The 40,453-nt window shown below is 48.9% G+C and carries 37 protein-coding genes; 21 read left to right on the top strand and 16 right to left on the bottom strand.

All coding sequences use genetic code 11. The annotated features are described in order from the left end of the window. Window positions 1-378: 378 nt before the first annotated feature. From C7B65_RS21615 to C7B65_RS21595, 5 genes are all read right to left on the bottom strand, one after another. A complete protein-coding gene (locus tag C7B65_RS21615; protein ID WP_073073890.1) occupies window positions 379-606 on the bottom strand; it encodes an ABC-three component system middle component 6 in 228 nt (75 codons plus the stop codon). Then, window positions 603-1,247 (bottom strand): ABC-three component system protein, encoded by a 645-nt coding sequence (locus C7B65_RS21610; protein WP_073073891.1) that lies wholly within the window; start codon window positions 1,245-1,247, stop codon window positions 603-605. The genes C7B65_RS21615 and C7B65_RS21610 overlap by 4 nt, the downstream gene beginning before the upstream one ends. A gap of 12 nt (window positions 1,248-1,259) precedes the next feature. After that, window positions 1,260-1,952: a hypothetical protein gene (locus C7B65_RS28055; protein WP_073073893.1), complete on the bottom strand. Its 693-nt coding sequence runs from the start codon at window positions 1,950-1,952 to the stop codon at window positions 1,260-1,262. 469 nt (window positions 1,953-2,421) lie between these two features. Beyond that, window positions 2,422-4,008 (bottom strand): slr1306 family protein, encoded by a 1,587-nt coding sequence (locus C7B65_RS21600; protein WP_073073895.1) that lies wholly within the window; start codon window positions 4,006-4,008, stop codon window positions 2,422-2,424. Between the two features lie 220 nt (window positions 4,009-4,228). Beyond that, entirely contained in the window at window positions 4,229-4,531 is a 303-nt protein-coding gene (locus C7B65_RS21595; RefSeq protein ID WP_073073896.1) for an RNA recognition motif domain-containing protein, read from the bottom strand. A 240-nt stretch (window positions 4,532-4,771) separates the two neighbouring features. Here C7B65_RS21595 and C7B65_RS21590 point away from each other — a divergent pair, with 240 nt between their 5' ends. Then, window positions 4,772-5,764, top strand: a complete 993-nt coding sequence (locus tag C7B65_RS21590) for a Gfo/Idh/MocA family protein (RefSeq protein WP_073073898.1) — start codon at window positions 4,772-4,774, stop codon at window positions 5,762-5,764. Window positions 5,765-5,928: 164 nt separating this feature from the next. Here the strand turns inward: C7B65_RS21590 and C7B65_RS21585 are convergent, their stop codons facing one another. After that, on the bottom strand, window positions 5,929-7,221 hold the full coding sequence (locus tag C7B65_RS21585; RefSeq protein ID WP_073073900.1) for a pentapeptide repeat-containing protein: 1,293 nt from the start codon (window positions 7,219-7,221) through the stop codon (window positions 5,929-5,931). 91 nt (window positions 7,222-7,312) lie between these two features. Then, window positions 7,313-7,459, bottom strand: coding sequence for a hypothetical protein (locus C7B65_RS28050; RefSeq protein WP_181314469.1), 147 nt, complete (start codon window positions 7,457-7,459; stop codon window positions 7,313-7,315). A gap of 310 nt (window positions 7,460-7,769) precedes the next feature. Between C7B65_RS28050 and C7B65_RS21580 the strand changes: the two genes are divergently transcribed. The 7 genes from C7B65_RS21580 (at window position 7,770) to C7B65_RS21540 (ending at window position 14,762) form a co-directional block, all read left to right on the top strand. Further along, window positions 7,770-9,881: a CapA family protein gene (locus C7B65_RS21580; protein ID WP_073073901.1), complete on the top strand. Its 2,112-nt coding sequence runs from the start codon at window positions 7,770-7,772 to the stop codon at window positions 9,879-9,881. Window positions 9,882-9,942: 61 nt separating this feature from the next. After that, window positions 9,943-10,821, top strand: a complete 879-nt coding sequence (locus C7B65_RS21575) for an aldose epimerase family protein (protein ID WP_083583078.1) — start codon at window positions 9,943-9,945, stop codon at window positions 10,819-10,821. 318 nt (window positions 10,822-11,139) lie between these two features. Continuing rightward, the gene (locus C7B65_RS21565; RefSeq protein ID WP_073073902.1) at window positions 11,140-11,469 is read left to right on the top strand and encodes an ArsR/SmtB family transcription factor; all 330 of its coding nucleotides are present in this window, start codon (window positions 11,140-11,142) and stop codon (window positions 11,467-11,469) included. Window positions 11,470-11,637: 168 nt separating this feature from the next. Beyond that, window positions 11,638-11,781 carry a hypothetical protein gene (locus C7B65_RS28045; protein WP_181314468.1) on the top strand — a complete coding sequence of 48 codons (144 nt, stop codon included), beginning with the start codon at window positions 11,638-11,640 and terminating at the stop codon, window positions 11,779-11,781. A gap of 206 nt (window positions 11,782-11,987) precedes the next feature. After that, window positions 11,988-12,998 carry an ArsJ-associated glyceraldehyde-3-phosphate dehydrogenase gene (locus tag C7B65_RS21555; protein ID WP_073073903.1) on the top strand — a complete coding sequence of 337 codons (1,011 nt, stop codon included), beginning with the start codon at window positions 11,988-11,990 and terminating at the stop codon, window positions 12,996-12,998. 56 nt (window positions 12,999-13,054) lie between these two features. Next, window positions 13,055-14,317, top strand: a complete 1,263-nt coding sequence (gene arsJ, locus C7B65_RS21550; protein WP_073073904.1) for an organoarsenical effux MFS transporter ArsJ — start codon at window positions 13,055-13,057, stop codon at window positions 14,315-14,317. A 199-nt stretch (window positions 14,318-14,516) separates the two neighbouring features. Then, window positions 14,517-14,762 carry a protein-tyrosine phosphatase family protein gene (locus tag C7B65_RS21540; RefSeq protein WP_219898690.1) on the top strand — a complete coding sequence of 82 codons (246 nt, stop codon included), beginning with the start codon at window positions 14,517-14,519 and terminating at the stop codon, window positions 14,760-14,762. Window positions 14,763-14,865: 103 nt separating this feature from the next. On the opposite strand, the gene C7B65_RS21535 is transcribed toward C7B65_RS21540, so the two are convergent. Both C7B65_RS21535 and C7B65_RS21530 read right to left on the bottom strand, forming a co-directional pair. Beyond that, window positions 14,866-15,153 carry a Nif11-like leader peptide family natural product precursor gene (locus tag C7B65_RS21535; RefSeq protein ID WP_073073905.1) on the bottom strand — a complete coding sequence of 96 codons (288 nt, stop codon included), beginning with the start codon at window positions 15,151-15,153 and terminating at the stop codon, window positions 14,866-14,868. Window positions 15,154-15,380: 227 nt separating this feature from the next. Next, window positions 15,381-15,713, bottom strand: a complete 333-nt coding sequence (locus C7B65_RS21530; RefSeq protein WP_073073906.1) for a hypothetical protein — start codon at window positions 15,711-15,713, stop codon at window positions 15,381-15,383. 131 nt (window positions 15,714-15,844) lie between these two features. On the opposite strand from C7B65_RS21530, the gene C7B65_RS21525 reads away from it, so the two are divergent. The 5 genes from C7B65_RS21525 (at window position 15,845) to C7B65_RS21500 (ending at window position 22,167) form a co-directional block, all read left to right on the top strand. After that, a complete protein-coding gene (locus C7B65_RS21525; RefSeq protein WP_073073991.1) occupies window positions 15,845-16,675 on the top strand; it encodes an alpha/beta fold hydrolase in 831 nt (276 codons plus the stop codon). 421 nt (window positions 16,676-17,096) lie between these two features. Continuing rightward, a complete protein-coding gene (locus C7B65_RS21515; protein ID WP_073073908.1) occupies window positions 17,097-19,277 on the top strand; it encodes a sensor domain-containing protein in 2,181 nt (726 codons plus the stop codon). 225 nt (window positions 19,278-19,502) lie between these two features. Continuing rightward, window positions 19,503-20,069 (top strand): photosystem I assembly protein Ycf4, encoded by a 567-nt coding sequence (locus C7B65_RS21510; RefSeq protein ID WP_073073909.1) that lies wholly within the window; start codon window positions 19,503-19,505, stop codon window positions 20,067-20,069. A 155-nt stretch (window positions 20,070-20,224) separates the two neighbouring features. Then, the gene (locus C7B65_RS21505; protein WP_073073911.1) at window positions 20,225-20,977 is read left to right on the top strand and encodes a peptidylprolyl isomerase; all 753 of its coding nucleotides are present in this window, start codon (window positions 20,225-20,227) and stop codon (window positions 20,975-20,977) included. Between the two features lie 50 nt (window positions 20,978-21,027). After that, on the top strand, window positions 21,028-22,167 hold the full coding sequence (locus tag C7B65_RS21500; protein WP_073073913.1) for a beta-ketoacyl-ACP synthase: 1,140 nt from the start codon (window positions 21,028-21,030) through the stop codon (window positions 22,165-22,167). Between the two features lie 133 nt (window positions 22,168-22,300). On the opposite strand, the gene C7B65_RS21495 is transcribed toward C7B65_RS21500, so the two are convergent. The 4 genes from C7B65_RS21495 to C7B65_RS21480 form a co-directional block, all read right to left on the bottom strand. Continuing rightward, window positions 22,301-23,197 (bottom strand): DUF4432 family protein, encoded by an 897-nt coding sequence (locus tag C7B65_RS21495; RefSeq protein WP_106254119.1) that lies wholly within the window; start codon window positions 23,195-23,197, stop codon window positions 22,301-22,303. 105 nt (window positions 23,198-23,302) lie between these two features. Further along, on the bottom strand, window positions 23,303-23,659 hold the full coding sequence (gene nirD, locus C7B65_RS21490; RefSeq protein ID WP_073073918.1) for a nitrite reductase small subunit NirD: 357 nt from the start codon (window positions 23,657-23,659) through the stop codon (window positions 23,303-23,305). A 101-nt stretch (window positions 23,660-23,760) separates the two neighbouring features. Beyond that, the gene (gene nirB, locus C7B65_RS21485) at window positions 23,761-26,304 is read right to left on the bottom strand and encodes a nitrite reductase large subunit NirB (protein ID WP_073073920.1); all 2,544 of its coding nucleotides are present in this window, start codon (window positions 26,302-26,304) and stop codon (window positions 23,761-23,763) included. 222 nt (window positions 26,305-26,526) lie between these two features. Then, window positions 26,527-29,682, bottom strand: coding sequence for a hypothetical protein (locus C7B65_RS21480; RefSeq protein WP_073073922.1), 3,156 nt, complete (start codon window positions 29,680-29,682; stop codon window positions 26,527-26,529). A 423-nt stretch (window positions 29,683-30,105) separates the two neighbouring features. On the opposite strand from C7B65_RS21480, the gene C7B65_RS21475 reads away from it, so the two are divergent. After that, window positions 30,106-31,080: a radical SAM protein gene (locus tag C7B65_RS21475; RefSeq protein WP_073073924.1), complete on the top strand. Its 975-nt coding sequence runs from the start codon at window positions 30,106-30,108 to the stop codon at window positions 31,078-31,080. Further along, complete coding sequence (locus tag C7B65_RS21470) at window positions 31,034-32,527, top strand: glycosyltransferase family 2 protein (protein ID WP_073073926.1); 1,494 nt, start codon at window positions 31,034-31,036, stop codon at window positions 32,525-32,527. Before C7B65_RS21475 ends, C7B65_RS21470 begins: the two co-directional genes overlap by 47 nt. A 2-nt stretch (window positions 32,528-32,529) precedes the next feature. Here the strand turns inward: C7B65_RS21470 and C7B65_RS21465 are convergent, their stop codons facing one another. After that, window positions 32,530-34,407: a DNA polymerase III subunit gamma/tau gene (locus C7B65_RS21465; protein ID WP_073073928.1), complete on the bottom strand. Its 1,878-nt coding sequence runs from the start codon at window positions 34,405-34,407 to the stop codon at window positions 32,530-32,532. 320 nt (window positions 34,408-34,727) lie between these two features. Between C7B65_RS21465 and C7B65_RS21460 the strand changes: the two genes are divergently transcribed. Genes C7B65_RS21460 through rnhA form a run of 3 tightly spaced genes read left to right on the top strand, consistent with a single transcriptional unit; the run spans window position 34,728 to window position 37,017 of the window. Further along, window positions 34,728-35,459 carry a hypothetical protein gene (locus C7B65_RS21460; protein WP_073073930.1) on the top strand — a complete coding sequence of 244 codons (732 nt, stop codon included), beginning with the start codon at window positions 34,728-34,730 and terminating at the stop codon, window positions 35,457-35,459. Continuing rightward, window positions 35,456-36,187, top strand: a complete 732-nt coding sequence (locus tag C7B65_RS21455) for a hypothetical protein (protein WP_073073932.1) — start codon at window positions 35,456-35,458, stop codon at window positions 36,185-36,187. Before C7B65_RS21460 ends, C7B65_RS21455 begins: the two co-directional genes overlap by 4 nt. 50 nt (window positions 36,188-36,237) lie before the next feature. Beyond that, a complete protein-coding gene (gene rnhA, locus C7B65_RS21450; protein ID WP_073073934.1) occupies window positions 36,238-37,017 on the top strand; it encodes a ribonuclease HI in 780 nt (259 codons plus the stop codon). A 239-nt stretch (window positions 37,018-37,256) separates the two neighbouring features. Here the strand turns inward: rnhA and C7B65_RS21445 are convergent, their stop codons facing one another. Together C7B65_RS21445 and C7B65_RS21440 are read right to left on the bottom strand one after the other, a co-directional pair. Continuing rightward, a complete protein-coding gene (locus C7B65_RS21445) occupies window positions 37,257-37,562 on the bottom strand; it encodes a P-II family nitrogen regulator (protein ID WP_073073936.1) in 306 nt (101 codons plus the stop codon). Window positions 37,563-37,564: 2 nt separating this feature from the next. Continuing rightward, entirely contained in the window at window positions 37,565-38,536 is a 972-nt protein-coding gene (locus tag C7B65_RS21440) for a sodium-dependent bicarbonate transport family permease (protein WP_073073938.1), read from the bottom strand. A gap of 691 nt (window positions 38,537-39,227) precedes the next feature. Between C7B65_RS21440 and C7B65_RS21435 the strand changes: the two genes are divergently transcribed. The 3 genes from C7B65_RS21435 to C7B65_RS27470 form a co-directional block, all read left to right on the top strand. Next, on the top strand, window positions 39,228-39,986 hold the full coding sequence (locus C7B65_RS21435; RefSeq protein WP_223257435.1) for a prohibitin family protein: 759 nt from the start codon (window positions 39,228-39,230) through the stop codon (window positions 39,984-39,986). Between the two features lie 44 nt (window positions 39,987-40,030). Continuing rightward, complete coding sequence (locus C7B65_RS28040) at window positions 40,031-40,171, top strand: hypothetical protein (protein ID WP_181314467.1); 141 nt, start codon at window positions 40,031-40,033, stop codon at window positions 40,169-40,171. A 69-nt stretch (window positions 40,172-40,240) separates the two neighbouring features. After that, a partial coding sequence (locus C7B65_RS27470) for a hypothetical protein (protein WP_146135839.1) occupies window positions 40,241-40,453 on the top strand: 213 nt, incomplete at its 3' end.

Raw genomic sequence — 40,453 nt, 5'->3', positions numbered from 1 at the left:
ACGACAAGCTAAAAAGCCTGATGAGTTGGAAGTTTCAATCCTTCAAAAAAGTCCAGCTCTTAGCCGATTAGAGTATATTTCCCTGAATTACCACTCTTGAAGGCTCGTCAACTCTCCGAGTAGCAATGACTTCTCGATCTGCTAAAGTCAAGTTCAAACTAAAAGACCATTCTCTCAGAGCTGATGCTGTAAGTCCTGTCCCTTTTCGTGTACGTGCTCCTAAGCAAAAGTGAATGATTTCAATTAGAGTTGATTTCCCAAGCCCATTACGTGAATCTCTAGCAGTGGATGTTTCTGTGCGATCCGCCAGAATTACATTGAAGCCGGATGTAAATTCGACAGCCTTGAATGAAACTTTATTGGCAAAAACAGCATTAATCATTGGTGACGCTTACGGAGCAACCCTTCTTCTAGCTCAATTGCTCCAATCATATACAGAAGGTCAAGAACCAAGACAAAGCGTTCAAACGTAGCAACCTCTGAAACTTTAGATAGATCGCCCCAGAGAGAAGTCACGGTACGTGGATAGTTCAGGTGTTCTATAATTGTAGCACCAACACCTAACAACGAATTACGGGTTGAGATATGCTTCGTAGGTAAAATCATGGCTCAAACACGTCACAAGTTTCAAAAAAGTAGCACAAAACTGCCAGTCCTGCCGCTTGCCGTAAGGGGTCTGGATTATTATGGCTTGAAAATTTATACAGGTGCATAAACAATTCATCTCCTCGCATACCTGACCTTATTAGCTTGATATATTCAGTATTTAGAGAAGCTTTTAGTCTTTCTGGTACATCAGGAAAATTAATCTTCGCATTATTCTCAACAAAATGACGTACCTCTCCGGCCTTTGCTAGACCCATATCTAAGAAGAATTTAATGTTATGGGTCAAGTCATTCTTGTACATTTTTTCTTCAGGATTAGTAGGCTGAAAATTATCTTGACCGTCTATAGAAATCATCCTCTGATTTAAAAGAGCTGTAATTACAAAATTTATATCCTCATAAGTGACGCTTGCCATCGTCAAGGCTAAATTTCTTTGCGTTACCTGTTCCTGCCCAAAGGAATCTAAATCACCTTGACAGTCACGCATTTGTCCTTTGAGTTCGGAAATCTGAGATTTTAGTCTGCTTTTAGTCGGGGGATCGGTTTCATCAATTAATTGTTGCTCGCACTCACCAAGCAATCTTACAACTTTTCCCATTTTCAGTTCAAGGTTAGATCTATGCTCTTCACGCCAAGACATAAAATAATCTACCTAATCTTTTATAAATTTTGATTTCCAGTGTTGCCAAGTCTCTTTAAGATTAATTCCGGTTCCTAATCCTAGCTCTCCTTCGTAAGCAAGGATAAACGGAATAATTGGAATTGATATCTTTAGTGCGTGTTTCGCATCGAGTGTTGGAGCATTAATTATTTCAACAACAGCTTCGTTACCTGCTGGCAAAGTAAGGTCGCGCTCTTTTAATGCTTTCAATAGCTGCCGAGTCTCAGTTAACATTAATTGAATCTCCTCTTCAGAAGCTTGGTCAGTATCTATGGCCTCTAGAAAGGCTTGCATCTTTATCAACTCAGGTTCATCTAACTGTTGTGTGAAAGGAAAAAGCAATGCTTGTTCCCCAGGATTAAAATGCAACAATAACGCTTGACTGAGAGCAACCTGGCTGTCTAAAAGTAACTCAATTTTGTTGTCGATTTCCTGCAACTGGTCAGAAAGAGTCTGAGTTTGAAGCGGATGTTTGTTCGTCAATTGAACTTGCAACTCTACAAATTCCTCTTCATACGCGACTTTCTGTTGCTTCAAACTTTCAACACGACGGCGATATTTACTTTTTTTCCCAGAATCGTCCTCATCAATTAACTCTGTTTCGTACTCATTCAACAGTTGCAAAACCTTCGCAATATTTTCTTCCAAGTGCTGCAACCTTAAATTTAAGAGCGAGGGAATCATAAACTATTTTCTATCAGTAGAATAAAGATGCAAGCTGCTTGGTTAGATTACTGAGTTGGTTATAGCACGCCAGCGAAAAACTGCCCGTTAATATCACTAATCCGCGACGGTGAGTTAGAGAGGAAGCAATAATGCATTATGAATAGGCTACTTGGAAAGACGTTGGCAAAAATGAGTGCGACCCGCCACGCACCCTATTAAGAAACTTTTAGCTACTTGAGGACATATCCTAGAAGCATTCCGGCTGCGTCATCACAGATAACTCGAAGGGCTGACGTTCTGATCGAACCGCTGCAAATAGCCTCTGCCACAGCATCAAACAACTGCTGGCTAACGAGGAAGCAGATTTTCTCGTCTAAAGAGCGACGATCGCAAGATGCCTTCTCGCTTAAAAGGAGAATTCGAGTCGAGACACTGCTGCAATGTCGTGCCGATTCTTAATTTCATTTCTCACACGATTCGCAAACGATTAAGAAGCAATAATTTCTTCTGGCATTTCTAGCAAAATTGGGCTTTGGAACGGTTCATCTTCAAGTTTTGCCCCCATCTGCAAAAGCTGTTCTTGAGGAGCCGGAAGCTCTGCCATAGGTTCGGTTGTCCACGGTTCCATTTTGGGAGCCAACGCCGTCGATTTGAGCTTATCGACCGCTTGCTTAACAAACGCCTGCAAGAATGGAATCCGTTGATTTTGTTGGAAGATTTTCTCCATGATTTGTTGAAGCAGATCTCGCTTCACCGTCCCGTCTGGGATGTCACCCTCAAAATACTCAATCAGCGTCAACCCAGCTAGTCGAGTCAGATAGGCAGCGCTGACTCCTTGAAGTAACCCACCCGCCACATAAGTCACGACATTGGTTTTAAGAACGGTCGCGATCGCTTGGGTCGAAATTTCCACAACTCCCAGTTTCACCATCAAACTTGCCATCGTAGTCGCAACCGTTTTTGCTTGGGTCAGAGAGAATTTTTGCTGATAGAGCTGACTCAGATCCATGACCATTTGGGCATTAATTGCCGCCGCTGCCAACAGATCCAGCGCGGGAAACGGGTTTGCAAATGCGGTGGTTGCCACAATCCACTGCGCTTGATCAATCAGGGGAAGTGCCCGATCGCGCCGCACCGTATTCAATGCCTTTTTCGCCTCAGTTTTAATCTCGTTGACTGCGCCAAATGAGCTAGCTAAAACAAGTTGGTCGCCTTCGTGCAGCAGAATCTGGCTCAAGCGATCGGTCAATGCCGAAATCTGCGGCGCGGGGGTTTCCAACCATTCTTTGATCGAGCCATCAGCCTGATGTTGCCGTACTTTTCGGGGTTTGGGATCGGTCGCGATCGCTATTACATCCTGTGATGTGAGAATTTTTTCTGCCCGTTGGCGAATTTGATTCAGCAATTGTTGCTGTTCGTCTGGCAAATAGTGATCTTGTTTGTTTAACAGCAGCACGATGCGTTTGTGCGCGGCTGCTAATTTCTGTATCACTTGAAGCTGGGATGCGGTCAGGTCGCCATTGGTCAAAAACAGGATCAGATCTGCTGCCCGCGCCAGTTTCCAAGCGTCTCGTTCTGCAACGATTCCGTCTTCGGTGGCGGCAAACAATTCTGGGGTGTCGCTTAAACTCAGCTTTTGCGATAATTCTGATGCCCAAGTTGATTGCAGAAGCTGCGTCAGCGACGTTTTGCCGACCGATTTGCCACCCATCACTACGAGGCGAATCTGATCTCGCTGTAGCTCACGGGTGATTTGATTGATCTGCGATCGCAGCTCCGATAATTGCTGGGCGCTGCCGTTGATCGTTTGATCATTCACCTCAACTGCCAGTTGATTGATTACCCCTTCGGCATCTGCCAGGGCTGTCTTCACTGCCGTTAAATTAACAGGTGCTGCGTTGGATTTAACGCTGTCACTGGACTGAAACCGCAAAAATAACCAGGCAATTCCACTGCCAATGACGATCGCAGGTGCCCACTCGCCAAGACTGTGAGATAAATTTTCAAACAACCAAACAAAAAGTGTGAGACCAACTCCCCCAAGCACTAGCGATCGGCGCAACTGAACCGTCATATCAGATACACTTCCAGACTGTCTTCTCAGGATAGAACAAACTTTCGCGGTTGATCCAAAACTGTCTGGGAAGACTCTTTGACCAAAACCTCGGAGGTTTGCGTAAGTCCTATTTGTATTTGAGATCGCATCCGTCTATTGAAGCGATGATCACACCCAAATAAAAAGGAGTAGACGCTTTGCCTACCCCTTCGAGTGATTAGATGGCGATCGTCAGCGCTTAATAGCGGCGAGAAGACCGATTGTCGTTTGACCAGTTGCCGCCCGAAGACCCTCTCTCTTCGCGAGGTCTGGCTTTGTTGACCTTCAGGTCACGACCCATCCAGGCTGCACCGTCGAGGGCTTCGATCGCCGCCGTTTCTTCTGCGTCGGTGCCCATTTCAACAAAGGCAAAACCGCGCATCCGACCCGTTTCACGATCGGTAGGCAATTGCACCCGCTTAACGCTTCCGTATTCGGCAAATGCTTGGGTTAAATTATCTTCAGTCGCATCGTAGGATAGATTGCCAACATAAATTGACATAGAGCTTCTCCAAAATCAAAGAGTGTGAAGAGCTACATTCGGAGAAACGTCTATTCAACGAATTCAAAACCGAAAATAAATCTCGTTAATAACGCTAACACAGGACGAGAAAATTGACGGAGGTGGCACAGATAGCACATCGCTCCATATATTCAGAGAAAGAGCGTGATTGTTTAACTGAGGTTTGCGTAAGTCCCATTTAAGGTAGATTGATCAATAGCTCTTACTTCTACAAGCATCATGACTTCTTCTTTTTCGGCGCTCCCCATTCGAGTTGGGTTAGTAGGCACGGGGTATGTAGCCAAAATGCGAGCTGAGACGGTGAATGCAGATCCTAGAGCCAAGCTAGTTGGTGTGGCAGGGCATACGCCAGAAACGACTCAGGAGTTTGCACACATTTACCAGACGCGATCGTTTAGCGGCTGGGCTGATCTGATTAGCAATGAGCAGATTGATTTAGTGATCGTGTCGGGCATCAATCGAGATCATGGAACGATCGTGCAGGCTGCCCTCTCAGCCAAAAAACATGTGGTAGTGGAGTATCCTTTAGCGTTAACAGTTGGGGAAGCAGAGGACGCGATCGCGCTGGCAAGATCCCACAATTTGTTACTGCACGTCGAACACATTGAGTTGTTGGGCGGAGTCCATCAAGCGTTAATACAGGCGTTACCCCAGATTGGAACGCCCTTTTATGCGCGGTATGTCACGATGACTCCTCAAAACCCTGCGCCGCAAAAGTGGACTTATCAGCCAGACTTATTTGGGTTTCCTTTAATCGGGGCGTTATCGCGTCTGCACCGTTTGACTCATGCCTTTGGCGAAGTGGCAACCGTCAGTTGTCAAAATCGCGAATGGCAGACGATTCCTAACTCTAAGCATTATGCCGCCTGTCTCTGTGCCGCCCAGCTTCGATTTAAGAGTGGGCTGATTGCCGAAGTCGTTTATGGCAAGGGTGAAGCGGTTTGGCAACCAGAGCGCAAGTTTGAAGTGCAGGGCAAAAGCGGTGGCTTGATCTTTGACGGAGAAGGCGGCGTGTTGATCAACGCTGAAGGCGATCGCCCGATCGAAGTCGCAAGTCGTCGCGGCATTTTTGCCAAAGACACCACTGCGGTGCTGGACTGTTTAATTGATGGAACGCCCCTCTATGTCAAGCCAGAAGCCAGTTTATATACGCTGAGAGTGGCAGATGCAGCCCGACGATCGGCCGCGATCGGACAGGTTGTGACGGTTTGAAGAAATCGTTTAGCGTTTCAGAATCAATGGTCAAATACGCCCCCTAGCCCTAATTCTGGGAGAACTAGATCCGCTTAAAGTCCCCCAATTTTGGGGGATTTAGGGGGCTTCCAGAATTGCAATGACTCAACAATTCATACTTGCATTCAGCAACGTCAGCCGTTTCACCGTCCCAGTTTATTAGGAATGCCGTCACACCCGCCCGGAATCGTGGCTCTCGTCTTGGAGCCGCCCCACGCACAGCAATAGTAACGCTGCTCTGGAGACAGATCTTCAGCATCGGTGAAATCGGCATTTTCGACCACGGCTCCCGTGTGGGCACCCGTTTTATAGTTAGGTGGCTCAGTGCGGCTGCGAGGTGAAGCGGCTTCTGCACTGCCGTAAAAGAGACGCACTCCGTTAAAATCTGCGCTTCTCAGACTGGCACTAAATAGAATCGTTCTGGCGAGATTAGACTTGACCAGATCACAGCGATCGAGGTTTGCCCGAATCAAATTTGCCTCGCTCAAATCTGTCCAGCGCAGGTCGGTGTCTGCCAAGTTAGCAGCCGCTAACATCACCCCGACATCAATGACGCGTGTGCCGTGGCTACGGTCTTCTGCATAGCCGCCAGAGCCATCGAGAATGGCACGTCCAAGGTGACGATCGCGCTTCAAAGGCGTTAGCAGTTTGGCACGAGACAGAAACCTCAAGATCTTGGCTTTGCCCGATCCATCCACACTGCTGAGAATCGCGGCAGTGCGACCTTCGGCGATCGCGCGTTCTTGAGGCCAGTCCTCTAACAAGCCTTGTTCATCTAAAACGAGATCCGAAATGCCTTGAAAGTAGGTGTCGATCGTTTGCTGCTGAGTAATCGTGTTTTGCTGAATCGTCAGATCTTTAGAAATAATATATTGCCGCCAAGCAATGTAAACCGCCAAAATTGCGATCAAAATTTGCCCCAACGCGCCAAATACTTCACCAAGTGCGCCGATCGCGTTCCAGTCTAATTGTTTGTACAAGACAATGAGGATCGTTCCGAATCCGGCAATTTTGAGCAAGCCAATCACTGCCAGCACTAGCCCTGCGGAAGCGATCAAAACGGATTGTTCTCGTCCGGCACCGAGTTCTGCCAAAATCGGTTGCAGAATAGGGAACAGAACGCGGAACGACAAGAGCAACGCCACGATCGAGCCTGCTAACACGAGCCAAAAACTATTGATGAATAGCCCGATGATCACGATGACGATCGCCACTAGCACCATCAGAGAAATCGCAGGGCGAATTGCTGCCAATCGAGACGTGTCACTCGGCGGAATGCCCACTCCTGGAAACGCAGAGGCATTTTTTTCTCGCGAAATCTCAGCTTTAGAGGGCGGTTGAGAAATCGGAGAACGATCGGCCTCATTGCTCCCCGTTCCATTATTGGCATGGGGTGAGTCAGGCGCAGAGGGAGGCGAATTGGGGTCGAGGGTCATGCCTAACCTAAAAAACCGCAAACTTCAGGGAGTATATGCCCTATCGTACCTGCTTCTATCGATTTGCAGAGGCTTTTCTGGGAGCCATGATTCAGTGATAGAGGAATGCTTTCACCGGAAACTTGACAAACCCCGGAGCCGTGTAGCGCTTTGACAAGTTAATGCCTACAGCCGTTTTTGCGAGGTAGAGGACATAGAGGCTCAGAAAAATTAGCAGCGATCGCTTGGCAAACTGCATACAGATTCGTCAGCTAACAACGTCTGTGATTCTAAGCCAGCACTTTTACCGATTTGTGAACGGGAAACGTCAAAGCCGTGTCAGTTACACCGATTGGAAAACGATCGCCCCCATCAAACGTTCGCGTAGGGACATGGCACGCCGTGTCCTCCACCAATTCGCCCCGTCGAAAAAGAATTTTAGTGCAAACCCAGCAATATAGAGTTTAATATTCTGTGATTTGCATCATCGAAATCAGTCAGGTCTGGCAAACACATTCATCCGGGGTTGTATCGTTGTTGTTGCGAACTGTGTGTGGGAGTTTTGGAGTATGAGTCACGCGGGCGAGTCGTATCACCCCTCTGTGTTAGAACTGGCACGATCGGGCAATTTTCGAGCCATTGCCTATTGGCTAAATGTGTTTCTTTTGCCTCATAATCTCTATGCAAAAGTCGAGGCAGCCCCGCAGTCTGGGTGTTTGCAGGTGCTTGTCGAGTTTCATCCGTCGCCCGATCGCGATCCAAAATCACCCCAGTTTCGCAGCCGCCTAGTGCGCTTGATTTGTCATCACCTCTGGAAACTCAATTCAGACGTGATTGAAGGCGTGCAGGTGACGGGGCGATTTGTCGGCAAACCTCAAGTGATTTGGCGGCAATCCGTGCGAGTGTTGTCTCCAGCAAGACGCGCCAAACTTGGGCTTCCGATTAAACAAGTGCCTTCCGTTCGCAGAGCTAGCCAGATTCAGTCACAAGTGCAAGAAGCTGCTCGTCAAAAAGTGCAATTTCGGGCGCTGCGATCGCTCCTGCTCACAGGCACCACCGCCGCCGCGTTTATTCTGGGATGCTGGCTGGGCTACAGCGATGCCCCAACTGAGCAAACGACTGCCTCTGCTTCTCCGGCGGCAATTTCACCGATTCGCCCCGATACCGTTCTGACTGCTTTGGGCAACGTTTCAGTTGAGAAACCGCCCGTGCAGAATGCCAACGACCCGACCGTGACGCTGATGTTTGGCGGAGATGTCACCCTCACCGATGCCTACACTGATTTAGTGGGCAGCGATCGTCAGTGGGCTTTCTCAGCCATGGATGAAGTGCGACAGGTCGATGTGGCAATGGTGAATTTAGAAGCGCCGTTTACCACCACCACTACGCCCTTACCCGACAAGCAGTTTAACTTCAAAGTCGATCCTGAAAATGTGCAGGTGTTGAAGAATGGCGGCATTGACCTCGTAACTTTGGCGAATAATCATGCGATGGATTATCAGGCGGCTGGGTTGGAAGACACGATCAAAACGTTGGATCAAGCCGGGATTCATCACATCGGGGCAGGACGAACGATTGAAGACGCTCGCCGCCCAGAAATTCTCGACGTAAAAGGGCAACGAATTGCATACCTCGGCTACTATGACGGAGAATTTCAGGCGGCAGGCGCAGGCGTTGCTGGGACGAATTCTCGCCAAAACGATCGGGTCGCTGCCGATATCCAAGCAATCCGCAGTCAGGTCGATTGGGTCGTCGTCAACTACCACTGGGGCGAAGAGTTAGCCAAATATCCGAGTGATTATCAATTGGATCTGGCGCGATTTACGATCGATCAGGGTGCCGATCTAGTCGTTGGGCATCATCCTCACGTTTTACAGGGGGCAGAAATTTATAAAGGACGACCGATCGTTTACTCGCTGGGTAATTTCATCTTTGGTGGCAAGTCGGTGAGCGACTACGATACCGCCGTTCTCAAAGTGGGACTTAAAGATAAACAGATGAAAGTAGAGTTTGTGCCAGTCGAGGTAACAAGATTTCAGCCCAGAGTTGTGAGTGGCGATCGCGGCACCGAGATTTTGCACCAGATCGAAAACGTCTCAGACATCTTTCACGAACCCCTGAAGTCGCCTGTGGTGTTAGATGCAAAGACAAATACGACGGTGATCGCTCCAAGTGCCCCTGCGATCGCGACTCCTGCCGCGCCGACTTCTACCTCACCCGAACCTATTAGCCCCGCTCCTAGCCCCGTCGATTCGCCGACTCCGCAAGCGCCTGATGCTTCTAGTCCGCCATCTGCCCCCATGTCGCCTGATGCAGGCACGCCAATCACGCAGCCGAGTCCTTCTTCTGATCAACCTGCCCCCGCACCCTGGAAAAACGACTCGTTTATCTCGACTCCTAGCCCCAGCCCGACTAGCGAAACCTCGCCCATCCCGGTTCCTAGCTCCAGCCCGACTAGCGAGGCAGCGCCTATCTCGGCTCCTAGCCCTAGCCCCACCGAAGCATCACCCACTCCTTCGATGCCGCCTGATCAGCAAGGAGATGCGGCTTCACCCTCGATCGAGTCAGATCCAGCGATCGCGCCTAGCCCTGCCAATAGCTTAGAGCCGTTGAAGAAGCGATATGCCCAAACTCCTGCCTCTACGGAGGTTGCTGCGGCAATGCTGACACCCCGACAGTAGAGCACAATACTCATTTATGCTCTGGTGACCTGTTACTCTATAGCCTATTGATTCATCTGGGATGATGCCTGTGTTTGCGATCGCGTTTCGTCGTCAGCAATATGACACCTATATTCTGAGTGACCAGACTGCACAGTCACGGTTAGAAGTGGTGCCCGATCGAGGTGGCATTATCACGAGCTGGCAGGTGCAGGGGCGAGAATTGCTCTATATGGACACGGCCCGATTTGCAGATCCGAGCTTATCAGTGCGCGGTGGCATTCCGATTCTGTTTCCAATTTGCGGCAATTTGCCAGACAACACCTACACGCACAACGGGCAGTCTTACACGCTCAAACAACACGGGTTTGCGCGAGATCTGCCCTGGGAAGTGCTCGATCGGGTGACGCAAGATCAAGCCAGCCTAAAATTGGGGTTGTCGAGCAATGATCAGACTCGTGCTGTCTATCCGTTTGATTTTCAGCTTGAGTTTACCTACACGCTGCAAGGACAAACGCTATCACTTCAGCAGCGTTATACCAATTGTTCTAGCGAGGTGATGCCGTTCTCGATCGGGTTTCATCCCTACTTTTTGGTGCTAGATAAGCATCAATTGCGATTCGAGATTCCAGCGACCGAAGCGTTAGATCAAAAGTCTCAGATCAGGCAACCATTTTTTAACACGTTTGACTTCGAGCGACCTGAAATCGATTGGGCATTTCCGCAGTTAAATCGTCAGGTTGCGATCGGCTCTGATCTCAGCCGTCACACCCGCATCACCCTCAGCTACAGCCCTGAGTTTTCAGCCCTGGTTTTTTGGACGCTAAAAGGCAAAGATTTTTATTGTTTAGAACCTTGGAGCGCTCTTCGGAATGCGTTAAATACGGGCGATCGGCTGTTTGACCTCGCTCCCGGAGCCACGCTAGAAACCGAAGTGAGCTTAACAGTAGATTTCAATTGATTAAGAATTAATAAGATAGCAATTAGCTAATTCAGCAAGTCGATCGCGTTGTGATTGAGATGAAACAACCGTGAACTGCCGTCCGATCGCCTAAAATAGGATGTTGCTCCGATGGGGTGCGACCTCTACCTGATACTAAAGTGGCTCAAGCCTCCTGCTGATAAGGTTTTTGAACGATTTCACAGTAGTCTTTTTGATTATTCATTGATCAATTTTACAGGCACTCAAAACCCTTATGGAGCAAAAGGTAATCGGTTTTTTCCAATGTATCGGATGGAGGTCGCACCCCTCCGATGAAACTCAATACAATAAAATTTGATGCAAAAGACAACCTCAATCCCATCAACTTTAATCGTTACGGGCTTTCATGCGCTCTCGGAACCTTTGCGGGTTCAAGTCCTCGATTTACTCCGAGAGCAGGAGCTTTGTGTGTGTGACCTCTGTGGAGCCATGGAAGTAACACAATCGAAACTGTCCTTTCACCTCAAGGTTCTAAAGGAGGCTCAGTTAGTAAAAGCTCGCCAAGAAGGACGCTGGATCTACTACAGCCTAAATTTGGCTCAGTTTGTCTTATTGGAGCAGTATCTAGCAGAATTTCGCCGCTTCAGCCCGATTCTCCCGGCTCGTGCTTGTCGAGATGATGGTTGACCCATCAAGTTTTTTACAATTCGTCACCTCATATGTGTTGCAGCATACTTGAAACAATCAATTTTATTTGAAACGATATACATCAACGCTGCGGCAGCACAGCAGAAACCCGAACTTCAGGAATTTGTCCTCTACTAGGTTCGGAATGCGAAGCGGGTTTCGGAAGGAGTGAACTACATTCCCCTGCCGGATGAAGGTTATCGCCTCAGCGAACTTCACTTCTATCGGGGCAAAGTTGGAACAGTGTTTGAAGGCGTTCCGCAGCCAGATTTGACGATCGGTGAACTGCTTCGCAAACAAGCGGTTTTTTAATCGGCAGACTGAATGGCGTTCACGATCGCTCTATTCTCAAACCGCGATCGTGAACGGTCCATCAAAGTCCACTCAGTTTAAACTCAATCAATTTTTTTAAGTTTAATTTTTCTCAAAGATCCTGAAATCAAGTCTTGAAATAAGTAAACTAAAGAAATATACTAAATTAAATTGAAATATAGAAGCGATTCACCCAGGTGAAATCTATGATTGTGCGAGTTGGAATTAATGGATTTGGTAGAATCGGACGCTTAGATTTACGAGCAGCTTGGGGCGGGTCAGAGATCGAATTTGTGCATATCAACGAAGTCAAAGGCGGGGCAGCAACGGCGGCACACTTGCTCAAATTTGACTCGGTACATGGACGTTGGGCACCCGAAGTCGAAGCTGGCGAAAACCGCATTCTGATTGATGGCAAACCGATTAGCTTTAGTGAATTTGCGAAGCCGGGAGAAGTGCCTTGGGAAGATTACGGCGTAGATATAGTGTTGGAATGTTCTGGAAAGTTTCGGACCCCAGAAACCCTTGATCCTTATTTCAAACGCGGAGTTAAGAAGGTCATTGTCGCGGCTCCGGTTAAACAAGGGGCGCTCAACATTGTGATGGGGATTAATGATGATCTCTACGAGCCAGACCAACACAATCTTTTGACTGCTGCTTCTTGCACCACAAACTGTCTTGCGCCCGTGGTCAAAGTGATTCATGAAGGGTTGGGCATCAAGCATGGTGTGATTACCACGATTCACGACAACACCAATACTCAAACGATCGTCGATGCCCCCCACAAAGATTTGCGTCGGGCACGAGCTACGAGCTTGTCGCTGATTCCCACCTCTACCGGATCGGCAACCGCGATCGGACTCATCTATCCAGAACTAAATGGCAAGCTCAACGGGTTAGCAGTCAGAGTTCCATTGCTCAACGCCTCGCTTACAGATTGTGTGTTTGAAGTAGCACGATCGACCACAGTTGAGGAAGTCAATCAACTTCTAAAAACGGCGGCTGAAGGAACGCTAAACGGCATCTTAGGCTATGAAGAACGCCCGTTAGTGTCGATCGATTACAAAGATGACCCGCGCTCATCAATCATTGATGCACTTTCAACAATGGTCGTAGATGGAACTCAAGTGAAGATTCTCGCTTGGTACGACAACGAATGGGGATACTCAAATCGCATGGTAGAACTTGCGAGAAAAGTTGCGATCGGTCTGAAATAGGTTCGAGTTAGAGCGGTTTTTACTGAAGATTCAGCACACCTACTCCCTCATTTCTCATGACAGCTTCTACTGCTTCTCGTGCCAATTTTAAGAATTACATTCTGGTAACACTGACCTACTGGGGCTTCACGATTACTGATGGTGCTCTGCGGTTGATCGTGTTGCTCTACTTTAACAACATTGGCTATACCCCGATTCAGATTGCCTCGCTGTTTCTGTTCTACGAAGTCTTTGGAGTCGTCACGAACTTCTTAGGCGGCTGGATTGGTTCTCAATTAGGGTTGAAGGTCACGCTATACACAGGGATTGGACTACAAATCTTTTCTCTAGTTTTGCTGTCCTTCCTCAATCCCGCTTGGGCGCAGTGGTTGGCTGTCTTGTATGTGATGGTTGCTCAGGCGTTTTCAGGAATTGCCAAAGACTTAACCAAAATGAGTACCAAGAGTGCAATTCGATTGGTCGTGCCGCAAGATGCTCATTCTGCTTTGTTCAAATGGGTCGCGATTCTGACAGGTTCTAAGAATGCGCTCAAAGGGGTAGGTTTCTTTGTAGGCAGCGCCCTACTTGGATTATTTGGCTTTGTTAGTTCCCTATGGATTATGGCAGGAGGCTTGTTCCTGTTGTTGTTTACAGGCTTGTTTTTGCCAAAGGGGATGGGCAAAATCAAGGCGAAGGTTAAATTCAATCAACTTTTTTCTAAGAGTCGTGAGATTAACATTCTCTCCGCAGCGCGATTCTTTTTATTCGGCTCTAGAGATGTTTGGTTTGTGGTTGGATTGCCCGTTTTCTTGAGCAGTGTCTTAGGGTGGTCATTTTCTCAAGTGGGTGGATTTCTCGCTTGTTGGGTGATTGGTTACGGCATTGTTCAATCCCTAGCGCCAACACTGATTCGGCGGTTTGGGTCGGGTCAGCCTCCTCGATCGAAAACGGTTCAGTTTTGGACATCTTTGCTCGTTGTGGTTCCGGCTGCGATCGCGACCGCGCTTCAACTCAATGTCCCTGCAAATGTCGCGATCGTGGTTGGACTGATGATCTTTGGCGTTGTCTTTGCGTTTAACTCTGCCGTTCATTCTTACTTAGTTCTAGCATTTACCGACGACGACAAAGTAGCGTTGAATGTTGGTTTCTACTACATGGCAAATTCTGGGGGGCGGTTAGCAGGAACGGTGCTATCTGGATTGGTGTATCAGTTCTATGGTCTAGTCGGCTGCTTGTGGGTGTCAACAGTGTTGGTTTTAGCGGCGGCTGTCATTACCCGCAAGCTCCCTGATCCTCAACCGAGTAAAGACATTGCTTGGAACGCGGGAGGCGGAGAGTGATGAAGAAACCCGCTCTCAAACAATTGTCTTTTCTCGATCGCTACCTGACGCTATGGATCTTTTTGGCAATGGCAGTGGGCGTTGTTTGCGGCTGTGGTGGATCCATTAGTCGAAGTCCCGGCACTCATCGGTTTGGTCAACGTCTCGTTTTGGTTTCAGAGACGATTTTTCTCTTCATCCCTGCTATAGAAGTTCAACTATGGAGCAACGAGCCATTGAACCGATCGAGAAGAACGTGTGGTGGGTGATTCCTACCAAGCTTGCAGGCGTTTGTAAGCCTCTGCCAGAGGAACTCATTAACCTACAAGCAGTGGGCATTGGTGCGATCGTGTCTGTCATGGATGATTCGTCTAACCTGGATGTCTACCAACAGGCAAATATCCCTCATCTCGGGTTGCCAATTCAAGGTGGTGACGCTGCGAGGATTGGCGGTTACGGTTCTTGAGCGTTGCTTCTAACAGCTTAATCTGATTGCGTCTTACGATCGCTAACCATTCCCAACTGATTAGAGCAAACGTATGAAAATCACCGAGCCAAGATTCTGAAGTTTAGGCTTCCGCGACCTCTTGCTCCCCCTCGTCGCGAGAAGTCTCATTGGCTCTCTCTAGCCAGTTAACGTTCCGTAGCCACTTCCAAACCCCAGTCGAGCGTCTCACCCCCACATCTTGGCTAGATTCTCGAATCAGTTGTTTGAGTTCTGCGATCGTAAAGCAGTAGCCCAATTGGTTAGAAATTTTGAGAAATTCTTCGGGTGAGTTGGCAGCGCTAAACTTTTCACGGATGATGTGATCTTGAGCCGCTACCGTTAAAAATCGAGTTGCACTTTCTACAGACATATTCACAGTCTCCTGATAATTGTAAGTATTTGCGACCTGATGAGTGGGTGCAACGGGTTTTTTCAAACTTGAGGGGGCATTCTACGGGCACTTCATCAAATACGAAACTTTAGCCTGTGTATAAAGTACTACAGGACACTAGTACTTAGGTAAGATTTAGGGCAAAATTCATCAAAATTTATTAGTTATAAAGTGACTCTACGAAAGACGCATTCACAAACCATTCGCTACAAGCGGCGAGTTTTGCCGATTTTAGGAGTGCTTGATTGCTGACAGACGTTTTGAGCGCGATCGCCCTGACTCTGAGTCTGTGGCTCAACTCTCAGCAGCTCGTTTGAATTGCGAACCGGACGATCGAGCCTCTGAATCTCTCGCTCTAACTGCTCTCGCCCTTGCCTAAAAAAATCTTGCGAACTCGACGGAACCAAATCACGAGAAAATCGCTGTAGCTGAGATGCAGTCAGTCCTCCTATCCCATCCGCTTTGGCAGCAGGAGCCAGCCAACTCACCAAAGGCACAGATAGACTGAGGACGATCGCGGCATAATGTCGAATCTTCATAATCAAATGCTCTTTCAGAGAAGTCACGCATCAGGAACTGCTACTTCCCAGGCTATCGCGCTGATCTTCAATCCGCCAAGGCTGAGAGTTAAAATTGGATGAAGTTTGGCAATAAACCCCTGGAACCGTCTGTGACCCAAAAGCACCTGCTGCAAATCCACTTAGAGTTTGACTCGCTCGATCGCACGCCTCAATCTGCCGCATATCTAGAAACCGGACAGGGAACTCCGCTCCTGATGCTGCACGGCTTTTTGGGCAGCAGCACTAACTGGCTCCCGTTGATGGAGCGGCTGAAGACTCAATTTCGCTGCATTAGCTTGGATCTGTTGGGGTTTGGGGAGTCTGCAAAACCCGATATCCGCTACGATGTCGCCAAAGAAGTTGCGTTTGTGCGGCAGGTCGTCGAAGCATTACACCTCGATCCCTGTTACATCGTGGGGCACTCGTTTGGGGGCTGGGTTGCCTCTGCCTATGCGTTGCAGTATCCCGATGCCGTTAAAGGTCTGTTCCTCGCGGCCCCAGCAGGCATTCGAGATGATAGTTTTGCGGGTCGGTATGATCACTTGCGTCCATTGCTGTGGCAAACCCCGATCGTTGATTGGGCCCTCGCGATCGCTAAACCTCTAGTTCGATTAGCGGGACAAAGCAAGGCGTTAGAAACCATCTACTGGGCACGGCGCGAACTAAACGCCCAGCCTGCGGCGCGATCGTTTTTAGTCGATCGCATTCGTCCTGAAGACGCGATCGACACCGTAGAAGCTGACATTCATCGATTGCGAGTGCCGACGTTGGTCATGACTGGCGATCGAGATGAAACGATTCCCCTCTGGCATAGCCAAACTTACGCAAACGCGATCGCAAACGCTCAACTTGCCATCCTTGCTAACGCCGATCACGCGCTGCCGCAAAATCACTCGTCTGAGATGGCAGACTTGATCACCCAGTTTTTGAGAGCCTTGTGATCTGTACTATTCTTTCTGGCAAAAACCTCTGCAAACTCAAAAAATCTTTGCCTCACATCCAAGTTTCTCAAAAAATTGGGCAAACTGAATCAACTAGTTCTCTAAGCAAACGTCAGTTCGATGAGTTCTTTCGCTGCGTTCTTCAGCGCTTCTGCCCCCTAAATCCCCCAATTCTGGGGGACTTCAAGCCCAGAATTGAGGTTCAAAGTCCCCCAATTTTGGGGGATTTAGGGGGCAGCCCGGATTAGCAACCGTAGTGAAAAGCTTCATCGAATTCACGTTAAACAAAGGCTCTGATAGCGATCGCTCGTGTTTGTTTCCTGACTGATCACCCCGTTAAAAGCCTTGCGTAAACCAGATTTTAGAATCCCAGATCTCAACTTGGTCGCGTCTAGAAGCAGAGAGTGCCCAGGAGTTCCCTATGGCAACTGACCCCTCGATCGCCCAACCTGTGACGACGATCCTACAGCCCCTCCAAGAGTCAGACTGGCTGCTCCACACCGTCATCGAAAACCTCAATGATGGCATTGTGATCACCGATCGAGAAGATTGCGTTCTGCACGTCAACTCTCGCATGGCAAGGCTGGTCGGCTGCTCAGTGGCAGAAATGGTCGGCAAACCTGCTGATCAGTTTTTCTCGGCGATCGAAGGCTGGCTTCAGTTTCACACGGGGCAATCTGATCAAGACCGCCAAAACTTTTATGGCTGGAAGGAAGGGCAACTCAAACGCAAAGACGGCAGAAAATTTTGGGCAGAAGTCAACGCAACGCTGCTCTGCACAAACCAGGGAGAACCTGCTGGCAGCCTGATCACCGTCAAAGATATTACTGAACGCAAGTGGCTCGAAGAATATCTGCGACTTTTAGAATCGGTCGTGGTGAATGCCAATGAGATTGTGATGATTTCGCAGGCAGAACCGACGGAAGACCCCTTGAGCTTGCGAATCGTGTATGTCAATGATGCTTTTCTGCGAGCCACGGGTCACACCTCGGCTGAAGTGATCGGCAAATCTGCTCAGTTGCTGTTAGGCACTCACACCTCAGCCAGCGAACTCGATCGGATTCGCACCAGTCTGCTCAACTTTGAAGCCGTCAAAGCCGAATTGATTCTCTATCACAAAGACAACACGGGGTTTTGGGTTGACCTCAACACTGTGCCGATTCGCGATGAGCAAGGGCAAGTCACCCACTTTGTTTCGGTGATGCGCGAAGTCACCGAGCGCAAGCAAGTAGAAGAACAGCTTCGTCTCAACGCCTTTCACGACTCGCTGACTGGCTTGCCCAATCGCCTTTTATTTATGGAACGGTTGGCACAGACTGTGACTCGCTCTCGGCAAAGTGCAGATCATCAGTTTGCGGTGCTGTTTTTAGACCTCGATCGCTTCAAGGTGATCAACGATAGTCTGGGGCACTTGATTGGCGATCAGCTTTTGATCGCGATCGCGCGACGGCTAGAAGCCTGTGTGAGTCGCGAAGATACTGTCTCGCGGTTAGGCGGCGACGAGTTTACCATTTTGCTAGAGCGCATTCAAAACTTAGAGGACGCGAAGAAAATTGCCGAGCGGGTGCATCAAACTTTATCGACTCCGTTTAACCTCAACGGGCACGAGGTGTTTACGTCTGCCAGCATCGGCATCACGTTGAGCACGACTGATTATGAGCTACCCGAAGACCTGCTGCGTGGAGCAGACATCGCGATGTATCGCGCCAAGGCATCGGGCAGAGCCTGTCATGAAGTCTTTGATACAGAGATGCACACGCGAGTAGTCAACTTGCTGCAACTCGAAAATGACCTGCGGCGAGCGGTGGAGCATCAAGAATTTTTGCTCTACTATCAGCCGATCGTGGCGCTGGCAACGGGGAAAATGATGGGCTTTGAGGCACTGGTGCGCTGGCAGCATCCCGAACAGGGGATCGTGTCTCCAGTAAAATTTGTGCCAATGGCAGAAGAGACGGGGCTAATTATTCCGCTTGGGCAGTGGGTTTTGCGAGAAGCCTGTCGTCAAATGAAGGCTTGGCACACCGCTTTTCCTGATCAGCCGCCGTTGAGCATTAGTGTCAATTTATCGAGTCGTCAATTTTCCCAGCCGAGCCTGATTAAGCAAATTCGCCAAATTTTAGACGACACTGAGCTAGAGGCTCATCATTTGAAGCTAGAAATCACCGAAAGCGCCATCATGGAAAACCCTGAAAGCGCCATGGATATGATGTTGCAGCTTAAAGCGATGGGCATTCAGCTATCAGCCGATGATTTTGGCACGGGCTATTCTTCGCTGGGCTACTTATATCGCTTTCCGATGGATCTGCTGAAGATCGATCGTTCTTTTATCAGCCGAGTCGATGTCGATGGCGAGAAGTTAGAGCTGGTAAAAACCATCATCACCCTGTCCTGGAACTTGGGAATGGATGTCGTCGCTGAAGGGGTCGAAACCACTAAGCAACTGGCACAACTCAAAGCCTTGAAGTGTGAATATGCTCAGGGTTATCTGTTCTCTAAGCCTGTTTGCAGTGCCGATGCTGAAAAGCTGATTCGAGCCGACCATCCCTTTAAAGATATTTCGCGAGCGCTGTTGCCTACCAGTCGGTTGCTTGAGAATCTCTAGGCATGAATCGATCGCCTTAGCTCTCAGGGTTTCTGAACTGTCCTGTCGCTGTAATATACTAGATCAGGATCGTGGATTAAACCGTGTCGGTTACTTGCAACGTCAATGGGCACGGCAGTGTCATGCCCGTACGCAAATTTGGGTTTTAATTTAAGTCACGAGGGTTGTGGATTGCGGTTTGCGCTCCCAATCAATTTGTAATCTCTTTTAGGGTCTAGTGATCTCATGACTGCACAGACAGCCTCTACAAATGATCTTGTTCTGCGCCAGCAGATTTTAGGATCGAGACGGTTTAGCAACTATTGGTGGGCAAGCGTGGTCTCGATCGGGGCGACGGGTTTTTTGCTGGCATCGATTTCTAGTTACACCAAAGTCAATTTATTGCCGTTTGCCGACCCCACTAAGCTGATATTTTTCCCTCAGGGGTTGGCGATGGGGCTTTATGGCGTGGCAGGGTTGCTGCTCGCTGCTTATCTTTGGCTGAGTGTCGCGTGGGATTTGGGTGGCGGATATAACGAGTTCAACAAGCAGACGGGTCAGATGGCAATTTTTCGCTGGGGGTTTCCCGGCAAGAATCGCAAAATTGAGTTGAACTGTCAGTTGAGCGATGTTCAGGCGGTCAAAGCAATTCTCAGAGAAGGCGTGAACCCCCGACGATCGCTCTATCTGCGAGTCAAAGGAATGCGAGATATTCCGCTCACACGGGTGGGTCAGCCTTTGGGGTTGTCTGAGCTAGAAAATCAGGCAGCAGAACTTGCCAGATTTTTAAGTGTGCCTTTAGAGGGGTTGTAATGGTCTGAACGAGTTTTAGCCGAATTAACCGATGGGACGCATTCTTGAAGTTCGATTAGCGAAACTTAAGATTGCGTCCCATCTTTTTTGCCACTTGAATTCGGGCATCTGAGCGATAAGATGTTAGATGGCTTTGTTGAAATGGGTAACTAAAAATGCAGACAAAAATCCGAAACTGGCTTTTATCGACATTGGCTGTCGCCATCTTCGCGATCGTCGGGTGTAATCCTCAAGCAACTTCTGCTCCCACAGATTCCCCGTCTGCATCCCCGTCTGCGACTGCTTCGGTGCCTGCGGTGGTTCCGAGTTCTCCTCAAGCTAACAATCTGCCTCGTTTAGAAGGCAAAGCAACCGTTGTGATGACGGTGAAAGGTTCGCCGATCACGATCGAAGTCAACGGCACCGATGCCCCGATCACTTCCGGTAATTTTGTTGATTTAGTCGATAAAAAAGTCTATGACGGTCTGGTGTTTCACCGAGTTGTGCGAGAGCCACAGCCGTTTGTAGTGCAGGGTGGCGACCCGCAGGGGAAAAATCCTAACTTTCCGCTAGAGCAACTGGGAACGGGTGGTTTTATTGACCCGACTACGAATCAGCCTCGCAACATTCCTTTAGAAATTAAGCCTGACAAAGCAAGTGAGCCGATCGTTTATAGCAAAACTTTAGAGTCTAAAAACCCGAAGCTGAAGCACATTCGCGGCGCAGTGGCGATGGCTCGATCGGCGTTTCCCGATTCTGCTTCCTCGCAGTTCTATTTTGTATTGGCTGACCAGCCATTTCTAGATGGCGATTATGCGGTGTTTGGCACTGTGACCCAAGGCATGGAAGGGGTCGATAAGATTCAGCAGGGCGATCGCATTGAGTCTGCCAAAGTCACTCAAGGCATCGAAAACCTCAAAAGAGGATAATTCGCATTAGTTTTGAGATTTTAACCGAGAACTCAAAACTTAAACTGGCTATGGATGTCGTGGTGACTGGAATTGGGCTGGCTTCAGCCTTGGGCAATTTAGAAGCTAGCTGGCATGGGTTGGTAGAGGCACGATCGGGCATTCAACTCTACCAACCCTTTTTAGATCTAGAGCCAAAACCTCTGGCGTTGATCAGCCCTCAACCTGCGGAATTGGTGCCACTGACTCAACAAATCGTGCTAGAGGCGCTTCAAGATGCGGGGCTGGGGCTGCCTCTGTCAGATTGCGGAGTGGTGGTTGGCTCAAGTCGAGGAAATCAGGCTGAGTGGGAGAAATTATCTCGACAGCCTTATTTAGAAGATGAGTCGATTCTTTTAAAAAGCTGGTTGAAGACGTTGCCCAATGCGGCAGCGATCGCCGCCGCTAATCTCCTACAAACCTGCGCTCCGGTGCTCTCACCAATGGCGGCTTGTGCAACCGGAATTTGGGCGATCGCTCAAGGCTATGAACTAATCCGATCGGGGCAGTGTCAGCGCGTCATTGCGGGAGCCATCGAAGCGGCAATTACGCCACTAACGCTGATTGGATTTGATCGGATGGGCGCTTTAGCAAAGACGGGCTGTTATCCGTTTGATGTTGATCGTGAGGGATTAGTGCTTGGCGAAGGGGGAGCTATCTTGGTACTCGAATCCGCAGCGATCGCAAAAGATCGAGGCGCTAAAACTTACGGTCAAATTTTAGGATTTGGGTTGACCGCAGATGGTCATCATGTCAGTGCGCCTGAGCCAGAGAGTAAAGCCGCGATCGCTGCCGTTTGGCAATGCCTCCAGCGCAGCAATCTTTCGCCTCAAGACATCGACTATATTCACGCGCATGGAACATCGACGCAGCTCAACGATCGCAACGAAGCTCACTTAATTCAGCAGTTGTTTCCATCCGGGGTGCCTGTGAGTTCGACGAAGGGGGCAACCGGGCACACGATCGGGGCATCCGGTGCGCTGGGGGCTGCTTTTTGTCTGATGGCGTTACGGCACAAAACTTTGCCGCCTTGTGTGGGGCTAAAATCTCCTGAATTTGACTTAGATTTTGTCAGGACTGCGCGATCTACGGCGGCTGGAAACGCCCTTTGCTTTAGTTTTGGATTTGGGGGACAGAATGCAGCGATCGCTTTAGGGCTTGACTCTGCTTAAGATCGTAAATTACATAAAATCGCACATAGTTCGGTCTACGTTTTAGCCTTTTGCCCTCATCCCCTAGCAATAGAGGCATCGACTCTAATCAACTAATAGAAGTTGTAACTGCGATCGCTAGTCTAGATTCCTCCTATCGCTGTAGGTGAATTGTCAATGTGCGGCGCTGACGTTCTTTGGGTTGCAGTTGAGCAGCCGTTCCATTTTGACAAGCCACATCTAAATCATAGGGAATGGTGGTGCAAGGCTCCATCACCAGCACATAATAATCACGCCAGCCGCCATAGATTTGAAAGACCCAAACATAAGGAAAATCAGCCTGATCAAAGGTCATCATCAAAGCAGTGCCCGATCGCTGATTGCGAATTCCACACTCTCCTTTAGCCAGATCTGAACTGTAAAAGAATTCTTGTGAGTGGGACGATCGCGGCAAAGCTTTTCGTAAATCAACTTCTTGACCGTCGGCGGCAAACGCTTTCGGGAAATGAGTTTTTTGAGCGCGTCCAATAATTTTGCTAAAGCCCAAGGCGACTGGCTCAATTAGGCAGTCGGGCAGCAGAATTTCGTCTCCAGCTTCGATGGCGATCGCAGCGTGGTGTTTAAACAAAAACGGAATCGTTTCATCAGATTTGTTGTGAAACTGAAACTCAATTCGAGCCTGAGTTTCCTCTAATCGAATGGTTTTTTCGACGCTGACAGGCACCGTTTCACAAAATCGCGCCATCTTAATGCTAGAAGGTGTAGTCTCTACGACATCCCACGCCTGCGACCACAGTTCCCCATGATCGACCAGATGCCGATTTTGAGACAACCCTTCTCCGTCATTGGGAAACATCTCATCCCAACCACCTGACCAATGGTCGTCAAATGAGGCACCCACCGGGAGCGATCGCGTTTGACTTGCATCATAATCAGGTGGATGCCAGAGCCACTCATGCCCGGTTTTTTGGTCTATGAGTTGATCAATTCGTCCTCCTAAGTCAGGGCGAATCGTCAATTTGAGTTCAGAGTTTTCCAATATAGTAATCATCGGCGTTCCCGCTTTCAGAAATTGAGTATAAATCTTTTTTCATACTCTTTATTCTTAACGCTATCGGTGACACCTCGATCGCGATATATGTCGCGAGAAGGAAATTTAAACGCTGACTTGCACTTGCATTTCGATCACCCTCACGGCAAAGGTTGGAATCCTGACGGTTTCGTCGTCAAGGCACTGCCCCGTTTGCAGATTGAAATTTTGTTTGTAGATCGGAGATGCCACTTTAGGGATGCCGTTACGATCGCCAATAATGCCCCGTGACAGCACAAAGGCTTTGCTAAACGGGTCGTAGTTGCTGAGAGCATAAATCTCGGTGCCATCTCCAACCCGAAAAACTGCAACTTGCTGACCTTCGACCAGGGCACAGACTCCCGTGTTGGGCAAGATTTGCTCGATCGGGCAAATCGTCACCCATTGATTAATTAACGATTGAGTAGGCAAAGCTTGAATCATAAGTAATAGGAATTTTTAGAACTTTTTCGAGAACGGTCTTGCAATGATTAGGACTTACGCAAACCTCGGAGGTTTTGGTCAAAATGCGTAAGTCCTGAGGATTACGATCGTTCGCCCGTGATCACCAATTCTTTTTCATCGTCAAACGCCGGACGTTTTTGTCCGCGTTCTTCGACGTGTACCAAACTGGGATCAGGTTGATCAACGTTGACAAAATGGCGGAAGCGCATCAGCTTGGTTGGATCGTCGATCGTCGTTTTCCATTCACAAGCGTAAGTCTCAACTTGATGCGCCATTTCTGCCTCTAACTCGTCACAGATGCCCAGCGAATCGTGGATTACCACTTGCTTAAGATAATCGATGCCGCCTTCAAGTTTGTTGAGCCAGGTTGCTGTGCGTTCTAGGCGATTAGCGGTGCGAATGTAGAACATTAAGAAGCGATCGATGTATTTAATCAGCGTCTCTTTGTCGATGTCTTCAGCAATCAGTTGAGCGTGTTGAGGTCTAATGCCACCATTGCCACACACATAGAGATTCCAGCCGTTTTCGGTGGCGATAATGCCAAAGTCTTTGCTTTGCGCTTCGGCACATTCACGAGTGCAGCCAGACACCGCAGACTTAAGCTTGTGAGGGGCGCGTAAGCCTCGATAGCGCAGCTCAACCTCGATCGCGAGTGAAGTTGAGTCTTGCACTCCAAATCGGCACCAAGTGCTGCCCACGCAGGATTTCACAGTTCTCAAGGCTTTACCGTAGGCGTGACCTGACTCAAATCCAGCATCGATCAATCGTTTCCAAATCAGGGGAAGCTGATCGACTCGTGCGCCTAATAAATCGATGCGCTGTCCGCCTGTGATTTTGGTGTAGAGTCCGAATTCTTTGGCGACTTCACCTAACACGATTAGGCGATCGGGCGTGATTTCTCCGCCAGGAATGCGAGGAATAACGGAGTAAGTGCCATCTTTTTGAATGTTAGCGAGGAAGGCATCGTTCGTATCTTGCAGCCCAACATGCGGCGGATTCAGCACATAATCATTCCAAGCAGAGGCGAGAATTGAGCCAACGGCAGGCTTACAAATTTCGCAACCTTTGCCCTGTCCATGACCCGCCAGCAACTGATCAAAAGTCTCAATTTTTTGAGTCCGAATCAGGTGATAGAGTTCTTGACGAGAATAAGCGAAGTGTTCGCAGAGATGATTTTTGACCTCGACTCCGGCTTTCTTTAACTGATCTTTTAACAGATCGGTGACGAGTGGAACGCAGCCTCCACATCCGGTTCCCGCTTGCGTACATTTCTTGACGCTGGCGATATCTGTCAATCCCTGTTCTTGAATCGCGCTGCAAATCTGTCCTTTAGTAACGTTGTTGCAAGAGCAAATCTGTGCCGTGTCGGGCAGACTTTCCACACCCATTGCAAAGCTCGATTGACCTTCACGAGGCGGCAACAACAAATCTTCGGGGTGAGGCGGCAGCACAATTTGGTTTTGCATCAGTTGCAGCAAATTGCCGTAGGCAGACGCATCGCCGACTAGGATGCCGCCAAGGAGCCGATCGCCCGATTCATCCACCACAATCTTTTTATAAATGCCCTGAATCGAGTCGATAATGGCAAACTCTTTTGCACCAGAAGTTTTGCTAAACGCATCACCAAAACTAGCGACATCTACGCCCAGCAATTTCAGCTTGGTAGACATATCTGCACCCGTAAAAGCATTGCTGCCGCGATCGCAAAGATTATCAGCCACAACTGTTGCCATTGTGTAGCCAGGAGCCACTAGCCCATAGATCCGATTATCGTAAAGGGCACATTCTCCGATCGCATAGATATCAGGATCAGAAGTCTGACAGTGATCATTAATCACAATGCCCCCGCGATCGCCCACGGCTAATCCGCAATCTCTCGCAATCTCATCACGAGGACGAATGCCCGCAGAAAACACAATCATATCGGTCTGAAGCTCGTCACCATCCGCAAACTGCATTTTGGTAACTCTGCCATTTTCGCTGACGATCGCAGTGGTCGATTTGCTGGCGTGAACGGCGACTCCTAGAGCCTCAATTTTGTTTTTAAGAACGGTGCCGCCTGCGTCGTCTACTTGTACGGGCATTAAGCGAGGGGCAAACTCAACAACATGGGTTTCTAATCCCATATGCTTTAAGGCGTTGGCGCATTCTAACCCCAACAATCCGCCACCAATCACGACCCCGACTTTAGCGCTTTTGGCATGAGCCGCCATCGCTTCTAAATCGTCGATCGTGCGATAAACAAATGTTCCTTGCGTGTCTTTTCCAGGAATCGGTGGCACAAATGGATAGGAGCCAGTTGCAATCACAACGTTGTCATAACCAATCGTGATGCCGTTAGCAGAAGTCACCGTTTTGTGATCGCGATCGATGCGAATTGCTTTATCACCCACGTAGATCTGAATGTTGTGATCTTGATAAAGTCCGGGTTCGACGAGGGTCAAGTCAGCAGCCGTTTTGCCTGAAAAGAAGCCGCTTAAGTTGACCCGATCGTAAGCAACGCGAGGTTCTTCACAGAAGGTAACGAGATGCCAATCGTCGATCGCTTTTTTGGCGATCATCTGTTCTAAAAACTTGTGACCGACCATGCCGTTGCCGATGACAACCAACGTCTTCTTAGTCATTATCAAAGATTCTCTGTAGCGCCATTCCTTAGCTAGACTACGCGCAATTTTTAGATGTGACCAGTGCAAGACTGTAATTTAGGCTACGAAAATCGCTAGAATGATGCGTTTTTTGTATAATTTCAATTCTGGTTTTGCATTGAACGCCAAAATTTAATATCCATATTAATAAATAACCCCAATATGCGTAGGGGCAAGGTACACCATGCCCCTACATTGCGATTAGAATCGCAACCCATTTACTCCACCGACCGCTAAAGCACCCGCGATCGCCGAGGCTGCTAGCGAAGTCAATGCCGTGCCAAATAACCACCAAGCGGCTGTGGCTGCGGCTTTTTGCGTTTCGAGGGCTTGCTTTTTAGCTTGATGTTGCAGGGATTTGATCCGTCGCTGGGTTTCGTGCTGGATATAGTCTGCCTGATGCAATACCCCATCTCGCGCTGTTTCAATCTGGCTGATGATGCGATCGGCATCAGTCTCAGACAAGTTAGGAATCGAGCCGAGAACGGCAGTCAGGGTGTTGCGATCGAACTGCCCCAATCGATTCCGCAGGGCATCGGCTCCCGCTTGGGGATCGTCAAACAGCTTGCTGAAATCTTGCTTGATGCCTTCGTAATTTAACTCAGGGCGATTTAACGAATTGAGATAGTGGCTAAGATTCTCAGTCGTGCGGTCAATCACTGACTGAAAGCGCTGCTGAAGTTTCTCAAATTGCGCTGCAAACGCGTCTCGCACAGACAGAACTTGATCAATGATTTGATTGGCTTCTTCTTCAGTGATGTCTTTGCGTTGAGAGAGCAATGCCACCAGCGTGTCTCGATTGACGTGAGAGAGCCGATCGCCCACGCTGCTCACACCCGCCCGCGGATCACTCAGCAGTAGGCTTAAATCGCGCTTGATGCCTTCGGGGTTGAGTTCTTCTTTTTGGGTATTTTTCAGATAGGTTTCCAGGCTAGACTCAAACGTCAGCGCTTGCTGTTGGGCACGACTGACGAGGCGACGCGGCGCTCTCACAAAATCGCGGATGGTGTCTTGAACCTGGTCGATCGCGCGATTGACTTGCGCTTCGCTCAAATCTTGGCGCTGGCTAAGAAGTTTAACCAGCGTGTCTCGATCGACGTTAGCAAGCCGCGATCTCAAGGCATTGCCGCCTGCTTTTGGGTCGTTAAGCAGTGTAGTCAAGTCTCTGCGAATGCCTTCAGGATTGAGTTCTTCGAGATCAGTGCTTCTCAGATAGTCAGCAATCGCGGTCAAAGTCTGATCATATTGCGCTTTAGCGGTGTCGGCAAGTTGGCGCGGCGCTTGCAGAATGCGGTCGCGAACTGACTCAACGCGATCGAGAATCTGGTTAACCTGTTCTTGACTGAGGTCTTGACGCTGGCTCAACAGAGACACCAGCGTCTCGCGATCGAACTGAGCCAAGCGCGACCGCAGTGCCATCAATCCGGCTTGAGGGTCTTCAAACACCAGTTTTAACTCGCGCTCGATCGCATCGGGATTCAGTTCTTCTTTTTGGGTGTTGCGAAGATAATCTTCGACTCGTTGCCGCACCTCAGATGCCTTTGCAGTTGCCTGATTGCGTAGTTCTTGAGCCGAATTAAGAATTCGATCGCGAATGGTTTCAAATTGATTCACAATCTGATTGGCTTCGTCTTGACTAAGATCTTGACGCTGTTGCAACAAATTAACTAAATCATCTCGATTGAATTGACCAAATCGCGCCTGTAGCGTTTCCAATTCTGCTTCTGGATCTTCAAGTAGCTGTTGTAATTCTTGTTGAATTTTTGCTTCATTAAATTGCGCTTTATCGGTCGAGCGCAGATAGTTTTCGACACGGGTTTGCAGGTTGTTCGCCTGCTCTTGTGCATCGGCTTGCTCAACGATCGCCAAAACTTGCTGACGCACCTCTTCCATTAGGGTTGCACTCTCTTGAATTCGACCAGGGCTGAGGTCTTCTCGGCGGGTGAGTAAGTCTTCAAAATACGATCGGTTGAGTGCTTCGAGTTGACGACAAACTTCCCGCGAGTCTGCCTGAGGATCGTAAATGATGTCTCTAAACTCATCTTGAATCGTCAGCCGATTTAAGTGCCAGGGCAGCGATCCTGACAGATAGTTTTCGACATCTGCCTTGATAATATTGCGAGGCAAAGCAGGTTGATCAGCCACCTGTTCTTGAAGTTGATCGCCGACTTTTTCTGCTTGATCTTTGATTTGCTCACCTACTTTTGTGGCTTGTTGAGTGGTGCGATCGACGATTTTTTGCAGTTGTCCGCTCACTTTCTCAACATCGACATCTGACAAATCGACTCGACCCTGCACCGCCGACAATAGAGAACTCACGCCATATCTCAACGCCTGATTTGTGAGGGATGCGCTTGCTTTGTGAGGATGATTTGCAGCCCGAATAAGTGATTCTAATTGCTCATAAACTTGACTGGATTGCAGGTCTTCTGGAGTCGCTGATTTGAAAGTTTGCAGCAGTTGATCGGGCAACTCTGCGGGAGTCTTACGAACGTTTTTCCAGACACTTTCTAGCGAGTCAGCGATGCGATCGAGGTCTTCTTGCGATAAATTAGTACGATCGCGGATTAAGGTTAGAAATTGTTGACGATCGAAGTTCCGAAACAAATCGGTGTCGGCAAGCTCTTGCAAATCTGCGGTGTTCAAAATCTTCTCAAACTGTCCGCGAATTTCATCCAGGTTTAAATGGGGAATCGGCAAACTCGCTAGAGAACTTTGCAGCGTTTCTCGAACAGCATCGGGGTTAATGCCCGACGTAATCTCACGACGCACCGCCGCCGCAATATCTTCAGCCGTTGAAACTGCTTGATTTTTGGCAACATTTGCCCCGATCGCTGAAGTTGCCATTCCTAGCAGATCTTGTAGACCAGAAGTAGCCGTTTTGGCGATCGAGCCGACTAGCGAACCGATCGTGGTTGAGCCAAACCACATCAAAATCGAGAAGTAAGTAGACCAGACGACGACCCCGACGATCGCGCCCAGAGTGACACTATTAATCAAGCTAAGTTTAACGGCTAAAAAGCACGCAGCAAACAATGCAAGACTCACCGTTGCTAATGCCCAGATTCCAACTTTTGCTTCAATTTTACGAATGCTGCTTCCTAAGCTGCTGCTATCGTCTAAGTCATCAGTTGCGACATCAGTGCCGCCAGGTGAAACTAAATAGGCAATTGATAAATTTGTTAACAGCAATTGAAAGCCAAATGCCATCATCACTCCGGCGAGTAAGGCAACTAAAAATTGTGACCCAGAAAAAACTAGCGCGGCTTCTTTAGAAGTGATGGGATCAACAACTACTTGAGCAAAACTGGTCTGCATTTTAAGCAGAAACAGTGCGGCTTCTGAAGTGTTTAACATGGTTATTTTCCTTTTTTAAACATAAATCTAGACAGCATTCTGACGGTTAGTCAGGTGCCAGATCTCAACGCTAACAACCTGAATCTGGAGCGTTCCCTGTCGGAAGTGAGAAATCTTATTTTGATGTGACAAAAAATATTAAGTTAGAAAAATTCCGTTGGTGTTGACTGCAAATGATGTTTTCGATTTAGCGCAACCTTGCATTGATTCTTGTTCTCGTTGCTTGCACTTGGCGAAGCTTAATCTGCTCATGCCCCAGAACATTCAGCGTATGCCCAGCGCAAATTTACCTTGAGAAATGGATAGGCGGTTGAAACTGCTCGTGTGCATTTTCCATCCCGCTCTCTAGGAAACGGGCTATCAACCCCACCGCGCTTTTCTGGTATTGTAAAGCTGAATGAGGAGACTTTACTGGCACAAAATATGGCTCCACTGGTCGCAAATTATTATCTAACCTATCGCTGCAACGCTCGTTGTCATTTTTGTGACATCTGGGCACTCGAACCCAAGCAGGAAGCCTCTTTTGAAACGATTCAAAAAAATCTGGCTGATTTGCGTCGTCTAGGCGTTAGGTATGTAGACTTTACGGGTGGCGAACCTTTGCTGAGATCCGATGTGGCTGAGGTTTTTGCTGAAGCAAAACGGCAAGGCTTCACTACCAGCATGACCACCAACACGATTCTCTACCCCAAGCGCGCCAAAGAAATGCAGGGCTTGGTAGACTTCCTCAATTTCTCGTTAGACGGGGGCGATGCCGAAACCCACGATCAGTCGAGAGGCGTAAAGATTTTTGACACGCTCGTAGAGTCGGTTAAAATTGCTCAGTCGCTGGGAGAATATCCAGTCCTCAATCACACGGTCACCGCGCAAAACTACGGACGCATTGGCGAGGTTGCCGAACTAGGTGAGCAACTACAAGCCCGCATTTGGCTCAATCCTGCGTTCACGGCCCACAGCAACTACAACTCTAAAAAGAATCCCACACCTGATATGGTGAAGGCGATCGAGGTTGCTGCTAAGAAATATAACAATCTTGGTTACAATAAGGCGGCGCTGGCATTCATTGAGGCGGGCGGCAACGACACCGAAAAACCTCGCTGTAAGGCGGTCGAAGCGGTGATTGCCATCGGCCCTCACGATGAGCTTCTGTTGCCCTGCTATCACTTTGCTCAAAAAGGGTTGCCGATCGCGGGTCGCCTCTATGAGCTTTATAAGCAGTCAGAAGAAGTCGAAGAATTTCGGCAATCGCAGGGCAAGCTGTCGGTCTGTGAAGGCTGCACCGTTTGGTGTTACCTCATTCCCAGCTTTTTTAAGGGTGTAGACAAATATTGGCTGTTAAACCAAGTAACCTATGTCGGAGAATTCTTGGCCAGAAAGCGATTCTTACAACGAGCTTGAGTCGCTTCCAGAAGAAGCCTGTGCAGCACTTGCGGCACTCGTGGGAGATTTGCCCGAAGCGTCGGAGTTTGATCCGATAGATGACTCGCCCTATCCGGGCTTTAAAGGGCGCAGGCGAAAAGCGGCTACGGTTTTGGTGGTGATTTGGGGCGGCACGATCGCGCTGCATCTAGTGACTTGGGGCTATTGGTTTGTGTTGGGTTTGACCACGTTGATGGGGCTACACGCCGTCAGATTCTTGATGGCGCGTCCGTCTGATCTGCCAGAACCGATATCGGATGAGTCACGAGAAACTTATCCTTATGTGTCGCTAATGATTGCGGCAAAAAATGAGGAGGCGGTGATCGGCACTCTCGCCGATCGTTTGTGTCGGTTAGATTACCCCAGCGATCGCTACGAGGTTTGGGTGATAGACGACAACAGCACCGACAAAACGCCAATTTTGCTAGATGAACTGGCAGCCCAATATCCCCAGCTCAAGGTTTTTCATCGCCCTGTTGACTCAGTAGGCGGCAAATCTGGGGCGTTAAACCAGGTGTTGCCGTTCACGCAGGGAGACATTATTGTGGTCTTCGACGCGGATGCTCAAGTCGAGCCAGACTTTTTGCGGCGAGTGGTGCCCTTGTTCGATCGCGAGCAGGTAGGTGCTGTGCAAGTTCGCAAAGCGATCGTGCAAGCCGAGCCTCAGTTTCAGTCTAAAGATGCCAATAATTTTTGGATTCGTGGACAAATGGCAGAGATGGCGCTCGATGCCTTTATTCATCAGCAGCGAGTCGCGATCGGCGGCATGGGCGAACTGCGTGGCAATGGTCAGTTTGTAAGGCGCAAAGCCCTAGAGCAAGTCGGCGGCTGGAACGAAGAAACTATTACCGACGATTTAGATCTGACGATTCGACTCCACGTTCATCGCTGGGATATTGATGTAGTGACCGTTCCGGCGGTCTATGAAGAAGGGGTGACGAGCGCGATCGGGCTATGGCATCAGCGCAATCGCTGGGCAGAAGGGGGCTATCAGCGCTATCTCGACTATTGGCGACTGATTGCCAGAAACCGCATGGGAACGCGCAAAACCCTCGATCTGCTGATGTTTTGGATTATTCAATACGTCATGCCGACTGCCGCCTTGCCCGACTTTTTGATGGCGATCGCGCGCAACCGTCCTTTATTGCTCAGTCCGATCTCAGGGCTGACGGTGACGCTATTTTTGTTTGGCATGGTCGGGGGGCTACGGCGCGTTCAGCGATCGAGCGGCGTTGAAGCTCAACTCAAACAATCTTCGCCTAAAGGGTTTGACTTCTCTCTGTTTGTGGCACTCCTACAATCGCTGCGCGGCACGTTATATATGATGCACTGGCTGCCGATCGTGGGCAGCGCTACGGTGCGGATGTCATTCCGTCCCAAACGGTTGAAGTGGATCAAAACGGTGCATCGTGGCACCGAAGATTAGACCTAAAAATCAACATCCTCTTCATCGTCCTCTTCAGGTTCCTCCTGTGGCTCAAACGTTTCTGCCACAGGGGGAATGATTGCGATCGACTCAGAATCGATTGGCACATCCAGTTCATCATCTAAATTTACAACGTCACCATTAAAGGCGTAAGCAAGACTCTTAGCAGCTTTGGTGACTTCATCATCTTCCCAACCTCTAGCTTGAGCGAGATCAGGATTCTCGGCTGCTTCTGGTTGGGCAAGAGGAGTTGGTTCACTTGACTCGCTGGCTTGTAGCACGATCGCCGGAGCCGGAACTTCTGGCGGTTGCGGACTCGACTCGATCGGGCGACTGGCTGAAGGATTGGGCTGCTCCATTGACCAAGCAGAATTAGATGCAATAACCTCTGACACTTGCAGCGTGACTTTAACGGCTCTCTTTAACGCTCTAGCAGATGCCCTACCAAGCAGCGGCACCGTTCGTTGAATCATTTTCACCATCGATTCTCCCCGAACGCCTACGATCACTTCGTTACCGTTAACCGCTAACAGGTGACAGTTGGCACTGACGATTCCTTTAGTCGATGGGATGTCAACATAACTGAGAATCTGCTGCCAGGTCTGGGCTAACTCATCGTTAGCATCGCTGGGCTGAGGAGCGGCTACAACGTCTTCAATAACTTGAGGCGCGATCGCAGGTTCAGAAAGGGGCTGAGGGGTTGAAGTGACTTCCTTGACAGCGGGCTTAAAGACGGGAACTTCTGGAGCTGTAGGTGCGATCGTAGGCTGAGACAAGATGGGTTGACCAATTGCAGTCGGCAATAGCCCCAACAGCGTCAACTCCAACCACAATCGCGGCTGAGTCGTGTTTTTAAGTTGCAGTTCGCTGCTGCGTAAATGCTGCTGCCCTGCCAAAATGGTGCCTAAATCTTGCGTTTGAGCGAAATTGCAGAGGTTTTTCCAGGTGGGGGGCGTGATTGCGACTAAATCGCTGCGAGTGGGTGCGGTTTTGGCGATCAGCAAATCGCGGTAAAAGCTGGCAAGGTTTTGCAGCACGATCAGTGGTTCTCGTCCCCGATCCATTAATCGCCGCGTGTGGTCAAGCACGGCTTCGGGGTTGCTGGTGGCGATCGCTTCGACCAACCCCATTAAATCCTGTTCTGGAACTGCTCCAACTAAATCCCACACGCGATCGACGGTGACTTCACCCGCTAATAAACTCAGTTGATCGAGCAAACTTTCAGCATCACGCAACCCACCTTGAGAAATCTGAGCGATCAAATGCAGAGCATCTTTAGCAATAGAAATGCTCTCTTTTTCGGCAATCATTCCTAGATGCTGAACCATCGGCTCTAACGGAATCCGGCGATAATCAAAGCGCTGACAGCGAGAAATAATCGTCGGCAACACTCGCTGGGGGTCAGTGGTTGCCAAGATAAAAACAACGCGATCGGGCGGCTCTTCTAAAGTCTTCAACAGCGCGTTAAATGCTGCATTTGAAAGCATATGAACTTCGTCGATCACATACACTTTGTATCGACACTGTACGGGTGCAAACTGAGCGCGTTCAATTAGCTCACGAATGTTGTCTACTCCTGTATTGCTTGCCGCGTCAATCTCGATCACATCCAGCGCAGAGCCGTTGGTGATGGCTCGACAGGTTTCACACACGCCACACGGGGCATCGGTCGGCGCGTTTACCGCAATGCAGTTTAGCGATTTGGCAAAAATGCGGGCGCTCGACGTTTTGCCAGTGCCTCGTGCGCCTGTGAACAAATAGGCAGGAGCAATGCGCTGTTGACAAAGGGCATTTGAGAGCGTGGTGGCGATCGCTTCTTGCCCCACTAGCTGTGCGAAGGTTTGCGGACGATATTTGTGGTGAAGTGGCTGGTAGGACATAAATACTAAAAAGTTCCCTATCTTATAGGGTAATCGATTATCTTCTCACCCCTGGTTCAATCCTTCAAGGCTGAAAGCGAGTGTGTCATACCAATTTCGGAAGCAATTGTGACGGATCGTTCGATCTGACGGGGCACGGCATGCCCCTACGCTTTTTGTACGGGCATGGCACTGCCCTCACGCGGATCTGTCGCATTCACAAATCAAATGGGTATCACTCCGAAGAAGTTCCTATCTAGATGCAGACAGACGCTTCTCAGAGACTCACTACAATAAAGTCATCTATAAATGCTGGGTCATCTCTGACCGATCGAGTCTTTATGCACACTGACATCCTTACGCTTCAAGCCTTTTTGCTGGCGCTCGCTCAAATAGATGGCATCTTGCCCACCGAGTTGCATCAGCAAATTCATGCTCTCGGCACCGCGATCGCCCATGACGAACCAGACGTTGCAGAGAGAATTCGGCATTTAGTAACGCAGCACGATCGCCTTCATCAACTCTATCAAGATGCCTACGATCGTCTACAGCGCCAATCTCCCAATCAAGAACGCGCTCAAGCTCTGTTTACAACCTCTAGAACTCCATTACTCACCTGGAAAGAGATTGCCGTTCCGGTGCTGACTGCTGATGACTTTCGATCGGCAGCCAGACACCTGCTCAAACGAATGACTAGGCAGAGATCGAGCGCGTCGGGAGCAGAACGGGTGTTTCTCGTGTCATTGCAGCAAGCCGTTTCTGAACTGGATGCTCACTCGATCGCTGTGTTGCAAGCCTTAGAAAAACGTCCGCTCACCGTCAAAGGATTGGGTTATGTGACGGGGCATTCACAAGAACAAGCCCAACAGTTAATGCAAGAACTCTGTCAAGCCGGATATATCGATCGCACCACCAGCAATATTTTGCACAAAGTCTTTCCGGCTTTGGGGAGAAACTTGCAGCAGACCTGCGAAAACTTCGATCTCGATACTTACTTTACGCTGACCGCCAGAGGTCATTTTTTGCTGCATCCCGTAATCACCTTTGGACAGCAAATCGGTGGCATCTTGTGAACGAATCATTAGATTGGGAACTGATCACGATCGCCGCCCTGATCGCAGGACTGTTTAACCTTCCGGTGGCGTTTCAAAAGCTAAGACAAACCTGCAAAGGCTTGCTGTTTTTTGAGCCTTTGAAAAGCCCCGGATTTTGGCTGTGGATTCTGGCTCAGTTGCTATTTCCCTCGATCGTATTTCTGGCGTGGATCACGAATTTTTTCTCAGTCAAACCAGTTGTAGACGCGATGCTGTTTTTGCGAGCGATCGCTGCTGGGTTTGGCTTCACTGCCTTCTTAAACTCGCGCACCGAAACCGGATTTTTGACTCTCGATATTAAAAGTCTCTATGATGGCGTTGTGCGGGTGGGCTTTGCGCTGATTGCCTCTCAAGAAACGCGTCGCACCAAAACTTTTCTGCGTGCCCTCGAGAAAGAATTGCATCAACCGAGTGCTGATATGTCCGAAGGGTTAAGAAGTCTTCGGGCTTATTTTAGTGCTGACATTGCCCTGACTTTAGAAGAACGGCAAAAATTTTTGGGCAGCATCAGTCAAGCTTTGTCAGAAATCCAAATCGACAAACAGATCGAAGTCGTTGAAAATCTTTTGCCAGAAGTGCGGCAGCGAGATCTCGTCGATGCGCTAGAGGGCTTTAAGTGCAGCCCCCAGTTTTTGCAAACCTATCTACCAAGACGATTTGCGCGATCGATCACGTCCGCTGCCAGCAATCAAGCCCTCCGACTTTAATCGGCATCACTCGTGTGCTATCTTAAATTGCTCTTCTAGACCTGGGATGTATGAACTACTCCGCTAAAGTCGATCGTATCTACACCGATGGAGCCTGTTCGGGCAATCCAGGGCCCGGTGGGTGGGGCACCGTCGCCTATTATGTCAACGGTGCAGTACACGAGATGGGAGGAGGCGACGCGCAAACTACTAACAACCGCATGGAAATGCAAGCCGCGATCGCTGCCCTTAAGTTTTTGCAAGACTTTGATCAGCAAGACCCGATCGCCCTTTACACTGACAGCGAATATGTCAAAAACGGCATCACTAAATGGATCAAAGGCTGGAAGCAAAAAGGCTGGAAAACTTCGACAGGGAAGCCCGTTCTCAATCAAGATTTGTGGGAAATTCTCGACGAACTCAACTCAAAACAAGTCGAGTGGCGCTATGTGCGTGGGCACACTGGAGACATTGGCAACGAACGCTGTGATACGATCGCCCGTGCCTTTTCTCTCGGCAAAACCCCTACGTTAAAGACATTCACCGATCAAGTCCAAGAACCTGAGGTTATCATGACGGATGCATCACTGCCCGCGCCCGTTGATTTGTCAGACTTGCCCCGTGAAGGTCGCGTCGAAAGCCTGCGGCACCTGGTAGAAACGCTGCAAATGGCAGATGAGATTGCCAGCAAAGCTTATTTGATCACCAGTTCAGAACTCGCTGACCTGATAGATGTCAACGCCAGTGCCGTCACCAGCCGCGGTGATAACTGGGTTTGGCGCAACTGGGTTGTCTCACGGGTGCGACGAGAAGGCAATCAAATTTTGTGGCAGTTAGAAAGAGTGGATTAACGTCAGTTCGACAGAAGTGGTTCGTTCCGATTATGGATTCGGGAAGCCCCCTAAATCCCCCAATTTGAGGGACTTTGAACCAGAAATTTGGCTTGAAGTCCCCCAAATTGGGGGATTTAGGGGGCAGAAGCCGCTGACAACGAAGCGAAAAAACTCATCGAACTGACGTTTGGATTAAGATCGAAAATTAAATGAGCACTGCCGTGCTATGCCCGTAGACAATGAAGGCTTTTTAACCGTCATGACCCGACACATCGGACTACATTCATTTGCGTTGCATCTGACACAAAGCATACGCCTCCAAACTTGTTTAAGATTGGGTTCAAATTCTCAATCACTGTGTCAATCTGCTCAGTAGAGCAAAAGGCAATCACGTAGACATTATCCAAGCTTGAGAAATCATCGGACACAGTGCCACGCACACTTCTTCCAGCCACATTCCGAATCACGGTGTATCCCGGAACGCCTGATTTCTCTAGCGCTTTCAGAATTTTATTGAGTTCGACCGAACTCGCCATAATCTCGATGCGTTTAACGACTTCCATTGTTAACTCCAGAACAGATTGATTCCATACAAATAGAGCGGAATTCCCACCAGGATATTAAAGGGGAATGTGACCGCGAGAGCGGTTGAAATATATAAGCTGGGATTGGCTTCAGGAACCGTCAGCCGCAGCGCCGCAGGAACGGCAATATAAGACGCGCTTGCACAGAGAACGGCAAACAGTAGCGCGTTTCCTTGAGGCATTTGAATGAGTTTGGCGATCGCAATCCCAACCCCAGCATTGAAGATTGGGATCAGAATCGCAAATGCAATCAAAAACACTCCCGCTTTCTGCAAATCTTGAATTCTCTGAGCAGCAACCAATCCCATATCTAACAAAAAAAAGGTCAGCGCCCCATAAAACAAACCTTGTGTGAAAGGTTTTAAGACTTCCTCGCCGTGTTCTCCGGTCAAAATGCCGATGATGATGCTGCCAACCAGCAAAAACACCGAACCGTTAAAAAACGACTCTCGCAAGATTTCTCCCCAGTCAAATTCTTGTCCGTCTTGATTGTCAGCAAACACTTTTACCAATATTAAACCGACCACGATCGCAGGTGACTCCATCAATGCTAACGCTGCCACCATATATCCGTCAGAGGCAATGCCAACTTGATCGAGAAACGAGCCAGCCGTGATAAACGTGACGGCACTGATTGAGCCATAAGTTGCGGCGATCGCGGCTGCATTGTAGGGATCTAATTTGATTCTTAAAATAAAAAATGTGTAGAGCGGCACGACACACGCCATGAGAATTGCAGCCCCGATCATTAAAAAGACATCTTGAGTAATGCCGCTCTTAACCAGTTCTGAACCGCCCCTAAACCCGATCGCGATTAGCAAATATAACGAAAATAGCTTGGGAATCGGAGAGGGAATTTCGAGATCAGATTTGACAAAAACCGCCAACATTCCTAAAAAGAAGAATAAAACAGGCGGATTCAAAAGGTTAGATACAACTAGGCTGACATCCATTTGCGGCTCCCGATTCGTTTGCTCAGGTCACAAATTTTTAGATTACATCACAGCGGCACTCATATTGAGATCTGAGAACGATCAAGTAGAGACACGACATGTCATGTCTCTACATCGCGTAAATCAAACTGGTATAAGTTTTTAAGGATAGCGATCGCTCCCCTTATTTCTGCTTGGCTGCTATAATGCGCTTAACTTTGGGGCTGTAGCTCAGATGGATAGAGCGACCGCCTCCTGAACAACCGGGCACCTTAGAGGAAACTCTATCGGTGAATGTGATCAAAGTCGGTGAACCCTAAAGAGTCAGCAAACCGTGATTAAATGCCCAGTTTGCACTTCATGGCAATACCGAGCCAAGCCTAAATTTAGTTGCAGACCAAGGCAGGCATTGATTTAGGAAGGTGTAGAGACTAGACGGTCACCACCTACAGGCTGCATTGCCCAGGGTGAAGGTATAGTCCAGAGAGTGGGGAAACTCACACAAATCTGAAGCGGTAGGTCGAGGGTTCGAGTCCCGCCAGTCCCGTTGAACTTCTAGACTTCCTGAAAGCCGAAAGGTCTTCAGGAATTTTTTCGGCTAAATCACTGCGAAACGTCTCTAAGGTAGTGTGGAGACAGCGTAATATCAAGAATTCAAGACACCGTGAATAATAAGAGTTTCGACTGGCGCGCTTCATTAGCGTTAACTCTAGTGAGTATCATTGCTTTGGTTGGCATTAATGCGATCGTGATCATCACCCCCGGCGAGGCAGCCGTCCTGAGTGTGTTGGGTAAAGCTCAAGATGGTGTGTTGCTAGAAGGTGTTCACCTCAAGCCGCCGCTCATTTCAACGGTTGATTTTTATGATTTGACCGTGCAAAAGTTTGAAGTTCCGGCACAGAGTTCGACCAAAGATTTGCAGCAATTGACCGCGAGTTTTGCAATCAACTTTCGGCTTGATGCCAGTCAAGTGGTGGTGATTCGTCGCACTCAAGGCTCGTTGCAGAATATTGTCTCGAAGATTATTGCTCCGCAAACTCAAGAGTCGTTTAAGATCGCTGCGGCTCGACGCACTGTAGAGGAAGCGATCACTAAGCGAGACGAACTTAAACATGATTTTGACATCGCCTTGAGCGAACGTTTGGCAAAATACGGAATTATTATTCTCGATACCAGCGTTGTCGATCTGACCTTTTCGACTGAGTTTTCAAAAGCGGTTGAAGAAAAACAAATTGCCGAGCAGCGAGCGCAACGAGCCGTCTACATCGCTCAAGAAGCCGAACAAGAAGCCGAAGCAAATGTGAATCGGGCAAAAGGACAAGCAGAAGCGCAACGATTGCTGCGAGAGACATTGACTACAGAGTTATTGCAAAAGCAAGCGATCGACAAGTGGGACGGCAAATTTCCACAGGTCATGGGCGGTGATGGCGCACTGCCCTTCATTAACCTAGATTTGTCAAAGACGAAATAGCGGCTGCGATCGTCTGCTTTATGGATTAAATAAAGCCGGAATTTTTGTCAGGACACATTAACCCGGCAATGTTTGATCTGACATTCCAAATCGTTTCTCTCAAAGCTGAAGAACCGCAGTTTCTAGAGCAATTTACCATTCCGGGAAAGGCGGCTGGGTCTGCCGTTAACCAGGCTAGCAAATGAAGTATCTCGTGGATCAATGCTTCCTCAATCCTGTGAAAATTCGAGTCGGGCAAGATAACCTCAACACTCATGTCCCAGCGACACTTTACCGGAACGGAGGGTTCGGGAACCGTTAAAGCCCTGCTCGTTTACGACGGGGATGAAGAATCGGGTTCCCGCGTGGCTGCTTACTCAGTCCCCTTCTTACCTAGTCCCCTTCTTACTCAGTTGCCTGCGACGGGAAACCCGTCTTCAGCACTGAGCGCTACAGCGGGAACCCCGCTTTCAGGGCTAGGCGCTACG

Source organism: Phormidesmis priestleyi ULC007, from assembly GCF_003003695.1.
GTDB lineage: Bacteria > Cyanobacteriota > Cyanobacteriia > Leptolyngbyales > Leptolyngbyaceae > Phormidesmis_A > Phormidesmis_A priestleyi_A.
Note: the sequence above shows the minus strand (reverse complement) of the source record. Positions and strands in the feature narration are given on the sequence as shown.

What these genes read in the sequence shown, in the direction of transcription:
- C7B65_RS21600 (WP_073073895.1), bottom strand. Translation starts at nt 4,008, where the DNA reads ATGACGGTTCAGTTGCGCCGATCGCTAGTGCTTGGGGGAGTTGGTCTC.
- rnhA (WP_073073934.1), top strand. Translation starts at nt 36,238, where the DNA reads ATGAACTACTCCGCTAAAGTCGATCGTATCTACACCGATGGAGCCTGT.
- nirB (WP_073073920.1), bottom strand. Translation starts at nt 26,304, where the DNA reads ATGACTAAGAAGACGTTGGTTGTCATCGGCAACGGCATGGTCGGTCAC.
- C7B65_RS28055 (WP_073073893.1), bottom strand. Translation starts at nt 1,952, where the DNA reads ATGATTCCCTCGCTCTTAAATTTAAGGTTGCAGCACTTGGAAGAAAAT.
- C7B65_RS21470 (WP_073073926.1), top strand. Translation starts at nt 31,034, where the DNA reads ATGTCGGAGAATTCTTGGCCAGAAAGCGATTCTTACAACGAGCTTGAG.
- C7B65_RS21440 (WP_073073938.1), bottom strand. Translation starts at nt 38,536, where the DNA reads ATGGATGTCAGCCTAGTTGTATCTAACCTTTTGAATCCGCCTGTTTTA.
- C7B65_RS21500 (WP_073073913.1), top strand. Translation starts at nt 21,028, where the DNA reads ATGGATGTCGTGGTGACTGGAATTGGGCTGGCTTCAGCCTTGGGCAAT.
- C7B65_RS21565 (WP_073073902.1), top strand. Translation starts at nt 11,140, where the DNA reads ATGCAAAAGACAACCTCAATCCCATCAACTTTAATCGTTACGGGCTTT.
- C7B65_RS21615 (WP_073073890.1), bottom strand. Translation starts at nt 606, where the DNA reads ATGATTTTACCTACGAAGCATATCTCAACCCGTAATTCGTTGTTAGGT.
- C7B65_RS21495 (WP_106254119.1), bottom strand. Translation starts at nt 23,197, where the DNA reads ATGATTACTATATTGGAAAACTCTGAACTCAAATTGACGATTCGCCCT.
- C7B65_RS21530 (WP_073073906.1), bottom strand. Translation starts at nt 15,713, where the DNA reads ATGAAGATTCGACATTATGCCGCGATCGTCCTCAGTCTATCTGTGCCT.
- C7B65_RS21505 (WP_073073911.1), top strand. Translation starts at nt 20,225, where the DNA reads ATGCAGACAAAAATCCGAAACTGGCTTTTATCGACATTGGCTGTCGCC.
- arsJ (WP_073073904.1), top strand. Translation starts at nt 13,055, where the DNA reads ATGACAGCTTCTACTGCTTCTCGTGCCAATTTTAAGAATTACATTCTG.
- C7B65_RS21585 (WP_073073900.1), bottom strand. Translation starts at nt 7,221, where the DNA reads ATGACCCTCGACCCCAATTCGCCTCCCTCTGCGCCTGACTCACCCCAT.
- C7B65_RS21555 (WP_073073903.1), top strand. Translation starts at nt 11,988, where the DNA reads ATGATTGTGCGAGTTGGAATTAATGGATTTGGTAGAATCGGACGCTTA.
- C7B65_RS21580 (WP_073073901.1), top strand. Translation starts at nt 7,770, where the DNA reads ATGAGTCACGCGGGCGAGTCGTATCACCCCTCTGTGTTAGAACTGGCA.
- C7B65_RS21480 (WP_073073922.1), bottom strand. Translation starts at nt 29,682, where the DNA reads ATGTTAAACACTTCAGAAGCCGCACTGTTTCTGCTTAAAATGCAGACC.
- C7B65_RS21575 (WP_083583078.1), top strand. Translation starts at nt 9,943, where the DNA reads ATGATGCCTGTGTTTGCGATCGCGTTTCGTCGTCAGCAATATGACACC.
- C7B65_RS21465 (WP_073073928.1), bottom strand. Translation starts at nt 34,407, where the DNA reads ATGTCCTACCAGCCACTTCACCACAAATATCGTCCGCAAACCTTCGCA.
- C7B65_RS21475 (WP_073073924.1), top strand. Translation starts at nt 30,106, where the DNA reads ATGGCTCCACTGGTCGCAAATTATTATCTAACCTATCGCTGCAACGCT.
- C7B65_RS21535 (WP_073073905.1), bottom strand. Translation starts at nt 15,153, where the DNA reads ATGTCTGTAGAAAGTGCAACTCGATTTTTAACGGTAGCGGCTCAAGAT.
- C7B65_RS28050 (WP_181314469.1), bottom strand. Translation starts at nt 7,459, where the DNA reads ATGCAGTTTGCCAAGCGATCGCTGCTAATTTTTCTGAGCCTCTATGTC.
- C7B65_RS21540 (WP_219898690.1), top strand. Translation starts at nt 14,517, where the DNA reads ATGGAGCAACGAGCCATTGAACCGATCGAGAAGAACGTGTGGTGGGTG.
- C7B65_RS21595 (WP_073073896.1), bottom strand. Translation starts at nt 4,531, where the DNA reads ATGTCAATTTATGTTGGCAATCTATCCTACGATGCGACTGAAGATAAT.
- C7B65_RS21460 (WP_073073930.1), top strand. Translation starts at nt 34,728, where the DNA reads ATGCACACTGACATCCTTACGCTTCAAGCCTTTTTGCTGGCGCTCGCT.
- C7B65_RS21610 (WP_073073891.1), bottom strand. Translation starts at nt 1,247, where the DNA reads ATGTCTTGGCGTGAAGAGCATAGATCTAACCTTGAACTGAAAATGGGA.
- nirD (WP_073073918.1), bottom strand. Translation starts at nt 23,659, where the DNA reads ATGATTCAAGCTTTGCCTACTCAATCGTTAATTAATCAATGGGTGACG.
- C7B65_RS21590 (WP_073073898.1), top strand. Translation starts at nt 4,772, where the DNA reads ATGACTTCTTCTTTTTCGGCGCTCCCCATTCGAGTTGGGTTAGTAGGC.
- C7B65_RS21445 (WP_073073936.1), bottom strand. Translation starts at nt 37,562, where the DNA reads ATGGAAGTCGTTAAACGCATCGAGATTATGGCGAGTTCGGTCGAACTC.
- C7B65_RS21510 (WP_073073909.1), top strand. Translation starts at nt 19,503, where the DNA reads ATGACTGCACAGACAGCCTCTACAAATGATCTTGTTCTGCGCCAGCAG.
- C7B65_RS21515 (WP_073073908.1), top strand. Translation starts at nt 17,097, where the DNA reads ATGGCAACTGACCCCTCGATCGCCCAACCTGTGACGACGATCCTACAG.